The following is a 55,551-nucleotide window of genomic DNA, read 5'->3' as shown; positions in this document are numbered from 1 at the left end:
GAGGTCAACACCCGACTGCAGGTCGAGCACCCGGTCAGCGAGGAGGTCTCGGGGATCGACCTCGTACGCGAGATGTTCCGGATCGCCGACGGCGAGCCGCTCGGCTACGGCGACCCGGTGCTGCGCGGGCACTCGATCGAGTTCCGGATCAACGCCGAGGACGCCGGGCGCGACTTCCTGCCCGCCCCCGGCACGCTGACCACGATGCGCCCGCCTTCGGGGCCGGGGGTGCGGCTCGACGCCGGCTACGAGGCCGGGATGACGGTGCCGGGGACGTTCGACTCGCTGGTGGCCAAGCTGATCGTGACCGGGCGCACGCGCCGGGAGGCGCTGGAGCGGTCGCGGCGGGCGCTGGCGGAGTTCGAGATCGGCGGGATGCCCACCGTGCTGCCGTTCCACCGGGCGGTGGTCGCGGATCCGGCGTTCACGTCGGAGCCGTTCTCCGTGCACACGCGGTGGATCGAGACGGAGTGGGACAACCCGGTATCGCCGTACGAGGGGGAGGTGGCCGCCGACGAGCCCGCCGCCGCCCGGGAGACGGTCACGGTCGAGGTCGGGGGCAAGCGGCTGGAGGTCGTCCTGCCCGCGGGGCTGGGCACGTCCGCCGCTACGCCCGTCGCGAACAAGGCTCCCCGGCGCGGGGCCGGCGGGACGAGGAAGTCCGCGGCCGGCGGGGACGCGCTCGTCAGCCCGATGCAGGGCACGATCGTCAAGGTCGTGGCCGCCGACGGGGACGCGGTGAGCGAGGGCGACACGGTGGTGGTGCTGGAGGCCATGAAGATGGAGCAGCCGCTGGCCGCCCACAAGTCGGGCACGATCACCGGGCTGGCGGCGGCGATCGGGCAGACGGTGACGTCCGGCGCCACGATCTGCGAGATCAAGGACGCCTGAGCGGTTCTCGTAAAGGACTCTTGACCGCCGATCGACCGGACCCGCGTAGAACCAGTGCCCGCTCTTCGTCCACGATGTGCACCTGCGAGTCCCCGGACGGGTAGCGTGCGGAGTGAGGAACTTTGCCGACCGCCCGTTCGTCCTGAAGGGCGAAGGAGGCTTGCTGCCAATGACCCATTCGCTGCGCCGAGCAGGGGCCGCGATCGCGGCTCTGATCGCCGGTCTGATCGTCGTTCTTGCGCTGTCCCCTGCCGCCAACGCGGCGGCTCCCCCTGACGCGAAGTCAGTGGTGTCCAACTGGAAGAGCGCTCCGCTCTACGCGGTGTCCGGCTCCGCTCTGTCGTCGGATCAGCAGAGTGAGATCAATGACGCGCTGAAGGGCGCGGACACCAAGATCTACGCCGTGGCGCTCCCGGATGGCACGGTGGACAACTCCAGCATTGAGCCCTACATGTCCCAGCTCAGCACGGAGCTGACGGCCGCGGGCCGCAACCGGGCGACGATCGCCGTCATCGACGGCACGACGCTCTTCGCGGGCTCGAGCGCCCTTCGCACGGCGGGCCTGGCGGGCGAGCTGGCCAACCGCGCGGTGACCGCCAACTCCGGCGACCTCGTCGCCGGCATGAAGGACTTCGCCAACCGTGTGGACATGGCCGCGCGGGGTGACCGTTCGGCTCTCGACTCCGGCAGCCAGGCCAACCCGGGTGCCGGCGGCACGGCCGCGCTGATCGCCCTGGGCGCCCTGGTCGTGGTCGGCGGTGGCGGCTACTTCCTCTACTCCAGCAACAAGAAGAAGAAGCGGGCCATCCAGGAGGCCAAGGACCTGGCCGCGGTCAAGCAGACCGTGGACGAGGACGTCACCAAGCTGGGCGAGGAGATCACCGCCCTCGACACCGACGTGTCGCTGTCCGGCGAGAGCGGCAAGCACATCGACGAGTGGCAGACGGCACTCGACTCCTACGAGAAGGCCAAGACGCAGCTCGCCACCGTGCAGCGGCCCGACCAGGTCCGCGAGGTCACCCAGACCCTCGAGGACGGCCGCTACGCGCTAGCCGTGGTGAAGGCCAAGGTCAACGACGACCCGGTGCCCGAGCGGCGCGCGCCCTGCTTCTTCAACCCGCAGCACGGCCCGTCCCTCCGCGACGTCCGCTGGGCCCCGCCCGGTGGCGCGGTGCGCGACGTGCCCGCCTGCAAGATGGACGCCGAGGCCGTGGAGCGCGGCTTCGACCCGCAGATGCGCGAGGTCATGGTCGACGGCCAGCGCCGGCCCTACTACGACGCCGGCCCGGCGTACCAGCCGTACGCGTACGGCTACTACGGCGGCTTCGGTGACGTCATGACCGGCATGTTCATCGGCACCATGATGGGCAGCATGCTCAGCGGCGGCTTCGGTTACGGCGGCTACGGCTACGCGGACGGCGGCGGCGGTGACGTCGGAGGCGGTGACTTCGGCGGCGGCGACGGCGGCGGCGGCTGGGGCGACTTCGGCGGCGGCGGCGACTTCGGTGGCGGAGACTTCGGCGGCGGCGACTGGTAACAGGCCCTTGGAAGCCCCGGATCGTGAGGTGATCACGGTCCGGGGCTTCTTGCTGTTCGTCCCCGGCCACCTGGCCCAACCGGGTGCGGCTCGTTACCATCGCGCAATGGACAGCGACGAATGGACTGTGGAGCGCCATCTGAGCGGCAGGCCCGCCGAGGTCGTCTCCCTCTATCAGCGCTTCATCAAGCTGGCCGAGGGCTGCGGACCGTTCACCTACTCGGTGACCAAGTCGGCGATCGTCCTGAAGGGCGAGCGTCGCGGATTCGCCGGCGCGGTCCCGAAGGACGGGGAGCTCAGGGGATACATGGACCTGCGGCGTATGTTCACGGATCGGCGGATCGTCGGTTCTTCCCCGTACACGAAGCGCCTCTACGTGCTCCACTGGCGGGTGAGCTCGCTCGATGACCTGGACGACGAGTTCGCCGGGTGGTTGGCGGAGGCTTACCAGGTGGGCCAGGGGGCGCATCTGTCCGGGCCGCCGCTCCGGTGACCCGCGTGGGCGGCACGACAAGAGGCATGCTCATCGTCATCGGCGGCCTGCCTGCCACGGGGAAGACGACGCTGGCCCGGCTCCTGGCCGGGCGGCTGGGGGCGGTCCACGTCCGGGTCGACACCATTGAGCAGGCGATCGTCCGCTCCGGCCTGGCCCGTCAGCCGCTCGGGCCCGTCGGCTACGTCGTCGGCCATGCGCTGGCCGAGGATCATCTGCGCCAAGGGTTCACCGTGATCGCGGAATCGGTGAACCCCCTGCGGATCACGCGTGATGCGTGGCGGGACGTGGGGGCGCGGGCCGGGGTGGCGGTCGCGGAGGTGGAGGTGGTCTGCTCCGATCCGGAGGAGCATCGGGAGCGGGTGGCGTCGCGTTCGGTGGACATTCCCGATCTGCGGTTGCCTGACTGGCAGGAGGTCGTCGAGCGCGAGTACGAGCCGTGGGACCGGGAGCACGTCACCGTCGACACGGCCGGGCGGTCACCGGAGGAGTGCCTCGATGGCCTTCTCGTGGAGATCGATCGGCTCGGGCGGCGGCGACCGGCCGAGGGCTGAGGCCGTCTCCAGGTTCTCCGTTGATTTCGTCGGGTCCGGCTGTAAACCGGACGGGCTTGCCAGGCGGTAGTCATCGCTGGAAGCGACGAGACGGAGATGCTGGATGAACGACGGGTTCGCGGAGTACGTGGCGCATCGGCACTTACGGCTGTGCCGGATGGCCTACCTCCTTACCCGGGACTGGGGCGCGGCCGAGGATCTGGTGCAGACCGCGCTGGCCAAGGCCTGGGTGGCGTGGCAGCGGATCGAGGGTGATCCCGATCGCTACGTCTATCGCATTATCGTGAACACCCACGCGTCGTGGTGGCGCAGGCGGTGGCGCGGGGAGGTGCCGACCGAGAGCCTGCCCGAGACGGCCGATCCGCGCGATCCCGCCACCGTGGTGGACGACCAGGCCGCGCTCTGGGGCGCGATCGGGGCGCTGTCACCGCGCCAGCGGGCGGTGATCGTCCTGCACTACTTCGAGGGGCGGACGCTCGCCCAGATCGCCGACATCGTCGGTTGCTCGATCGGGGCGGTGAAGAGCCAGCTCAGCCGGGCGCTCACCCGTCTGCGGGTCGATCCGGACATTCAGACCATGAACTTGGAGGGGGTCCAGCGATGAGGCACACCGAGAGCGGGCTGGGACGACTTCTGGACGAGCGGAGCCGGGAACGTGCCGGCGGCGAACCGGCCGCCGACCTCGACGCGATCGTACGGCGGGGGCGCCGCATACGTCGTACGCGGCGGGCGGTGACGGCCGGGGCGGCGCTGGCCCTCGCCGTCTCCGCCGCCGGGCTGGCGAACACCCTGCTGGTCGGACCGCGGGCGGCGGACCAGGCGATGGTCGCCCAGCGTTCTGCGGACTCCGCCCGGGTCGAGCCCGAGCTGAAGATCCCCGAGGAGTTCAAGGTGGTGCTGGGGGCCACGAAGTTCGACCTCTCCCTCATCCACTCCGAGCGGTTCGGCACCATGGGCGCCGCCCGGACGGTGACCTACACTCCGACCAGCCACTTCACTGGATACAAGGTGGTCTGCGACGACCCTCGGGCGTGGGTGGTCACGAAGCAGCGGCTCAAGGGCGGCGAAATGGGGGGTGGGGCCGCACGCTGCGGGAGTTCGCCGGCCGGGCATCACGACGAGCGCTCGACGCCCGACGGCTGGCTGGAGCGGCCGCAGTCCCTGCAGGTGTGGGTGTTTCCGGCGGATGCCCCTGTTCTGGAGATGGCGCAGGCGGCCGACATCACGTGCCCGTCGTTCGTGAAGTCGCGGGAAGAGTGCGATGAGCGGGCCGCTCTTGTCGCGCTGAGGCGTGCCGGAGTGCTCGAACGGCTGTCGGCCCAGGTGGGTGAACGGCCGGGCAGGTGGGCCGTCGGGATCTACGACCGCGCAGCCGCAGCTCCCGACGATGGTCCCGCCGGAGCCGACCCCACACCGAGCGGTGGAAGCTCGGAGGGCTCGGATCCCGTGCCGGATGGCACCCGGTAGGCCCCTGCGGATCCTGCGGGGCGGTGACGTTTCGGCGGGGGCGCCTGTCTCGTAGGGTTCCGGGCATGGGTGATCACGTTCGTCCCGCGGAGATCATCGCGGGCGCGTTGCAGGGGCGTGGTGCTCGTTCCGGAGCTGGTGGAGATCGGGCTCGGGCGGTTCGAGGGCGCGATGGACGCGGCGGTGCGCAAGCGTACGGCCGAGGTCCTGCGCTCGTGGGTCGTGGACGGGGAGCTGGGCGAGGCGGTGGGCGACGGCGAGGACGGGCATGCCGTCACCGCCCGCGTCGTCGCCGCCCTGACCTCGATCGTCGCGGCCCATCCGGGTGGGACGGTGGCCGTCGTGGGGCATGTCGGGAGCCTGACCATCGGGCTCACCGAGCTGTGCGGGCGCGACGGGCCGGCTGGGCGGGTGTGGGGGGCGCCGTTGCCGCATGCCGTGCCGTTTCCTGTCGCGTGGGACGGGCGAGCGTGGCACTGCGACGCCTGGCCGCAGAATGTCTGATGTGCTCTATCTTGCCCAAGGGCCACGAGTGGCCATTCGTTACGTCTGCCTGCAGGACTTCGAGGAGCTGTCGGCCCTGCACACGGAGAGCGCGAAGATGCTCGCCCGATGGATGCCCGGCCCGCCCATCGTCACGTTCGAGGACTTCGAGAGCTACCTGACCAGGTTCGACGGCCCCCTCCACGAGGGGTTCCTCATCTGCCGGAGCGACACCGGCGAGATCGTCGGGTGGGTCAACGTCAACAACATCATCCGGGGAACCCACCAGAGCGCGACCATCGGCTACTCCGCCTACGCCTCCACGACCGGCCGCGGGTACATGACCGAGGGCCTCGGGCTGCTCGTCCGGCACGCGTTCGACGAGATGGAGCTGCATCGCCTGGAGGCCAACATCCAGCCGTCGAACACCGCCTCCCTGAGCCTGATCAAGCGCGTCGGTTTCCACCGCGAGGGCTACTCGCCCAACTTCCAGTACGTCGACGGCGCCTGGCGGGACCACGAGCGCTGGGCCATCACCGTGGAGATGACCGAATGAGCGAAGTGATCGCGCGGGCGACGGCACGCGTGCTGCTGCTCGACCCCGCCGACCGGATCCTGCTCTACCGGGGCCGGCTGCTGCAGGTGGAGGATCCGCCGTACGCGTGGTTCACGCCGGGAGGGGGTCTCGATCCCGGGGAGAGCGCGCGGCAGGCCGCGGCGAGGGAGCTGCGGGAGGAGCTCGGGCACGTGGTGGACCCCGAGGCGCTCGGGCCGGTGGTGGCGACCAGCGAGGGCGGCTGGTCGGTGGCCGGGCAGCGGTTCCACTCCCGCGACTCCTACTTCCTGCTGCGGGTGAACGGGCTGGAGGTGGACACCTCCGGCATGGACGAGGAGGAGCGGGCGGCGACCGACCGTTTCCACTGGTGGACCCCCGCCGAGCTGGACCGGCTGGCCGACGGCGACGAGCCCGTGGTGCCGAACGGGCTCGGGCCGCTGGTGGCGCGGCTCGCCGCCGGGGAGCTTCCGGCCGCGCCGGTCGTCCTGCCGTGGCACCTCCCGGGCAGCCGGGCTCGCCGTGCGGGGCGTGGCAGGATCGGTACGTGACGTTCGCGCCCCTGCCCGAGACCGCGGCCTGGCGGCATCTCGACGCGCGCACCGGCTTCGAGGTCGTGCGCTTCCACGGGCGGCGGATCGAGGGCTGCACGACGGCGGTCGAGGACGGGCTGGCCTGGATCGTGGACTACGTCATCGACGTGGACGCCACCTGGGCCACCCGCCGCGCCCGGATCACCGGCCGCACGGCCTCCCGGACCCGCCGCACGCTCGTGGAGGCCGACGGCGCGGGCCGCTGGCGGGTGGACGGCGCGCCGGCGCCGCACCTGGACGGCTGCCTGGACATCGACCTGGAGTCGTCGGCGATGACGAACACGTTCCCCGTGCACCGGCTCGGCCTGGCGGAAGGGGCCGGATCGGCCGCGCCGGCGGCCTTCGTCCGGGCCCTCGACCTCGGGATCGAGCGGCTCGACCAGCACTACGCACGCGTGCCCGACGAGGGCGGGCGCCGGTGCTACGACTACGCGGCGCCGGTCTTCGGCGTCACGTGCCGGCTGGTCTTCGACGCGTCGGGGCTGGTCCTCGACTATCCCGGCCTGGCGGTACGCGAGAGGTGAGAAGCCCTTGACCTCGACCTTGGTTGAGGTAGCAACCTGGGTCCCAGGACACAGGTAATCAAGGAGTGAGGTCATGGCACACGACAGAGTGATCATTTACGAGGAGGCCGGGGCGGATCCGCAGGCCGACGTGATGGTGGTCGAGAACGGCCGGGGACGCACCCGGGTACGCGCCGTCGCCGAGCCCGCCCAGATGGTGGACCTGGTGGCGGGGCTGGTGGGCGAGGGGGCCGACCAGGTCGAGCTGTGCGGCGGGTTCGGCGCGGTCTGGCACGCCGAGGCCCGCCGGGTCGCGGCCGGGAAGGCGACGGTCGGCGCGATCTACTACGGGTTCGAGTCGCTGACGAACGTGGCCGCGTACAAGGCGCGGTTCGAGGCCGGGGAGGCGCTGTCCGAGGCGTTCGTCATCGTGCACGAGGACGCCGATCCCGAGGTGGACCGGGTCGTGCACGAGAGGGAGGCGGGCGGCAGGACCACCTTCGTGGCGGTGCCCGACGAGGCGGCCGCGGCCGCCGTGGCCGCGAAGATGGCCGGCGAGCTGCAGCTCATCGAGCTGTACGGCGCGGCAGGGCCCGAGTCGGCCGCGCCCGTCATCGTGGCCGTGGACACGAGCGTGCCCGTGGGCGTGAGCGGCTACGGGCGCTGACGGTCAGTTCGTCGGCAGGAGGGTGCCCAACGGGCCGAGGTCGAGGTTGAGGTCCTCCGGGGTGAGGTCGAAGCGCGCGCAGAGGTCGCCCATCGCCTCCTCCAGTCGCATCAGGGTGACGCCGAGCACCTCGATCTGCTCGTCGGTCAGGTTGCCCTGGTCCATGCGGCGTACGCACTGGCGCTCCACGAGCTGGCGTACCAGCTCGACGAGGGTGAGGACGAGGCGGGTCAGGTCGCGCTCGACCGTGTCCGAGTCCGCGGCGATGCGCCAGCGGGGCGTCTCCATGGCGGCTCACGAGCTCCCTTCGAGTTCGTCCACCGACACGATCAGGGTGCGCAGCGAGATGTGCACCAGGTCGATGTCGGCGATGGACAGCACCAGGTCGCCGGTCAGCACGACGCCCCCGGCCAGCAGCCGGTCCAGCAGGTCCACGAGGGCCACGCGCTCGGGCGGCAGCCGGTCGTCGACCAGCACGTCCCGCCTCACGTCGCCTCCAGGACCGTGAACGAGTAGGGCGCCCAGGGGCCGGTCATGCGGATCTCCACGCCGTCGCCGCCCAGGGTGCCCGCCAGTTCGGCGAACTCGGCGTCGCGGGCCTCGTCCACCAGGTAGGCGCCGTTCAGCAACATCACGTCGTCGCGGCCGGACAGGCGCGGGTCCTGGGTGCGGTGGCGGCAACCGGCGGCGGCGAGGGCGCACAGGGCCTGGTGGATGTGGTCGGCGCGGCGCAGCGCCTGCCGGCGCGCCTGCTCCCGGCCGCGCAGGCTGGCGCGCCGCCCCTGCAGGTACGCCGTTCCCGGCCGCCCCGCCTGCCGGTCACCAATCCCCGGCCGCCCCGCCTGCCCGTCGCCCGGCCCCGGACGTCCGGCATGCCCGTCGCCCGTCCCCTCACGACCGGCGTGCCCGTCGCCCGTCGCCTGGCGGCCGGCGTGGCCGGCGTCGGCGGTGGGGTCCGGGGTGCGGGAGTCGGCGGCCGGGACGGCGTAGGCCTTGACGCCCCATTCCCTGCGGCCGGTGACCTGGTCGAGCAGCTCCAGGAAGTCGTCCCCGCGCCGGTCCAGCAGGTCGCCCACCTGGCCGTCGTCCTCGTACACCGTGACGAGCCGCACCGGCGCCGTCGTCGTGGCCGCCGCGACGGCGTCGACGACCCGGTGGTGGGCGCGCGCCGTCTCCGCCAGCCAGTCCAGGTCCTCCAGGGACCGCCGCAGCGGCTCCTCCCCGAACTGGTCGAGCGGCACCGTGCTCACGTAGGCGACGAGCCCGTTGCGGCTGAGCGCTCGTACGGAGGCGCCCGCCACACCGGGCGGGCACTCGGAGTACGAGTCGCGGGCCACCGCGTAGAGGTACGTGCCCTGGCCCTCCTCAGCCACCGGCCCTCCCCTCGACCGCGTGCCCGGCGACCCCGTGCCCCTGCACCCCGTGCCCCTCGGCGTCGTATCCCTCGACGGCCGACAGGCGGCGGCGCAGGCGGCGGTTCTCCTCCACCAGCTCGCGGTCGCGTCCCGACAGCCACGGGTCGTGCTCCCACCAGTCGATGCCGAGCTCCCTGGCGGTGTCCACGGAGGCGATCAGCAGCCGCAGCTTGATCGTCAGCAGCTCGATGTCGAGCAGGTTCACCCGGATGTCTCCGGCGATCACCACACCCCGGTCGAGCACGCGCTCCAGGATGTCGCCGAGGTTGGCCGGCTCGCGGCTCCCCGGCCCCGAGCCGTACGTCGGACGGACCACAGGACCCGACTGTGAAACTCTGTCCATCTCAGACCGCCTCACCGTAGTCGGCGTTGGACCGCCGGTATCTGCGGATCCTCCGATATGACAGCAAGCTGCCCTCCCCGTCGATCTCGGCCTGGTAGACCGCGAGCATGTCCCCCGATGACGGGATGCGGCGGTCCTCGACGACCTCGACGTTGATCAGCCAGCCGCCTTCCGTGCGTTGCACCGAGGTGATGCCCTCGGCCTGCTTCGTGGTCAGGTCCTCGATGTGGCGCATGCCGACCCCGCCGGCCGTCACCGCGGTCAGCTGCGGCTTCGGCTTCGGCTCTGCCCTCGCCTCCGGCTCCGGCTCCGGCGGAGCCGGTCGCGGCGTCTGCGTTCTCGGCTTCCCGGCGGTCGGCCGCCTGGTGGTCGTCGTCTTCTCGGCGGTCGGCCGCCTGATGGTCATCGGTTCATCTCCGCATCGCTCCCTGCAGGACCTGCTCGACGGCCCGGCGCTCCTCCTCCTCGGTGATCTCCCCGGCCTCCCTGGCCGCCTCGATCTCCTCCAGCTTCCTGCGTACGGCGGCCGGGTTGTGCAGCTCCCGGTCGGCCTGTTCCTGGATCAGCTCGGCGAGCCGGACCAACCCGCGAACCGGCGCCAGCGGCCACGTGAAGATGGTGCTCACCAGACCCACGAGTCGCGCCCCCCTATGCCTGCGCGGTGACGAAGTCGTACGGCGCCATGGGGCCCAGCAGCCGCATGGTCACGCGGCCCTCCCAGCGCTCCCCGAAGTCCCGCACGGCCTTCTCCAGCGCCTTCTGGTCGCTGGACTTCGCGAGCAGCGCCACGTGCACGGCGTCCTGCTCGTGCGTGGGCTCCCGGATGACCCCCTGGACGTAGTGGCCGGTCAGGGCGTCGAGGAGCAGGCGGGTGTCCAGGTCGCGCTTGGCCTCGATCGAGGCCGTGATGATCTCGCCGAGCCGGATCCGCTCGTTCCTGGTCGCGTCCTCCGACCTGCCGCGGATGGCCTCGCGCAGGCCGGCCGCCTCCGGGCTCTCGGCGAGGATCTCGGTGAGCAGGGCCTGCTCGACGTAGCGGCCCTTGATGACGTACTCGGCCTGTCCCTTGAGCTCGTCCAGCGCGGCGAGGAAGTCGTCCTCGTGCGGCGCGAGCAGCTCTTCCACGACGGCGTCGGCACTGGCCAGCACCGCCCCGAACCGGAACGGGAGCACCGGGCCTTTGGCCGCCATGGCGTCCAGCAATCCTTCGTGCGCGAAGAAGTCTCCCGGCCGGCCCAGGGGCTCCTCGACGTTGACGTCGCTGACGAGGGCCGCGATGTCGCCGTGTTTGACGAGCTTGACCTTGCCCGCCGGGTCGCCCAGGCCGCGCTCGTCCGACGCCACCTTGGCGTTGGCGAGCACGATCCCGTAGACGTACGTGCCGATGTTCTGGCTGCGGCGGGTGGCCTGCTTGGGCACGGAGGCTCCGGAGACCTTCGTAGAACGTCCCATTGTGCTTACTCTTCCTCTCGCTTCGGCCGCGGTTTCCTACGGGGGGCAGCCTTGGGTTCCCGCTCCACGGTGACCTCCGCCTCTGGCTCGGCCGCCGCGGCCGCGGGGTCGCGTTTTGGCTCGGTGAGCTCTCGGAGTGTGTCGCCCGCCGCCTCCACCACGCCCTGGACCACTTCCTTGGTCTTGTCCTGGCTCGGCACGCCCTTCGCCCGCTCGATGACCTCGGGCAGTCCCTTCTCGCTCTGGGTCATGTCCAGCCTGTTCGCGGCCTCCGCGAAGCGCAGGTAGGTGTCGACACTGGCCACGACGACGCGCGCGTCGATGGTCAGGATCTCGATGCCGACGAGTGACACCCTGACGTAGGCGTCGATCACGAGACCTCGGTCGAGGATCGTGTCAATGACGTCGGCAAGACCGGTCGGGCCCCGCCCGCCGACCTGACCGGCTGCCGCCGGTTGCACAGACGTACTCATGTGTTCCCCCTTCGCCTTCGCCAGCCTGCCCAGCAAATACGACAGGGAACCACATACAGCTAAAAACCCGGCAGATTTGACACACGCGGAGTTCGCCGATGATTACCTTCCGCAAACTTGGGGTGCGGAGGTGTTTGCCTCAGCTGCTGGCGCGGATGGCCAGGAGGGGCGTGAGGAGGGTGGAGTCGGGGACCGTGCGCCCCTCCAGCTTGTCCATGACGAGGCGGACCGCCTCCCGGCCCACCTCCTCGGCCGGGATCAGCACGGAGGTGAGCGGCGGGCTCGCCCGTTCGGCCACGTCGTCGGGGCAGATCGCCACCACGGCCACGTCGTGCGGCACCCGCCGGTCGAGCTGGCGCAGCGCGGCCAGCACGTGGCTCACCGCGGCCTCGTTGTGCACGACCAGCCCGGACAGGCCCGGCCGGTCGAGGAGGAGGTCGCGGACGGTCTCGTACACCTCGTCGAACGTCTCCTCGCACGGCAGCGCGACGCCCTTGAGCCCGTGGTCGTCCAGCGCCGCCACGAAGCCCTCGCGGGTGCGGGTGGCGAAGCCGGTGCCCCGGTCGTACACCACCGACGGCGCCCCGAGCAGCGCGATCTCCTCGTGCCCGCGCTCGGCCAGGTGCTCCACGCAGCGCGCCCCCGCCGCGGCGAAGTCGAGGTCCACGCACGTCAGCCCGGCCGGCTCGGCGGGAAAGCCGATGAGGACGCTCGGCTCGGGCAGCTCCCGCAGCAGCGGCACCCGGCGGTCGTCCAGCTCCACGTCCATGAGCACGAGCGCGTCCACCAGCGCGCTCGCGGCGACCCGCCGGATGCCCGCGGTGCCCTCGTCGGCGGTCAGCAGCAGCACGTCGTGGTCGAACCGGCGGGCGGCCGTGACGACGGCGCTGGCGAAGCGCATCAGCACGGGCACGTGCATGCCCGCCCGCAGCGGCAGCACCAGCGCGATCACGTTGGAGCGCTTGCTGGCCAGCGCGCGGGCGCCGGCGTTGGGGTGGTAACCGAGCGCGCTGATGCTGTCGAGCACCCGCCGCCTGGTGTCGGCCGAGATCGTCCGCTTGCCGCTGAGCACGTACGAGACCGTGCTCACGGCCACACCCGCGTGCTTGGCGACCTGGGCGATCGTGACCGTACGCCCGCTCAAGCCCCTGCTCCGAAGTCGATCCGGGCCAGCGTCACGCCCTCGTTCTCGAATACCACATAGAGATCGTGCACCCCCTCGGCACCCGAGAGCGAGGCCGTGACGGAGTGATAGCCGTACCGGTCGGTCCTGGGTACCGGGAACGTGGCCAGCGCCTGGCCGTAGAGGGGGTCGCCGCGGCGGATGGTGATCATGCCGCCTTCCGTGCTGCCCGCCTCCGCCACGCAGGTCGCGGCGCCGGTCAGGTCCACCTGCCGGAACAGGATCCAGGCGCCCTCCACGTCGGACCGCACGGCGTCGCCGTCCACCCTGGTCTCGTCCACGAACGTGATCGCGTCGTACTCGTCGTGGTCCGCCGCGCGCAGCGTGCCCGACCGGGGCGGGACGGTCTCGCCCTCGACCTCGAAGCGGGCGCTCAACCGCAGGTCGGTGGCGCTGCGTCCGACCATGAGCTGGTGCGGCGCGCTCTCCACGACGAACCTGCTCCTGGTGACGTCCCAGAAGGCCAGCTCCGACACCGGCAGGCGCAGCTCCACGGCCCGGCTCTCACCGGGCTCCAGGCGTACCTTCTCGAACCCGCGCAGGCGGCGCAGCGGCTGCTTGACGCGCGAGCGCTGCTGGTGGGTGTAGAACTGGACGACCTCGACGCCGGGGCGGGATCCCGTGTTCGTGACCGTGGCCCAGGCCGCCAGGACGCCGTCGGCGATCCGCACGCGCAGGTCCGCGTACTCGAACGTGGTGTAGCTCAGGCCGTGGCCGAAGGGGTGCAGGGGGACGCCGCGGAAATACTGGTAGGTGGCGTCGGAGGCGATGATGTCGTAGTCGAGCAGGTCGGGCAGCTCCTGCTCGGAGCGGTACCACGTCTGCGTGAGGCGGCCCTCGGGGTCGGCGTCGCCGAACAGCACCTCGGCCAGCGCGTGGCCGTACTCCTGGCCGCCGTGCGCCGACCAGAGCACCGCGGGCAGCTCGCCCTCGGTCCAGGTGAGCGGGTAGCCGCTGCTGATGACCATGACGGTACGCGGGTTCGCCTTGCGCACGGCGCGGACCACGGCGTCCTGTCCGGGGGCGAGGGCCAGGGTCATGCGGTCCTCGGTCTCGCGGCCGTTCACCAGGGGGTGGTCGCCGACCACCACGATCGCCACGTCGGCGCCGGCGGCCACGCGGGCGGCCGCGTCGGTGCCGCTGCCGACCACCTCCATGGCCAGCCACGCGGCCTGGTCGGCGTCGTCCACCAGGCGCAGCACGCCGTCCTCGCCCGCGCCGACGTAGCAGCCGGTCGAGATGTGGCGCAGGGCGAGCGTGCCGCGCGGGCGCTCCTCCGTGCGGAACGTCTGGCGCACCTCCCACCCGTTCGGCCCCGGCTGGTCGTTGACCAGCGCCCCGCCGTCCACGGCCGGGTCCACCGAGACGAACCGGCCGGTCGTCACCGAGCGCAGCGCGTACGCGCCGCCGCCCCAGTCGAACAGGTCGAACAGGCCCGGCTCGGCGGCGCCCGCGCGCAGCGGCCCGCCCGCCGGATCGGCGGTGACCGGTCCCGCCTCCGCGGTCAGCGTGACCCGGTCCACGGCCTCGCAGAACACGGTCTCGCACCGCTCGGCCAGCCCGGCCCGGGCGGTGACGGCGTAGGGCAGGGTGCCGCTGTACCAGTCCTCCATGAGCGCGTCGCCGAGCTGCCCGATCACGGCGACCCTCCGCACGTCGCGGAGCGGCAGCAGGCCGTCGTTCTCCAGCAGCACGAACGAGCGCCGCGCCGCCTCCCTGGCCAGCGCCTGGTGCTCGGGGCAGTTGACCACGTTGTCGTTGATGTCGTCGTACGGCGTCGCCGGGTCGAACTCGCCCAGCCGGAACCGGATCGACAGCGCGTGCCGCACGGCCGAGTCGACGTCCTCCTCGCTCAGCAGCCCCTGGGCCAGGGCGTCACGCAGGTGCCCGAGGGTGGCCTCCGAGCGGTCGTCGTCCTGGGTGAAGCTGTCGAGCCCGGCCTTGACCGCGTGCGCGTACGCCTCGGGCAGCGTGTCGTGGTAGCCCTGGAGCGCGGTGAGGTTGCCCGGCGCGTACGCGTCGCTGACGACCAGCAGGTCGTCCGGCGCCCACGCCCGCAACGCCTGCCCGATCAGCGGGCTGAGGTGCGCGGGACGCCCGTTGACCAGGTTGTACGACGGCATCACGGCCACCGCCGCGCCGGCCTCGATCGGCCCCCTGAAGGCCGGCAGCTCGTACTCGTGCAGCACCCGTGGCGGCAGGTTGCTGGAGGTCGTGCACCGCTCGGTCTCGTTGTTGTAGGCCAGGAAGTGCTTCAGCGTCGGGGCGGTCTTGAGCATTCCGGGAGCGCTCCCACGAAGCCCAAGCGCATAGGCCGTGGCCATCACCGAGGTCAGCCACGGATCCTCGGAGTACCCCTCCTCGTTCCGCCCCCACCTGGGATCGCGCAGCGGGTTGACCACCGGCGCCCACACGTTGAGGCCCGCCCCGGCGGGGTCCTTGTGGTGGAAGGCCAGCACCTCGTCACTGGTGGCCTCGCCGACCCTGCGCAGGAGGTCGCGGTCCCAGGTCGAGGCCAGGCCGATGGCCTGCGGGAAGACGGTGGCCGGACCCAGCCAGGCCAGGCCGTGCAGCGCCTCGGTGCCCGTGCGGAACGCGCCGAGCCCGAGCCGCTCGACCGGGGCCTGGTACTGGTGCAGCAGGCCCACCTTCTCGTCGAGGGTGAGCCGGTGCAGCAGGTCGTCGATCCGGTCGCGAAGCGGGACCTCCGGGTCGCGGAAGGGGGGTACGTGCATGGTCATCCCTCTGAGAGTGTCGAAGCGCTTCGACGACCGGCCTGGGGAAGTTACGCGGACGTTTCGATGGGTTGACTGAAGGGTGCACGCCCCCGTGACCAAGGTCAAGGGATTCGCGACAATCCTCCCGGCAATCTTCCCGAATCGACGGAGTCGAGCACCCTCGCCGCGCCCCCCAGCGCGGCCGCGTCGTGCCCCAGGGTCGAGGCCACGACCTGGCATCCCCCGGCTTCGGCGGCGATCACGCGGTGGCCCAGCTCCCCGTGGACGGCGGGCAGCAGCCACGGCGCCAGCGGGACGTAGTAGCCGCCGAGGATCACCACTTCGGGGTTGAGCAGGTTCGCCAGGATCGACACGCCCTGGCCCAGGCTCCTGCCCACGGATTCGAGCGTGGCCAGGGTCGCCGGGTCGGCCGCGCTGGCCAGGCGTACGACCTCCTCGATCTCGACCTGGATCTCCGCCGGGGACAGGTCTCTGCGCAGCACGGCACCGATGCCGGCCATGGCCTCCAGGCAGCCGCGCCGGCCGCAGTGGCAGGCGGGGCCTTCGGGGTCGAGCTGGACGTGGCCGATCTCGCCGCTGTAGCCGCGCCCGCCCCGGCGCAGCCGCCCGTCGAGGATGACGCCGGCGCCGACGCCGATCTCGCCGGTGAGGTAGACCAGGTCGGAGGCGCCCGCGTGCGCGCCGAAGCGCTGCTCGGCCAGGGCCGCGAGGTTGGCGTCGTTGTCGACCTGGATGGGGAAGCCGGGATCGCGCAGCGCCTTGGCCAGGTCGCCCCCGAGGTCGGCGTCGTGCCAGCCGAGGTTGGGCGCGATGCGTACGGTGCCCTGCACGTCGACCAGCCCCGGCACGGCCACGGCCAGGCCGAGCACCTGGCGCTCCTCCTTGGCCATCCGGCTGACCACGCGCCTGATGATCGCCCCGACGCCGGCCACGCCCTGGTTGACGGACTCGCCCCCCGAGAACGAGCGCCGCCACGTCAGCAGCCGCTCCCCCGCCAGGTCGGTGGCCACGGCCGAGACGGTGTCGACGTTGATCTCGACCCCGATGGCGGCATACGGCGAGCCGTCGAGGACGAGCATCGTGGCCGGCCTGCCGACGCGGTTTTCCGTCAGCCCGGTCTCGCGGACGAGCCGGCGGTCGATGAGGTCGGCGACCAGGCTGCTGACGGTCGCCTTGTTCAGCCCGGTGGAGGCGGCGATGTCAGCGCGCGAGCACGGTGCGTGCTCGCGCACGAACCGCAGGACGACCGCGAGGTTGGTGGCCCGTACGTCGGCGAAGTCGGCCGGCTGAGGGCCGGTCGTAGAAGTGATCAATATCAGCCCCGTTCCCGCCAAGAGATGACCCCAGCATGCCGCATCGCGGGCTCCCTTCACCAACCTGTGACCGTCGCGATCCCTTGTGGCTGCTGACACAGTCTACTAATTTGTTTGGTCGTAATACCAACTAATACTAAGAGGCCATCCCCACTCGGAGAAAGGGAGCGAGCCATGGCGATCTCCACGAACCGCCGCGGGTTCCTCGGCCTGGTCGGCGCGAGCGTGCTCGTAGCGGGCTGCGCCGAGAAGAAGGAAGTGTCCAGGGGCACGGCCGTGGCGGCCGACAAGCTCAAGAGCCTGGTGCCCACCAGGGTCCCGTTCGAGATTCCCGGGCTCAAGCCCGACCTGCCCGGCAGCGAGTTCGTCCAGCCCGGCTTCCTGTCGCGTCCCGCCCAGATGGTGCAGGCGGTCACCGCCAAGCCGCTCACCAGCGGCAAGGAAGTGACCGCAATGACGCCGCTGTGGGGGACGGTGCCGCCGGGGCTGGGCAGCAACTCCTACTACGACACGGTGAACGAACGCCTCGGCGGCACGGTCCGCTTCAACATCTCGGACGGCAACACCTACGGGCAGAAGCTGAGCACCGTCCTGGCCAGCGGCGACGTGCCGGAGATGGTCATGGTCCCGGAGTGGGAGCTCATCAAGATCGGCCACTTCACCGAGGCGGCCAACAAGCTCTTCGCCGACCTGTCCCCCTACCTGGCCGGGGACAAGGCCAAGGAGTTCCCGCTGCTGGCCAACTACGACACCGCCGCCTGGCAGTACGGCGTCTTCGGCGGCGTCCTGCAGGGCATCCCCTGGCAGAACGACCCGTTCCCGTTCGCCACGTTCGTCCGCCAGGACATCATGGAGGAGCTCGGCCTGGAGCACCCCAAGACCGCCCAGGACCTGCTCACGCTCGGCAAGGAGATCACCGACGCCAAGAAGAAGCGCTGGGCGTTCGGCGGCGGCATGGAGCAGGAGCTCCAGCGGGCCTTCGGCGCGCCGCGCGAGTGGCGCAAGAAGAGCGACGGCACCCTCGAGTACAAGTACGAGACCGCCGAGTGGGCCGCCAGCATCGAGTTCCTGGCCAAGATCTTCGAGGCCGGCTACGTGCACCCGGACATCGTGGCCAACAAGGACGCCGACAACAAGGGCATCTTCGGCAGCGGCCAGATGATCATCTACCGGGACGGCCTCGGCTCCTGGCACGAGAACATGGGCCGGTTCGGGGCGGACAACCCGAAGTTCCGCCAGATGATCGTCGACCCGTACCCGGCGCAGGCGGGCGGGAAGCTCCTCATGTGGCGCAACGAGCCCGCCAGCATGTTCGTCTTCATCAAGAAGGGCCTCGGCGACGCCCGCACCCGCGAGCTGCTCGCGCTGTCCAACTGGGCCTCCGGGCCGTTCGGCACCCAGGAGTACGAGCTCGTCACCAACGGCGTCGAGGGCAAGCACTACACCGTCGAGGGCGGCAAGGTGAAGCAGACCGCGCTCGGGCGCAAGGAGGTCGCGCCCACGTACCTGTTCCTGTCGGGCCGGCCGAACGCCAACTCGATGAGCCAGTACGAGGGCCTCGTCCAGGGCCTGTGGGACTGGTCGACCAAGGCGGCGGCGATCCTGGACAACGACCCGTTCGTGGGGATCCGCGTGGAGCGGCCGTCCAAGATGGCCGGGCTGACCGTACCCACCGAGGACAAGGTGCAGGAGATCGTCCGGGGCAAGCGGCCCGTCTCCGAGTGGCCCAAGATCGTCAAGGAGTGGCAGGACCAGGGCGGGAACGAGGCGCGCGAGTTCTACATGAAGGTCGCGCGTGAGAACGGCCGGCTCTGAGGCCGTGAGGAGCACTCCATGGACACGATGACGTCGGGGGACGTCTCCATGCCCGGGAACGGCCGATCATGGGTGCGGTGACCGCCAAGCGGCCCGTCCGGAGCGGCACGCCCTCCGGCGGCCCGGTCGCCTCGCCGCCCGGCCTGACCTGGCGGGCCAAGCTGCGCAGGGACTGGCCGCTGGTGGTGATGAACCTGCCGATGCTGCTGGTGGTGCTCGCCTTCTGGTGGGTCCCGGCGCTCGGCAACGTGATCGCCTTCCAGGACTACAACCCGTACACCGGCGGCATCGCCGGCAGCCCGATCATCGGCTTCACGAACTTCGCGCTGCTCTTCGAGGATCCGCAGTTCCTGCGCGCGATCGGCAACACCCTGTCGATCACCGCCTTCCAGCTCATCTTCTACTTCCCCGTGCCGATCATGCTGGCGCTGCTGCTCAACAGCATCGCCTCGGCCAAGCTGAGGGCGTTCGTGCAGGGCGTGGTCTACATGCCGTTCTTCTTCTCCTGGGTGCTGGTCGTGGCCATCTTCCAGCAGATGTTCGGCGGGGCGGGCCTGCTGGCGCAGATTTTGCGGGAGAACGGCCGCGAGGCCGTGGACTGGATGACGAACTCCGACACGTTCATCCTGCTCATCACGTCCCAGACCATCTGGAAGGACGCCGGCTGGGGCGCGATCATCTTCCTGGCCGCGCTCAGCACCATCGATCCGAACCTCTACGAGGCCGCGGCCGTGGACGGGGCCCGCCGGTGGCGGCGCATGTGGCACATCACGCTGCCCGGCCTGCGCCCGGTGATCATCCTGCTGCTGATCCTGCGGCTCGGCGACGCGCTGAACGTCGGGTTCGAGCAGTTCATGCTGCAGCGCAGCGCCGTGGGCAGCGAGGCGTCCGAGGTGTTCGACACGTTCGTGTACTGGTCGGGCATGCGTACCGGCGATCTCGGCTACGGAGCGGCGGCCGGGCTGTTCAAGGGCCTGGTGGGACTGCTGCTCATCGTGGCGGCCAACCGGGTGGCGCACGCGTTCGGCGAGCGAGGGGTGTATTCCAAGTCATGACCGCACTGACGACCAGGCCCCGCCCCCGCAAGCCCGCCAGACTGGCGCCCTGGGAGGAGCGGCCCTCGCCGGTCGGCCGGCTCGGCAAGGGCACGCTGGTGACCCTGATCGTGCTGATCGTGCTCGGCCCGCTCTACACGATCGTCCTGACCAGCCTGAGCTCCACGGCCACCGTGAACCGGGCGGGCGGGCTCGTGCTGGTGCCCGACGAGATTACGTTCGAGGCGTACCGGCAGATCTTCTCCGACACCGTCGTCAGCCGGGCGGTGCTGGTCAGCACCGGTGTGACCGTCGTGGGCACGCTGCTCAGCGTCGGGGTGAGCGTGCTGGGGGCCTATTCGCTGTCGCGGCCCGGCTCGTTCCTGCACCGGCCGCTGCTGTTCAGCGTGCTGCTGATGTTCGTGTTCTTCCCCGGCATCATCCCCGTCTACCTGATGGTGAGCGGGCTGGGGCTGAAGGACAGCTACTGGTCGCTGATCCTGCCGACGGCCGTGTCGGCGTTCAACGTGGTGGTGCTGCGCTCGTTCTTCATGAGCATCCCGGGCGAGGTCCTGGACAGCGCGCGCATCGACGGGGCCGGGGAGTTCCGGATCCTGTTCCGGATCGTGCTGCCCATGTCGAAGGCGGTCACGGCGGTCGTGGCGATGTTCTACGCGGTCGGCTACTGGAACGCGTGGTTCAACGCGATGCTCTACATCGACGACACACGCAAGTGGCCGCTGGCGCTGATCCTGCGGCAGTACGTGGTGGACTCCAACCCGCTGCCCGCCGCCACCGCCGGTGTGACGGGCGACGCCCCGCCCACCCTGGCGATCAAGATGGCCATCGTGGTGATCGCGGTGATCCCCGCCCTGATCATCTACCCGCTCGTGCAGCGCCACTTCACCAAGGGCGTGATCGTCGGCGCGATCAAGGGCTGATCGGCGGGGGCGCCCCGCCGGGAAGCCCCCGTCACGCGACTCCCGGCCGCCCGCCTGGCGCGCCGTCAGGAGTAGAAGTGCATGACGATGCCCAGGCCCACGAAGTGCACGAGCACGAGGATCACGATCAGCGAGACGAACACGAACTTGGCCGGACCGTGCTCGAAGTGCTTGCCCTCCTTGAGGGGAGGCAGCTTGGCCTGGCGCTCGGCGATGCGTTCCTCCAGCGGCTTGCGGTGAAACACGGGGCGACCTCCAGGTCGGGGGGCGTAAGATTTGCGTGGCATCTTTTTGTACACTATTAGTTTGTACACAAAGTAATTTACCAGAAGCATCCGGAGGTTCGCACAGATGGAGCCTGTGACAGAGGCAACAGATCTCCTGGCCCTGGACCGGCAGGTGTGCTTCGCCCTCAGCATCGCCTCGCGCAGCGTGATCGGCCTCTACCGGCCGCTGCTGCAGCCCATGGGGCTCACCCACCCGCAATACCTGGCCATGCTCGCGCTCTGGGAGCACGAGCCCCTGTCGGTCAAGGCGCTGGGCGAGCTCCTCCGGCTCGACCCGGGCACCCTGTCCCCGCTCCTCAAGCGGCTCCAGGCCCTGGGCTACATCCATCGCGAGCGCAACAGCAAGGACGAGCGCGCCCTCGCCGTGACGCTCACGCCGGAGGGCCGCCAGCTGCGGGCGGAGGCGGAGAAGATCCCGCCCGCCATCGTGGCCCGCCTCGGCATGAGCCTCGAAGAGCTCCAGGACCTGCACACGTCCCTGATGCGGGTGATCGCGGCCACCCACGCGGACGAGGACTGACGGTCAGCCGGTGAAGATGTCCTCCGGCAGGAACGCCGAGACCAGGAAGCTGGGCACGTCCACGAGCTGGCTGACCTTGAGGTCCACCGCGACGCTGCAGATCGCGTACGCCTGCTGGGCGCTCCACCCCCGATCCCCGAGGTGGTCGATCATCTCCAGCAGCGCGTTGCGGGCGGCCAGCGTCGCGTCCTCCGCCACCACCTGCCCGTCCCGGCTGACCGACATCCCGGTCGTGGCGTAGAACCTCCGGGGCGCCGCGAACGGCGCCGCCACCCAGTAGTCCGACCGCGAGAACCGCGGCCCCCTGATCCCCTTCTCCGCGGCCTCCCCCGGGTGCACGGCGAAGCGCACCCGCAGCGTGGCCCGCATCTCGATCGCCGTCCCGCACGCCTCGCAGTCGCCCTGCGCGAAATGCGCGTCCCCGGCCGAGAACAGCGCCCCCGGCGTGTCCACCGGCACGAACAGCCGCGTCCCGGCCCCGAGCTGCTTGATGTCCACGTTCCCCGCCTGCTCCCTGGGCGGGATCGTCCTCAGCCCGGCCGCCCCGGCCGTGGCGGGCACCGCGCCGTCGGGCGACGGCGGCAGCACGAACCCGCCGCGCTCCAGCGCCGCCTGCTCGCGCGCCGTGATCCTGGCCAGCGAGCCGTGCCCGGGCGACAGCCCGATCGTCCCCATGAACGGCGCCGCCGGGATCCGCACGCCCGGCAGGTCGTCCGACACCGCCCAGCCGTCGGCGAGCTGCCAGCGCACGATGAACGGCTCGGGGAACACGTCACGCAGGAACCCGAAGCCGGGCACCTGCACGGTATAGCCGTAGCCGTCCGGCACGACCTCCAGGATCTCGATCTCCAGCAGGTCGCCCGGCTGGGCGCCCTCGACGTGGACGGGGCCGGTGAGCGGGTGCACGACGTCGAGATCCGGCGCCTCGACGGTCTTCAGCGTGGCGTTCGGGCCCATCTGGCCGTCGAAGGCGTCCCTGGTCTCCATGACCACCTCGTCGCCGGGCGCGCAGCGCACGACGGGCGGGATGTCCGGGTGCCAGCGGTTGTGGCCGGTGCCGGGCTCGTCACGAAGGGGGAGGGCGGGATTGATGCGGATCTCGTGTACGGCCATGGCGGCCCCCTCGGGTGCGGCGTGTGAGGTGTGAGCGCCACGCTTCGCCCGCCCGTGCCACCTGTCAAGACCTCAGCAGCTCGTACGCCGCGTACGCGGTGATCCCGTACGCCAGGTGCGGCAGGACGTCCGACACCCACGCCGAGGCCGTCCACTCGCGCGGATCCGTGGCGCCCAGCGCGGTCAGCGGGACGTTCGAGCCGAGCATGGCGAGCGCCGTCAGCCCCAGCACCCCGACCGCGCACGGCGGCCGCCGCCCCGACGCGAGCAGGCCGTAGCAGACGGCCGCACCCGCGCCCGTGCCGTAGCCCAGCAGCGAGCCGAGCGCCTCCTTGCGATGCTCGCGCCGCTCGCCGTCCCCGAGGTCCACCTCCGCCAGGCCGGCCAGCCGCTCCACGGCCTGCCCCGGGGTGCTGCTGGCCCCGCGCGCCCGGATCACCATGTCGAGATACGAAGCGACGTTGAGCGCGCTGGTGCCCGCCGCGCCCGCGATCAAGCCTTTGACGAGTGTGTGCATGTGCCACCAGCTACCCGAGACACTCCGTTCGACGCCGGCCACCCAGGGCCGCGGCGCCCCTCACGCGAACAACCGCAGCGCCAGACGCAGCAACCGCGCGTTCTCCGAGCTCAGGACGCCCTCCGCCGCGCGGGCCAGCTCCTCCACCTCGGCGCGCCACCCGGCCGGGAGCCGCGCGGGCGGGGCCGTCGAGCTCCGGCACCACCGGACCAGGTCGTCGCGGGCCCACCCCCTCAACTTCTCGTCCGGGTCCCGTACCAGCAGGAGGTCCGCCCTGACCCGGCTCCAGGGGTCCCGGTGGACGAGCAGGCGGTACGCGGCCCGGCGGACGTGCAGGGGGTGGCCGGTGCCGAGCAGTGCCCACAGGCGCTCGGCCGGCACGCCGGGACCCGCGGCCTGCACGGCGGCCACGACGTTCCTGACCACCACCGGGGCCGGGTCCTCCAGCAGGGCCGTCACGTCGGCACGCGACCCCAGGCGGCGCAGCGTGCGTACCGCCTCCGCGCGCACGCGCGACCGCGGATCCCGCAGGTACGGCAGGACGAGGGCGTCGTCGGCCCGCGTGCCGCAGTCGCCGAGCCCGGCCAGCAGCCCGCGCGTCGCCCCGCCCGCCTTGATGCGTTGGCGGTAGAGCTCGGCGGGTTCGCCACCGGCCCGCCGCACGGCCCACTGCGCGGTCAGCCGCATCATGCCGGCGTTGTCGCCCAGGAACCGCGGCCCGTGCTCCGGGTGGCCGAGCTGTACGAGAGCGGTCAGCGCCGCGATGCGGCCCTGCGCGGTGGCGCCGTCCAGGATCTCCACCGCGTGCTCGGGCCGTTCCCCCGCGACCGCCCGCGCGGCCAGGGCCTGGGCGCACCGCGTGCGTGAGACCTGGTCGGGCTCGTGCAGCGCCGCCGCGACCAGCCGCTCGTGATCCAGTCGGCCGGCCTGGACCAACACGTCGTACGCGAACCGCCGCGCGCGGGAGTCCGGGCTCCCGAGCACGAGGTCGAGGGTCTCCTGGCCGGCCCGCATGAGGGCGTCACGGACCTGCTCCAGGGCCGGACGGCCGCGGACACGCTCGCCCATGCGAACGGCCACCGGCACCGCGATCGGCAGCGCGACCGGTAGCGCAGCCGCGTCCGCGAGCACCTCGCCCAGGACGCGCAGCGCCCTGTCACGTACCGGATCGACCCAGTCGGTGGTCCTGACCAGCAGCAGGGGCAGCAGCCCGGCCTCGGAGCGCATGGCGGGATGCGCCATCGCCCGTGCCCGCTCGCGCCCGTTCCAGCCGCAGGCCGCCAGCGCGACGGCAAGCGGGGTGGCCGGTTCCGGCGCGACGGCGGCCGGTGCCGCGTGGGACCGGCAGTCGAGCGGGGGCGGCGGGGACTGCCGGCGCACCGCCAGGTCCAGATCGATCCAGGCCAGTGGATCGACCGCCGCCAGCACGTCCATGGCCCGCGCGGCCGGCTCCGCGTCCGCGGCGAGGGCGTACAGGCCGATGGCCAGCTGGTCCAGGCCACTGTGCCGCCCACGACCGGTCGCGGTGACCAGCCGATGGATGGAGTCCACGATCTGCTCCACGGGCGGATCCACGGGCTGATCCACGGGCGGCTCGCCGTGCCGCAGGAAGTGCTCCTTGATCCATGTCACGCCGACATCGTCGCACCCGAAAGGGTGATGTTTCCTGCCAATATCCGCGGCGGGGACCCCCGATGCCGAGGGTCCCCGCCGTCTCGTCCTACGCCGGAGTGCAGGTAAGAGTGGTGGGTGAGGTGTGGGTGCCGGTGTAGCTGCCGTTGAAGCCGAACGACGCCGTGGCGCCGGCCGCCAGGTTGCCGTTGTAGCCGGCGTTCGCGGCCGTCACGTCGGCCCCCGTCTGGGTCTGGGTGGCGCTCCAGATCTGGCTGATCTTCTGGTCACCCGCCCAGCTCCACGTCACCTTCCAGCCGGTGATCGCGGACGTGCCGGTGTTCCTGACCGACACCTCCGCCTGGAAGCCGCCCGGCCAGGTGTTGCCCGCCTTGTACGTCCCCGTGCAACCGGTGCCCGTGGTGGGCGTGACCGTGGGCGTGACCGTGGGGGTCACGGTGGGGGTCACGGTGGGGGTCACGGTCGGGGTCACGGTCGGGGTCACGGTCGGGGTGACGGTGATGGGCGGGCCGGTGCGGTCGCCGTAGATGATGCCGCGGCCGTTGGTGCCCAGGTAGACGCGGCCGTACACGCGCGGGTCGCCCGTCAGGGCCTCGCCCATGTTGCCCCACTGGTGCTTGTCGTCGTTGATGCGCGACCAGCTCGACCCGCCGTCGTCGGAGCGGTACAGGCCCGTGACGCCGTCGATCGTGGCGACCGCGAAGACCGCCATGTACGTCCCGCCGGGCGCCGCCTTGCCGAAGCCGACGTTGACCGCGTTCGTGACGGCCGCCAGCTTCGTGAACGAGGTGCCGCTGTTCGTCGAGTGCCACATGCCGCCCTCGCCCGCGACCCAGAGGTCACCCTCGACGCCGGGCACGGCCTTGACCTTGCCGTTCGCGGGCAGGCCGGTCGCCGCGGCGGCGGTGAACGTGGCGCCGCCGTTCGTGCTGACGTACAGGCGGCCGCCGCTGAGGCCGTAGAACTTCATCGGGTTGACCCGGTCCGACTCCACGATCGCCCCCGTCGGCAGGCCCGACGCCTGCTGCCAGGAGTTGCCGTAGCCGACCGAGTAGACGGGGGCGACGCCCTTGGGGGCCCAGACGAAGCGGGAGCCGTCGGCCGCCGCCGCGACCGTGCCGCCCTCGTTGACGCCGCCCGGCTCCGTACCCTGGAACCAGTTGGCGCCGCCGTCCGTGGAGAAGGCCACGTGGCTGTCGTTGGGGCGGTCGGCGTCGGTGAAGTTGCCCGCCCTGACCATGATCGAGGGTGCCTTCTCCGCGTAGTCCAGGCTGGTGGTGGAGGTGAAGACAGGCGCCGTGAACATCATCGGCGGTACGGCGTCCAGGTTCGTGTGCCGGAACCCGGCGATGTCGCCCAGGCCGCTGACCAGGGGCGCGCCGCTCGGCGGGCTGATCAGGTCGAGGACCGCCGTCTCCTCCAGGCCCTTGGCCATCGGCTTGATGGTGAACTGCCCGCCCGAGTCCCAGAGCGCCAGGTTCTCGGTGCCGTAGATCGTGGCTCCGGTGCCGTACATCATCCTGTTGGAGTCGAACGGGTCGATCTCCAGGGACTCGGTCATCCAGCCCAGCTTGGGCGTGACCTCGGGCGGCTGCGGGTTGGTGCCGAAGGTCAGCCAGGGGTTCTCGGCGATGTCCATCTTGTAGCGGAACGAGCGGTTGGGGTACGACGTCCAGTCCCACACGCGGGTCCACGTGGCGCCGGAGTCGGTGGAGCGGAAGAAGATGACGTCCGGCCACCACGAGATCTGCGTGGCCACCATGATCGTGCCCGGGTTCTGCCGGTCGATGGTCAGGCCGCTGTAGCCGAAGTAGTCGTCGGCGCTGGAGGACGGGACTGGGCTGATCTGGGTCCAGACGCCGGTCGCGGTGGCGTAGCGCCACACGTCGCCCTTGGCCCCGTCGTACGGCCCGCCGGTGTCGCTCGTGGCGAGGTAGAGGTAGCCGTTGACGGTGTCGAGCACGCCCTTGTGGGCGAGGTAACCGGTGGGCTGGCCGGCCAGCCGCGACCAGGTGGCGCCCCCGTCCGTGGTGCGGTAGACGGTGTTCTCCTTGTCGGCGACGCCCACGTAGATGGTCCTGGTGGCGGTGCCCGCGGTGGACGAGCGCTTGTCGTAGGTCACCCAGACCACGCCCGGCCGGTGGCTCAGGTAGCCGTTGGGGTCGCTGGGGTCCTGGGCGTAGTTCCCGGCGTTGGGGAACGCGGTCACCTTCGACCAGGTCGCGCCGTAGTCGGTGCTGCGCCACAGGCCGTTGCCGTTGGGGGCGCCGAAGTACAGGACGCGGTTGTCGTTCGGGTCCACCGAGAGGGCCTCGCCCATGCCGCGGCCGGGCATGTTGCCGCCCAGCTTGAACGGCAGCGCCGTGACCTGCCAGGTGTCGCCCTTGTCCGTCGAGCGCAGGATGGCGCCGTTGTTGGGGTCCCAGCTGTTGGTGTACATGCCGACGGCGGCGTACACGCGGTTGGTCTGCACGGGGTCGGTGGCCAGGCTGATCACGCCGTTGTAGCCCCACTTGTCCCAGCCGACCCAGTCGAGCAGCGGGGTCCAGGACCTGGTGGACTGGTTCCACCGGTACGCGCCGCCGATGTCGGTGCGGGCGTAGACGAGGTTGCGTTCCGTCGGGTTGAAGATGATGCCGGGTACGAAGCCCCCGCCGTCGATCCGGACGTTCTTGTACGCGTACGGATCCGAGGCGACCGCCGCTACCGGCGACATCCGCACGACGGCCGCCACCAGCAGGACGGCGGCGGTCGTGAGCATGACGAATAATCTTCTTCGCATGCGCGGCTCTTCCTTTCCAGGCACGCCGAGAGGCGCCCCAAAGGCGTCAGATGACCGCCATGCACGAGCAGAATGCAGGACCCTGACCGTCGCCGCGCCTTCGCGCATGAGCTTTCCACCAGAAGGCTCACACACGTGCGCGGCGGAGGTCAATAGTTTGGATAGACAACGAATTAACCAGGCCCAGGAGGCACGATGACGACATTCCCCGACTACCGCGTCGACGGGAAGATCGCGCTGGTCACAGGCGCTGCGCGGGGTCTCGGGCGGGCGATCTCGCTGGCGCTGGCCAACGCCGGAGCGGACGTCGCGCTGGGCCTTCGGGACGCCGGGGCGGACGGCGGGCCGGCGGACGAGATCCGGGCGCTGGGCCGCGTGGCGCTGCCCCTGCAGATGGACATGACCGCCCCCGGGCAGATCGCCGAGGCGGTCCGGCAGGTCGTGGACCGGTTCGGCCGGATCGACCTCCTGGTCAACAACGCGGGCATCGCCCCCGGCAACCCGGCCGAGGACGTGACCGAGGACGACTTCGACCGGACCCTGCAGGTGAACCTGAAGGGCACCTTCCTGGCCAGCCAGGCGGCGGGCCGGGTCATGATCGGCCAGGGGTACGGCCGGATCGTGAACGTCGGCTCGCAGGCCGGCGAGGTGGCCCTGCCCGGCGAGTCCATCTATTGCATGACAAAGGCCGCCATCGCGCACCTCACCCGCTGCCTCGCCGTCGAATGGGGCCCCCACGGCATCACCGTAAACAACGTGGCCCCCACCTTCATCCGCACCCCGGGCACCGCGCCGGCCCTGTCCGACCCGGCGTTCGAGGCGGACGTGATCGAGCGGATCGCGGCGCTGCACCGCATCGGCGAGCCCATGGACGTCGCGGGCGCCGTGCTCTTCCTGGCCTCGCCGGCCGCCTCGCTGGTCACGGGGCACACGCTCGTCATCGACGGCGGCTGGACGGTCCGATGACGAGGGAGCTGGTGTTCGAGGACACCTTCGACGGCGACCGGATCGACGAGTCGAAGTGGATCGCCCGCTACCTGCCGCAGTGGACCACCCGCGACCGCTCGGCCGCCCGCCACCGGCTCGGCGACGGCCTGCTCCGGCTGCGCATCGAGGAGGACCAGCCGCCGTGGTGCCCGGACCTGGAGGGCGAACTGCGGGTCTCCTCCCTGCAGACGGGCGTGTACGCCGGCCCGGTCGGCAGCCGCGTCGGCCAGCACGGTCGCGGCCCGGACGCCGTCGTCCGCGAGGCCCAGACGCCCGCCAGGCTCTACACCCCCCGGTACGGCCTGATCGAGATGCGGGCCAGGGCGACCGACGACCCGCACAGCATGGTCGCGCTCTGGATGATCGGCTACGAGGACGCGCCCGAGCGGTCGGCGGAGATCTGCATCGCGGAGATCTTCGGCCGCGACGTCCGGCCCGGCTCCGCGCGGATCGGCATGGGCGTGCACCCCTTCGCCGACCCGCGCATCACCGACGACTTCACGGTGGAGACGCTGCCCATCGACGCCCGGGAGTTCCACGTGTACGCCGCCGACTGGACCCCGGACCACGTCTCCTTCTTCGTGGACGGCGACCTCGTCAGGACGGTCCACCAGTCGCCGGACTATCCGATGCAGCTCATGCTCAACATCTACGAGTTCGAACCGCACGGCCCGTACCCCAAGGAGTTCACCGTCGACTACGTGCGCGGTTACCGATAGCCGCCCAGAGCGCGACCCCGATGTAGAGCGCCTGCTCGGGGATCCGCTGCCACAGCGGTGAGGCGAGCTCGGAACCGGCCGCGACGGCGTGGACGTTCGCCGGCAGCAGGAGCACGAACAACACCGCCAGGGCCACCCCCGCCGCCCTGCGGGTGCTTTCGAGCACGAGCCCCGCGGCCCCGGCCAGCTCCAGCACGCCGGACGCGTACACCATGAAGGCCGGGAACGGCACGAACGGCGGCACTATCGCCACCATGTCGGCGTGGTTCGGCATGAACGTCACGCCGGCCGGGACGAAGTGGGCGCTGGCGGTCACGACGAGCATGACCGCCAGCCCGTGGGCCGCGCTCACCCGCCACGTGCCGAACCGGCCGACACCGAGCACCCCCAGCAGCCGGAACGCCACCGTGGCGACCAGCAACACGATTACCACCATGAGACCCCCCATCGATAGCGTCACTATCCAACAATATTAGATACCACTGCTATCCAAAAGGGCAAGCGAACGGCGGCCACGAGACCGTGGCCGCCGTCCGTCAGGGTGAGCTCACCGGGCGAGCGCGAAGTCCCTGATCCGCAGGTCGCCCTTGAACACCAGGTAGAGGCCGCCGGTGCCGGCCTTCACCGTCGCGCTCGCGGTGCCGTACTGGTAGATCCCGCCGGTGGCGGGCACCGGCACGGTCGCGAGCAGCGTGCCGGTCGGCGAGCCGCGGCGCACCTCGAACGAACCGCCGCTCACCGAGGACACCGCGGCCGTCAGGCGCGAGCCCCAGGAGGCGCCGGTGTACGACACCCAGTCGCCGGCCGAGCCCTCGACGACCTCGCCGCCCGCCTTGCTCTCGTCGGCGAAGGCGACGCCCGAGTAGCCGTCGAAGTCCATCGCCCGGGTCGTCCTGGCCAGGTCGCGCACGGGGATGGTCTCGCCGGGCACGCGCAGGGTCGTGGCCTGGCGGATCCGGTCGGAGGCGGAGCCGACGAGGACGTCGTGGGTGGCGTTCTCGACCGCCCACTTGTTCCGGGTGTGGTCCCAGACGGCCAGGTCCGGCTTCTTCAGGGTGAACGTCACCGTGCGCGTCTCGCCCGGGTTCAGCGTCACCCGCTGGAAGCCGCGCAACTGCTTGACCGGCTGCGTGAAACGGGACTCGCGCTGGTGGGTGTAGAGCTGGACCACCTCGTCGCCCCTGGCCCTGCCGGTGTTGGTGACCTTCACGCTCACCTTGTCGCCCTGGACCCTGAGCCCCTGGTAACCGAAGGAGGTGTAGCTCAGCCCGTGCCCGAAGGCGTAGAGCGGCTTGTCCTCGCCGTACAGGTACGTCATCCCGGTCCTGGTCAGGTCGTAGTCCAGGATGCTGGGCAGTTCGTCGGTCGCCGGCCAGGTCTGGGTGAGCCGGCCGCCCGGGTTGACGTCGCCGAAGAGCACGTCGGCGACGGCGTGCCCGGTCTCGGCGCCCGCGTGCGTGGTCCACAGCAGCGTCGGCGCGTCCACGATGACCGGGTAACTGGTCTCCAGGACGACGACCGTCTTCGGGTTGGCCTTGCGCACGGCCTCGATCAGCCGCCGCTGGCCCTCGCCGAGCCGCAGGTTCTCGCGGTCGTGGAACTCGCGCCCGGCCACGAACGGGTGGCTGCCCACCACCACGACCGCGACCTCGGCCTTGGCGGCCTGCGCGGCGGCCTCGGCGACGCCGTCGGAGACGACCTCCTTGCCGAACTCGGCGGCCTGCGCCTTGGGCACCAGGCCGAGCGTGCCGTCGGTGACGCCCACGTACGCGTCGGGCAGGGCGAACCAGCCCTCGACCGTCTCGTAGCCGGCGTACTTGATCAGGTAGTTGCCGTCGGCCTGCTTCTCCAGCGCGAACTGCTGCGAGACGTACCAGCCGTCGGGCTCGGCGTCGTCGGTGTCGAGCGAGCGCCAGTCACCGCCGAGCAGCCTGCCGTTGCCCGCGTTGCGCAGCGTGGAGACGCCGCCGGTCCAGTCCGTCAGGTCCCACTGCGAGGCCGCGGTGGGCGCGGTGTCGGTGAGCGCCGCGTTGTCGTTCGGGCCGGTGCCGGTGGCGGTGATGTACCTGCCGGAGTCCAGGTGCTTGAGCGCGATCCGCTCCAGACCCTCCCCGGTGGTGACGGCGCCGACGCGCTCCTTGATCCCGTCGAGCGGCGTCACCTTGTACGGCATCTCGCCGGAGTACCAGTCGCGGTAGAGCTTGGCCGACAGCGGCCCGACCACGGCCGCCGACCGCGGCCCGGCCAGCGGCAGCACCCCGGAGTTTCGCAGCAGCACGGCCGCCTTCCCGGCGGTCTCCCGGTTGAGCCGCTTGTTGGCCGCGCTGTTGATCACATCCGCGCCGATCTTCTTGTACGGCCCGCCGTCCGGGTCGAAGTGCCCCAGCCGGGTGCGGATGGACAGCACGCTGCGCACCGACTTGTCCACGTCCGCCACGGTGATGCGGCCCTGGTCGAGCGCGGCCTTGAGGTTCGTGACCATCGGGCCGATGTCGCTGTTGTCGATGGTGAAGCTGTCGAGCCCGGCCTTGAGCACCGCGGCGAACGCCTCGGGCTTGTTGTCGTAGTACCGCTCCAGGTCGGTGAGCGCGTGCGGCCCCCACGCGTCGCTGGGGTTGTAGAGCGTCTTGTCCGTCCACGACCTGACCACGTCGTTCAGGTCCGGGTTGACGTGGTTGGGCCGCCCGTTGACCAGGTTGTACGACGCCATGACCCCGGTCGCGGCGTCGGCCGAGACGGCCGCCTTGAAGGCCGGCTCGTAGTACTCGTGCTTGAGCTTCGGCGTCAGGTTGGAGGAGGTCAGGCTGCGGTTGGTCTCGTTGTTGTAGGCCAGGTAGTGCTTCAGGACGGGCGCGGTCTTCAGGTAGAAGGGGTCGTCACCCTGCAGCCCCTTGCCGTACGCCGTCGAGATGGCCCCGGTCAGCAGCGGGTCCTCCGAGTAGCCCTCCTCGTTCCGGCCCGCCCGCGGGTCGCGCAGCAGGTCGACCACCGGCGCCCACACCTGCAGGCCCCACAGGACGGGATCGGCGGCGTTGTAGCCGCGCGTCTCGTCGCCCACGGCCGAGCCGACCTTCCTGATCAGCTCGGGGTCCCAGGTGCTGGCCAGGCCCACCGCCTGCGGGAACACGGTGCCGCTGGCGAACTTCTGGTTCCAGTTGTCGTTGAGGTGGTTGGACCAGGCGACGCCGTGCAGGGCCTCGGTGCCGTTCTTGTGGTAGGCGATGCCCAGGCGCGGGATCGCCGGCTGCGACTGGTGCAGCAGGCTCAGCTTCTCGTCCAGCGTGAGCCGGCCGAGCAGGTCGCTGACGCGCTGCTCCAGCGGCAGGCTCGGGTCCTGGAACGGGTGGGTCTCGGCCGCCTGGGCGGGCGGCACGGCCAGCATCGAGGCCGCGAGAGCGACGGTCGCTAATAGCGGGATTTTTCGCATTATTGGGGGTTCTCCATCACTTGATGGCGCCGACCGTCACACCTCGGGTCAGCGTCCGCTGGAAGATCAGGAAGAAGGCGATCGCCGGTACGACGCCGAGCAGGGCCGAGGCGCTGGACATGGTGGCGTCCATGTACTTCTCGCCCTGCAGGACACCGAGCGCGACGGGCACCGTCTGGGTGTCGTTGGAGATCAGGAAGATCAGCGGCAGGAAGAACTCGTTCCAGGTCCAGATGAAGAAGAAGATCAGCAGCACGTTGATCGTCGGCCGGCTGATCGGCACCACGATCCGCCACAACGACCGCAGCCGCCCCGCGCCGTCGATCGCCGCCGCCTCCAGGATCTCCTTCGGGAACTGGCCCAGGACCGCGCTCAGCAGGTACGTGCCGAACGCCGCCTGGATGGCGGTCATGACGATGATCACCGCGAGCTGGGTGTCGTAGAGGCCCACGGCCTTGGCCAGGTAGTACAGCGGATAGGCCAGCGCCTCCTGCGGCAGCGTGTTGGCCACCAGGAACAGCACCAGGATCCACAGCCGGCCCTTCACCCGGCCGATGCCCAGCGCGTACGCGTTGAGCACGGACAGCACGACCGCCAGCACCGCGACGGACGCGCTGATGACGAAGCTGTTCCAGAGCTTGGTGCCGAACTCCACCCGGTTCCAGAAGTCGACGATCCCCTGGAGGTGGAGCCCGTCGGGCAGGCTCAGCGGCCCCTGCGAGCTGTACTCGGCCGGCGACTTGATCGCGTTCATCCCCACGATCAGGAACGGGAAGATCATCACGACCGCGAGCACGACCAGCGCGAGCAGCACGGCCCAGCGTCCGGGCCCTCTCATGACTCACGCTCCTGGACGCGCAGGAACAGGAACGTCACCACGATGATGATCAGCGCCAGCACCGTGGCGATCGCGGAGCCGTACCCGACGTTGCTCTTCTGGAAGAAGTTCAGGTACGAGAAGTACGACGGCACCATCGTCGCGTTGCCGGGCCCTCCGCGGGTCAGCACGAAGATCGGCCCGAACACCTTCAGCGCGGCGATCGTGCACGTCAGCAGCACCACGAAGATCTCCGGCCGGATCTGCGGGATCGTGATGTGCCAGAACTTGCGCCACCACGAGGCCCCGTCGATCTCGGCGGCCTCGTAGTAGGACGGGTCCACGCGCTGCAACCCGGCCATGAAGATCACGACCGGGTAGCCGAGCTGGAACCAGACCATGATCCCCATGACCGTGGCCAGCGCCAGGTCGGGGTCGCCGAGCCAGTCGAGGTCCAGCCCGAAGATCTGGTTGACGGCGCCGTACGACGGGTGCAGCATCCACCCCCACACCACGCCCGCCACCGCCACCGGCAGGACCTGCGGAAGGTAGTACATCGCGCGCAGCGCGGAGGCCGTGCGCGTCCCGAACCGCTTGCCGATGTAGTCGAACAGTGCGGCCGCCAGCACGAGGCCGATCGCGGTCGGCACGACGGCCATGGCCACGATCAGCCCCACGTTGTGCTGGAACGACTGCCAGAACCGCTCGTCCGCCAGCAGCCGGGTGTAGTTGTCGAGCCCGATCCAGCGCGGCGTGCCCACCCCCGACCAGCGGGTGAAGCTGGCGCCGACGTTCATCAGGAACGGCACGACGATGACGGCCAGGAACAGCAGCAGGCTGGGGATCAGGTAGAGCCAGTACCCCCGCCTGCCGCTCGTGCGCACTCTCATCTAGTTGCCAATGTCGGCGAGGTTGTCCTCGTACGGCTTGGCCAGCTCGTCCAGCACCTGGGCGGAGGTCTTGCTGCCGTTGATGAGCTCCTGGACCCCGGCCACCATCACGTCGTAGTAGCCGGGCGCCGGCCAGTCGGGGTAGAAGGCCAGGCCGTCGGAGGTGGTCAGCTTGTTGAAGGTCTCGATGAGCTCCTTGCTCTTCGCGTCGGTGATCGCGGCCGGGTCGGCGGCCACGGGGACGCCCCCGGAGTTGCCGAGCAGGTTCTGGATGTCCTTGCTCATCGTGATGTCGATGAAGTCGTAGGCCAGGTCCTTGTTCTCCGACTTCTCGGGGACCACCCAGAGGTTGCCGCTCGAACCGGGCGACATCGTGGCGCCGGGGAACAGGAAGTGCCCCCACTCGAAGTCCTTGATCTCGGAGGCGAAGCGGCCGTACCACCAGCTTCCGCTGATCACGATGGGGAACTTGCCGTTCATGAACGCCACGCCCATGTCCTCGGCCTTGAGCCCGGCGGAGTTCTTGGCGATGTAGCCCTTCTTCACCCAGTCGGCCAACGTGTCGGCGCCGTAGGTGAACTCGGGGCCGTGGAAGTCGACCTTGCCCTTGTAGGACTGGAACGCCTCCAGCCACGGCTTCTGCGCCTTGGTCAGCGCGAGCTGGTAGAAGATCTGCTGCGCCGGGTACTCGGCGCCGGCGTTCGAGACGGGGGTCACCCCGGCCTTGACGAAGGTGTCCAGCGCGGCGGTGAACTCCTCGTACGTGGTCGGGACCGCGACCTTGTGCTTGTCGAACAGCTCCTTGTTGTAATAGACCATCACGAACTCGCCGTAGTTGGGCACGCCGAACCACTTGCCGGTGCCCATCACGCCCCGGTCGTCATATCTGGCGGTGGTCTGCAGGCCGCCGGGCAGCAGCTTGTCCCAGCCGCGCTTGGTGACCTGCTCGCTCAGGTCCGTCAGCAGGCCCTGCTTGGACAGCAGCCCGGACGTGGCGTTGCCCTTGTTGTACTCCATGATGTCGGGCGCCTCGTCGGAGTTGAGCACCATGCTGGCCGTCTTCTGGATCTGTTCGAAGCCCTTCTCCTCGAACTCGACGGTCACGTTCGGGTGCGACGCCTCGAACTTCTTGATCGCCTCGGCCCACGCCTTGCCCATGGCGCTGTCGGCCGACTCGTAGTGCCAGAGTTTCAGCACGCGGGGCTGGGTTCCACTCGGGCTGGGGGTGTCCGAGCCTCCGCCCGAGCCGCAGGCCGACAGGGCGAGCGCGGCGGCGGCCAGCACCGCGGCACCTCTCAGTTTGACCATGATCCCTCCAGGGGGTGTTACGAGATGACGGTCCGCACGGGAGCTCCGGTCGCCGGGACGATCTCGACCCCGGTGACCCGCTTCGGGCCGGTGACGACGACGCGCAGCTCGTCGCCGTCCCTGGTGGCGACGGCGACCGTCACGCCGTCCGCGTCGTGGATTTCGGCAGTGTGGGTGCCGGGGCCGTCGCCGCCCCCGAAGGCGACGAGGGTGATCTCGGCCGGCACGTCCACCGTGTCGCCCTGCTCTTGGACAGGGATGAGCGCGCCGTACCGGACGAACAGCGGGATCTGGTCGAGCGGCTTGCTGACCCGGACGTAGCGGGCGCCGTCCAGCACCTCGCCCGTCCAGTGGTCCACCCACCGGCCGCGCGGCAGGTACACCTGCCGGGTGCCCTCCGGCGCGGTCATGGGGGCGACGAGCAGGTCGCGGCCGAGCAGGTACTGCAGGTCGGCCTGCCAGGCCACCGGATCGTCCGGATGGTCCACGCACAGCGCGCGCATCATCGGCGCGCCGGTGCGCGCGGCCTCGACGGCCGCCGAGTAGATGTAGGGCATCAGCCGGTAACGCAACTTCAGCGCCGCCACGGCCTCCGCCTCGACCTCCGGGAACTCCCACGGCTCGCGGGTCGTGGTGCCGTGCAGCCGCAGCAGCGGCGACAGGGCGCCGAACTGGGCCCAGCGGACGTACAGGTCGTCGGTCGGGCGGCCGGTGAAGCCGCCGGCGTCGTGGCTCCAGAACGGCACGCCGGACAGGCCGTGCGCGAGCCCGCCCCGGATCGTGCTGCCCATGGCGGCGTAGCTGGTGTAGGTGTCGCCGCCCCACTGGGCGCTGTGCCGCTGGCCGCCCAGGTACGACGAGCGTGCCCACACCAGCTCGTGCCCGTTGACCTCGCGGGTGACGCCGGCGACGACGTCGTTGAACAGCAGGGTGTAGACGTTGTGCAGGTCGGTGCCGGTCATGCCGTTGAACGCCACCGCGTCGCTGGGCACGCCCTCGGCGAAGTCGGTCTTGAACGCGGCCACGCCCTGGCGCAGGAGCGGGCGCAGCAGGTCCTTGAACCACTCGACGGCCGCCGGGTTCGTGAGGTCCACGATGCCGCAGGCGGGGAAGGAGCCGTGCCAGCAGTCGGCGACGTACGGGGCTCCGTCCTGGTTCTTCAGGAAATATCCGGCTTCGGCGGCTTCGCGGAATGTCGGGCTGAGGTGGGAAATATAGGGATTCATCCAGAGGCAGACCTTGAACCCCATCCCCTCCAGCTCGGCCAGCATGCCGGCCGGGTCCGGGAAGTTCTCCGGGTCCCACCTGAGGTCCGACCAGTGGCCGTCGGTCTGCCAGTAGGTGTCCAGGTGCAGCACGTCGCACGGGATGCCGCGCTCCCTGATCGTGCGCGCCCGGGCCAGCACCCGCTCCTGGCTGTCCACGCGGAACCCCGAGGAGATCCAGGTCCCGAACGCCCACTTGGGCGGCAGCGAGGGCCGGCAGGTCAGCAGGTCGTAACGGTCCAGAACCTCGGACGGCGTCGGCCCGGCGATCACGTAGTAGTCCATCACGTCGTCGGGCACCACGATCTGCACGACGCTGTGCGTGGACTGGCACATGTCGAACTCCATGGGCGCCCCGCTGTCGACCAGCACGCCGTACCCGTGGCTGGACACGTACAGGGGCACGTTCTTGTACGCCCGCTGCGACTCGGCCCCGAAGGCGTCGAAGTTCCACATGACCGGCCGCTGGCCGCGCTTGTCCAGCCGGGTGAACGACTCGCCGAACCCGGCGAACGCCTCGTCGGGCGCGGCGGCGAAGCTCTCGTGATAGGCCACGGGCGTACCCCCGGAACTGGAGCGCCCGAACGGCAGCGTACGCAGGCGGCCGCTGATGTCGGTGTGCCCGCGGTCCTGCTCGACCAGCGTGGCCCCGGCCGCGTCGGTGAAGCGCAGGTGCCACGGCGCCAAGGTGATCTCGGCCCGCAACGACCCGGCGTCGAGCACGATCGGCTCACCCGGCTCCGCCACGGCACGTGCCCCTGAGTACGTGCCGGGCGTCACCAGCGAGATCGCGCCCTCGGAGCGCGGCCGGGCGGTGGCGTCCTCGGACAACCGCACCCGGATCACGCCCTCGCCCGCCACACCGACCTGGACGACCAGCGTCTCCTCCGCCGAGGTCACCGCCTTCAGCATCACCTCGGCACCGTCGGCCGCGACCAGCTCGGCGGCGGTGACCGCCGACAGGCCGGTCTCGCCGCGCGTGCGGACCGGCAACTCGGGCGGGTCCGCGACGAAGTACTCGTGCGCGACCAAGGGTGGGCGATAGGGCATGGAAGCTCCTTCAAACACGGCGCAAACTCGTGAATTAGTTTGCTGTCCATACCAACAAACGTCAACGGTGCGACTGCCGGGAACGCGAAAAGGCGCGTGGTGCACCGCACCACGCGCCTGGGGACCGCTGTGACTAGATGGGCACGCCGGACTGCATGAGCCGCCGGGCGGCCTCGGTGATCGACCCCGACAACGACGGGTAGACCGCGAACGTGTGGGCCAGCTGGTCGACGGTCAGCCGCTGCTGCACCGCCACGGACACGGCCAGGATGAGCTCGGAGGCCCGGGGGGCCACGACCACGCCGCCCAGCACGATCCCGGTGTGCGGGCGGCAGAACAGCTTCACGAACCCGTCGTTGAACCCCTGCATCTTGGCCCGCGCGTTGGTGGCCAGCGGCAGCTTGACCACGTTCGCCTCGATCTCGCCGGCCTCGATGGCCCGCTGGGCGACGCCCACCGCCGCGATCTCCGGGTCGGTGAAGATGTTGGAGGCCACCGTGGCCAGCCGCAGCGGCTGCACGGCCTCCCCCAGCGCGTGCCACACCGCGATCCGGCCCTGCATGGCGGCGACGGAGGCGAGCATCAGCACGCCGGTGCAGTCGCCGGCCGCGTAGACCCCGGGCGCGGACGTGCGCGAGACCTTGTCCACCTTGATGAACCCGCCCCGGTCGAGCTGCACCCCGGCCTCCTCCAGGCCCATGCCGGAGGTGTTGGGGACCATGCCGACCGTCATCAGCGCGTGCGACCCCTCGGCCGTGCGCCCGTCCTCCAGCGTGACGACCACCCCGTGGGACGTGCGCTTGACGGAGGAGGCCCGGGAACGGCCCATGACGTTCATGCCGCGCCGCCGGTAGACCTCTTCGAGCACCTCGGCGCCGTCGGCGTCCTCATTGGGCATCATCCGGTCCCGGCTGGAGACCAGCGTGACCTCCGACCCCAGCGAGCGGTAGGCGCCCGCGAACTCCGCCCCCGTCACCCCGGAGCCGACCACGATCAGGTGCTCGGGCAGCTCGTCCAGGTCGTAGAGCTGGCGCCAGTTGAGGATCCGCTCCCCGTCGGGCTCGGCCCCCGGCAACACGCGCGGCGTCGCCCCGGTGGCCACCAGCACGACGTCGGCCCTGATCGTGCGGTCCCCCGCCCGCACCACCTGCGGATCCACCAGCCGGCCGCGCGCGTTGACGATCTCGACGCCCTCGGCCTCGACCCGCGCCGCGATGTCGGCCGACTGGGCCTGGGCCAGCTCCTTGACCCGCTTGTTGACCAGTGGCAGGTCGACCCCGACCACCCCGGTGTCCCCGTCGGGCCCGCCGGAGAACGACACGCCCACGGAGGACGCGTCGAGCAGAGCCTGTTTGCGGACGGAGGTCGCGATCAGCGTCTTGGACGGCACGCAGTCAGTGAGCACGCACGCACCACCGGGGCCGTCCTGCTCGACCATCGTGACTTGCGCGCCTAGCTGGGCGGCCACCAGTGCCGCCTCGTAGCCGCCTGGTCCGCCGCCGATGATCACGATCCTCGTCACATGTTCCATTGTCCCGCACGACCGGCGTGAAGCTGCAACGGGGCCGTTCCCACGCCTCCGATGCCCCGGTCCGCCGGGACGATCGGGATCTGGGCGACGAAGTGTGACACGACGCCCTTACGCCCGGATCCGATGGACCGTCGCGGCCGTCCAGCGTGGCAGGATGGCGCGGTAGCTGGATGACGAAGACGCACCCGGCGAGAGGGGTGGATCGTGGCGTGGCCTTCTGATCGGTCGGGGAAGCCGAGTGACCTCAAACTCTATGGCGCGTACGGCACGAACATGGATCCGGAGCAGATGGCCATGCGTGCCCCCCATTCACCGATCTGGGGTGTGGGCTGGCTGCCGGGCTGGCGGCTGACGTTCGGCGGCATGGACCTGGCGTGGGAGGGCTCGATCGCCACGATCGTCGAGGATCCCGACGAGCACGTGTTCGTGGTCCTCTATGACGTGCCCGACTGGGAGGAGACCTCGCTCGACCAGTGGGAGGGCGCGGTGCGCGGCGCCTACCACAAGGTGCGGCTGCGGGTGCAGACCCTGGAGGGCGAGGTCGTGGCCTGGTTCTACGTGCTCGACGGCTACGAGGGCGGGCTGCCCTCGGCCCGCTACCTGGGCAGCCTGGCCGAGGCGGCCGAGCGGGCGGGCGCCCCCGACGACTACGTCAAGGAGCTGCGGGAGCGCCCCTGCACCTCGTTCGGCGGTTAACGCAGCGGCTCGTCCTTGGTCTCCTTGAGGACGAAGAGGTAGACCAGGAGGGAGACCAGCGCCAGCGCGGACATGTACCACGGGAAGAGCCCGGGGCTCTCCGCCTCCTGCAGCGCGGTGCCGATCAGCGGGGCGGTGCCGCCGAAGAGCGCCACGGTCAGCGAATACGGGAACCCGGCGCCCGCCGCCCGCACCCGGGTCGGGAAGAGCTCGGAGTTCACCGCGGCCGAGATCGAGGTGAAGCAGCCGAGGAAGACCATGCCGACGAGCTGCACGACCAGCAGGCTCCAGTAGGCGTCGGTGAGCAGGCCGAGCAGCGGCACGGGCAGGATGACGAAGCCCAGCCCGAAGGTGATCAGCATCGGCCTGCGCCCGATCCGGTCCGACAACATGCCGAGCAGCGGCTGCAGGACCATGAAGAAGACCAGGCAGATGGTGCCGATCTGGAGCGAGTCCGCCTTGTCGAAGTCCACGGTGATCTGCGCGTACGTGGGCAGGAACGTGGTCCACGTGTAGTACGCGACCGTGCCGGCGATGGTGATGCCCACGATCGTCGCGGCCGACCTCGGATAGCTCCTGAGGAACTCGAACAGCTTGGGCCGCTGCGTCTCGCCCCGCTGGATCTCCTCCGCCACGGCCGAGGTCTCGTCGGCGCCCTTGCGGATCCACAGGCCCACGAGGCTGAGCAGGGCGCCCACGAAGAACGGGACGCGCCAGCCCCAGGAGTCCATGTCGGCCGTGACCAGCATCGTGGCCAGCAGGGCCGCCAGGCCGGTGGCGATGAGCTGGCCGATGGTGGTGCTGACGTACTGGAAGCTCGAGTAGAGGCCGCGGCGGCCCTTGGGGGCCGACTCCACGAGGAACGTGGTCGCGGCGGCGAACTCGCCGCCCACCGACAGGCCCTGGATGAGCCGGGCCACGGTGAGCATGACCGGGGCCAGCAGGCCGGCCGCCGTGTAGGTGGGGGTCAGGCCGACGAGCAGCGAGCCGACGCCCATGAGCACGATCGTGAACGTCATGGCGGACTTGCGCCCGTACCTGTCGGCGAAGGCGCCGACCAGCAGGCCGCCGAGCGGGCGCATGAAGAAGCCCACGGCGAAGACCGCGAAGGAGCTCAGCAGCGGCACCAGGGGGTTGCCGGCGCTGGGCGGGAAGATCTGGACGGAGAAGAACGTCGCGAGGGCGCTGTAGGCGTACCAGTCGTACCATTCGACCACGTTGCCGATGCTGGCCGCCATGAGCTGGCGTACGCGGCTCTTGGGGATGCCGAGTGGGGAGTGTGCCACAGGGGTGGTGGCCACGTGGGCTCCTTTGCTGCCAGGTGCGGTGATGGCTTACTGTGCATTCGGAAGACCGAAACAGTCAAATGTCCGGACCAATATTTACAATCCCGACACAGAAACGGCCGCAGGTGGATGTTCTCGACCGGCGACTCGTCGCCGCCCTGCAAGTCAGCCCGCGCGCCTCGTGGGGCGAGATCGGCAGGGCCGTGGGCGAGCACGAGCGCACGGTCGCCCGGCGGTTGCAGCGGCTGATCTCGGAGGGGGTCGTCCGGGTCACGGCCATCTACGACGACCTGCGCACCGGGCACGGCCGCCCCGTGCACCTGCACGTCCAGGTACGCCCGGGGACGGCGGCACAGGTCGCCAAGGCGCTGGCCGACCGGCCGGACACGCGGTCGGTCTACTCCCTGACCGGCGCCGCGGACATCGGCTGCGAGCTGGTCTCCCCCTCGCGGGAGGACCTGCACCGCATCCTGTCCTCGCAGGTCTCCGACATCGACGGCGTCCTGCAGACGCAGACTCAAGTCGTGCTCCACACGTTCAGGACCGTGGCCGAGTGGCACGCTCCGTACCTCACCGAGCGGGAGGTCGCCGAGCTGCGGCCGGACCCGCTGCCGGAGTGCCTGCCCGACGAGGACGGCCTGTCACCTCTGGAGCAGGAGATCGCCGAGCTCCTCACCGCCGACGGCCGGATCGCCTTCACCGCGGTCGCCGAGCGGCTGGACATCTCCGTGCCGACCGCCCGCAGGCGGGTCACCTCGCTGATCGAGCGGCGGCTGCTGCTGCCGCGGGCGGAGGTGGAGCCCGCGCTGCTCGGCCTGGAGGTCGAGGCCATGTTGTGGCTGAAGGTCCGCCCTCACGGTCTCGACCTGGTCGGCCAGGAACTGGCAGCGCACCCGAACGTCCGTTACTGCGCCGCCACCACGGGCACGCATTCCCTCATCGTGCAGGTCGTGTCGGCGCACGAGGCGGACCTCTACCGGTTCATGACCGGCGTCGTCGGCCGGTTCGACGAGATCACCGACGTCGACCTCACCCTGATCACCCGCGCCTACAAGCGCGGCCACCTCCACAAGTCCGGACTGCTCACGTTGGACCACCGTTGGGAGAAAACGCCATGACACCCGCCGAACTGGAAGTCGCCGACCTGTGCGTCGAGCTGATCCGCGCCGACAGCAGCAACTACGGGGACGGCAGCGGCCCCGGCGAGCGGGCCGCGGCCGAGGTCGTCATGGCCAGGCTGTCCGAGGTCGGGATCGAGTCCACCTACATCGAGAGCGAGCCGGGCCGCGGCAACGTGATCACCCGCGTCGAGGGCACCGACCCGTCGCTGCCCGCCCTGCTCGTGCACGGCCACCTGGACGTCGTGCCGGCCAACGCCGCCGACTGGTCGGTGGACCCGTTCGCGGGCGAGGTGCGCGACGGCTACATCTGGGGCCGCGGCGCCGTGGACATGAAGGACATGGACGCGATGATGCTGGCGGTGCTGCGCCGCTTCAAGCGCGAGGGGCTCAGGCCGCGGCGCGACATGGTCTTCGCCTGGGTGGCCGACGAGGAGGCCGGCGGCGTGTACGGCGCGAAATACCTCACCGCCCACCACCCCGAGCTGTTCGAGGGCGTCACCGAGGCGATCAGCGAGGTCGGCGGCTACTCCCTGGAGGTGGACCCGTCCCTGCGGCTCTACCTGATCGAGACCGCCCAGAAGGGCCTGGCCTGGATGAAGCTGATCGCCGACGGCACGGCCGGGCACGGCTCGATGCTGAACGCCGACAACGCCGTCACCGAGGTCGCCAGGGCCGTGGCCAGGATCGGCGAGCACGACTGGCCGCTGACCTACACCCCCACCGTCCGCCAGTTCCTCACCGAGGTCGCCGACGCGTTCGGGATCCCGTTCGACGAGGACGACCCGCAGCCCGTCCTGGACAGGATCGGGCCGCTGGTCCGCTTCGTCGGCGCCACGCTGCGCAACACCACGAACCCGACCCAGCTCGGCGCCGGCTACAAGTCGAACGTCATCCCCGGCCAGGCCACGGCCGTGGTCGACGGGCGCTTTCTGCCGGGGTTCGAGGAGGAGTTCTTCAAGACCGTGGACGGGCTGCTCGGGCCGAAGGTGCGGCGCGAGTTCATCCACCACGACATCGCGCTGGAGACCTCGTTCGACGGCGCCCTCGTGGAGTCAATGGTCGCGGCGCTCAAGGCCGAGGACCCGTCGGCGCGGGCGATCCCGTACTGCATGTCGGGCGGCACCGACAACAAGACGTTCTTCGCGGACCTGGGGGTGCGCGGGTTCGGGTTCGTGCCGCTGCGGCTCCCGGCGGACATGGACTTCGCCTCGATGTTCCACGGGGTGGACGAGCGGGTGCCGGTCGACGCGCTGCAGTTCGGGGTGCGGGTTCTGGACAGGCTCCTCCTAAACTACTGAGATGTGAGCAAAGACGCATACACCCTGGCCGACGAGTCCGCCGCGGCGCTGCGCAGCGCCGCCGGGCTCGACACCTTCGAGGTGGCACTTGTCATGGGGTCGGGGTGGGTGCCCGCCGCCGACGCGATCGGCGAGACGGTGAGCGAGATCCCGTTCACCGACCTGCCGGGTTTCCGCGCCCCGGCCGTGGCGGGGCACGGCGGCAAGATCCGCGTCGTACGCACCTCGACCGGCCGGCACGCGCTGATCTTCCTCGGGCGTACCCACCTGTACGAGGGGCTCGGTGTGGACGCGGTCGTGCACGGCGTCCGCACGGCGGCCGCGGCCGGGGTCCGCACGATCGTGCTCACCAACGCGGCCGGCGGCCTGCGGCCCGAGACGCAGAACGTCGGCGACCCCGTCCTGATCAGCGACCACATCAACCTGACCGGCGCCAACCCGATCACCGGCACCACGTTCATCGACCTCACCGAGGTCTACTCGGGCCGCCTGCGCGCGCTGGTCCGCGAGATCGACCCGACCCTGGCCGAGGGCGTCTACGTGGCCTTCCGCGGCCCCACCTACGAGACGCCGGCCGAGATCCGCATGCTCCGCACGCTGGGCGGCGACATGGTCGGCATGTCCACCGTCCTGGAGGCCATCGCCGCCCGCGAGGCGGACATGGAGGTGCTCGGCATCTCCCTGGTCACCAACCCGGGCGCGGGCCTGTCCGGCGAGCCGCTCAACCACGAGGAGGTCCTGGAGGTGGGCCGGGCCACGGCCGCCCGCATGGGCGTGCTGCTGGCCAAGGTGGTGGACCGGCTGTGAGCCTGCTGCGGGAGGCGAACGAGTGGCTGGCGCAGGACCCCGACCCCGACACCCGGGCCGAGCTCTCCGAGCTGATCGAGCGCGAGGACCTGGCGGCCGTCCAGGACCGATTCGGGGCCAAGCTGGAGTTCGGCACGGCGGGGCTGCGCGGCGAGCTGGGCGCGGGCCCCAACCGGATGAACCGGGTGACCGTCATGCGTGCCGCCGCCGGCCTGGCCAAGGTGCTCGGGCCGGGCAAGCACGTGATCATCGGCTACGACGCCCGGCACAAGTCGGACGTGTTCGCCCGCGACACCGCTGCGGTGCTGACGGGAACCGGGCTGCACGCGTCCCTGCTGCCGGGGCCGCTCCCCACGCCCGTGCTCGCCTTCGCCGTGCGGCACCTCGGCGCGGACGCCGGGGTGGCGGTCACGGCCAGCCACAACCCGCCGCGCGACAACGGCTACAAGGTCTACTGGGGTGACGGCTCCCAGATCGTGCCGCCGCTGGACGCCGAGATCTCGGCCGCCATCGACGCCGTGGGCCGGGTGGACGAGCTGCCGCTGAACGGTCCCGGCACCCTGACGGAGCTGGGCGAGGGCATCGTCGACGACTACATCGACGCCGTGACGTCCCTGCCCCTGGGCGAGGACCGCGACCTGCGCGTGGCCTACACCCCGCTGCACGGGGTCGGCGCGGCCGTCCTGACCGGCGCCTTCCTGGCCGCCGGCTTCGAGAGCCCGATAGCGGTCGAGGAGCAGCGCGACCCCGACCCCGACTTCCCCACGGTCTCCTTCCCCAACCCGGAGGAGCCGGGGGCGATGGACCTGGCCACCGCCCTGGCCGCCAAGCTGGACGCGGACCTGGTCCTGGCCAACGACCCCGACGCCGACCGGTGCGCGGTGGGCGTGCCGCTGCCCGGCGGCGGCGTACGCATGCTGACCGGCGACGAGGTCGGCGGCCTGCTCGCCGAGCACGTGATCACGCACACCACCGGCGACCGCATGGTGTCCACCACCATCGTCTCCTCCACCCTGCTCGGCAAGATCGCCCGCGCGCACGGCATCCGGTACGGCGAGACGCTGACCGGCTTCAAGTGGATCATCAAGGCCGGTCCCGGGCTGGTGTTCGGCTACGAGGAGGCCATCGGCTACAGCGTCGGATCCGACGCGGGCCTGCCGGTCAGGGACAAGGACGGGATCGGGGCGGCGCTGACGGTGGCGGGCATCGCGGCGACGGCCAAGCGCGACGGCCGCACGCTGCTGGACCTCCTGGACGACCAGGCCCGGCGCTACGGGCTGCACGCGACGTCGCAGCTGTCGTTCCGGGTGGCCGACCTGTCGCAGATCGCCGCCGCCATGTCCGGGCTGCGCGCCGACCCGCCCGCGACGCTCGGGGGCCTTGCGGTGGAGCGGGCCGACGACCTGACGAAGGGCGACGGGGGCCTGCCGCCGACCGACGGGCTGCGCTACCGCCTGTCGGGGGACGCCCGCGTGGTCGTACGTCCCTCGGGCACGGAGCCCAAGCTGAAGTGCTACCTGGAGGTCGTCGTCCCGGTGACGGGCACGCCGGCCGAGGCCAGGAGCCGCGCGGAGGAGCAGCTCGACGCCCTGAGAGCGGATCTGGCGGCGCGGCTGGCACTCTAGCGGGATGGAGACGTTCGAGGGCTTCATGGCCCGGATCGGGCCGGACCCGGCGGTGACGGGGGTGGTGCTGAGCGGCTCCCAGGCCCGCGAAGGCACCGCCACCGCCCACTCCGACCACGACGTCTACCTGATCGTCGCCGAGGGGGCGGCGCACGAGCCTCGTCGGGACGAGCTCGTGGACGCGGTGATCATGACGCTGGAGCAGTTCCGGGGCCACGCGCTCCCCGGCTCCGGCACCGAGTGGAACCGGTACGCCTTCGCCTACGCCAAGGTCCTGAAGGACACCGCCGACGGCCTGATCGCCTCCCTGGTCACCGCGAAGGCCACGCTCACGCCCGGCGAGGCCGACGTGGTGGGGCGGGAGGCGTTGGGCGTGTTCCTCAACAGCGCGTACCGGTGCCTGAAGAACGGCCGTGACGGCAACCGCGTCGGTGTCCTGCTGGACGGGGCGGAGACCGTTCCTTCCTACCTGGCTTACGTGTTCGCGCTGCACGGGCGGGTGCGGCCGTACAACAAGTACCTGGAGTGGGAGCTGCGCCACCATCCGCTGGGCCCGGCGTTGTGGAGTGCCGAGAAGCTGCTGCCCCGGCTGGAGGCGGCCCTGTCCGCCGAGGCCCCGGCGGCCGTGCGGGTACTGCTGAACGACCTGGAGCCGTACGCGCGGGCGGCCGGGCACGGGGACGTGCTGGATTCCTGGGGGGAGGACCTGGCGTTCATGCGCGGCGCGTGAGCCCACGAGCTGTTGTTCCCTGCGTGCCGCCATCCCGGACCCGACCCTCGGCACTGACCGTCCGTCCGGCCGGCCACGGAGCGCCGCCACATTGCGGACCCGCAAGCCCTTCGGCGCGGACAAGGAGCCCGTCGCGAAGACGATCACGATGGTCGGATCCGTGGAGTGGCGCGGCGGCCGCGACGTAACCGGGCGGCGGCAGGTGGCGGATCGGGCAGGGGGACCTGGGGCGCGGGTCCCGCTGCCCGAGGGGTCAGGCCAGGCGGAACTGCAGGTCGGTGTCCCAGTTGTTCATGTCGGGCTCGACCATCGGGTTCGTGTTGTAGAGCTCCAGACGGCAGCCCCAGTGCTCCACGCCGTCCTTGTCGGTCATGTCCCACTCCAGGCCCTGCTCGCCGGCCCACTTCAGCAGGGACTCGATGACGCCGGCGAGCTGGTCGAGGTGGCCGTGGTGGGAGACGGCGACGTAGCGGCCGGCGGGCAGTGTGCCGGGGAGGATGTCGCCCTCGCCCTCCACCGGCGTGGCGACCGGCACCCCGGCCTCCACCACCAACCGGTCGTTGGCCATGTCAATGCTGTGGTACCTCAGGAACGGCGCCCCCGCGGGGGCGATGCCGCGCTCGGCCAGCCAGCCGATGATCTCACCGATGCGGTCCGCGACGAGGCCGAAGGTGGTCATGGTGATGGTACGGCGCACCCCGGCGTACGGACGTTCGGGGAATTCGACGATCTGTGGCATGTTGTGTTGCCTCCTTCATCCCTCAGTACGGAGCGCGGCCTCGAAACTCATCGGCAGCCCGAACAACGGGAACAACCCGGGATCGAGATAAGTGGTCTCCCCCACGATCAGCCCCCCGGCCACCTCCATGACGACCAGGGCGAACGGCTCCCCGTTGAGATACTGCCCGAAGGCCGGGCAGCCGTTGGCCCGCGTCGGCAGCAGGCGGGACCCGGCGCAGGGCGCGCCCGAGGCGAGCAGGACCGCCCGGATGTCCGCGCGCCCCCGCAACCACCACGTGAACGGCGGCATGGACGACGTCGCGTCCTCGTGCAGCAGCGACACCAGCGTGTCCACGTCGTAGCGCTCGAACGCCGACACGTACCGGGCCAGCAGCCCCTCGTCCACCTCGGCGTCGAGCGGGGCCGTCGCCGGGAGGCGGGTCCGCGCGCGTTGCAGGGCGCTGTTGACCGAGGTGACCGTGGTGGCCAGCAGGTCGGCGGTCTCGGCGGCGCTCCACTTCAGCACGTCGCGGAGGATGAGGACGGCGCGCTGCCGGGGCGGCAGGTGCTGCAGGGCCGCCACGAACGCCAGGCGCACCGTCTCCCTGGAGACGGCCAGGTCGGCGGGGTCGAGGACGCGGGCGTCGGGCACGGGCTGGACCCAGCGGCTCTCCGGGAGCGGCACGCCCAGCTCGGCCCCGGGGACGGCGGCGGGGCCGAGGTCCATGGCGCGGGCGCGCCGCTGCGGGCCCCTGAGCATGTCGAGGCAGATGTTCGTGGCCAGGTGGAACAGCCACGGGCGCAGCGGCCCGCGGCCGGGGTCGTACGTGCGCCACGCCCTGACGAACGCCTCCTGCACCGCGTCCTCGGCCTCGAACCCGGAGCCGAGCATGCGGTAGCAGTAGCCGGTCAGCTCGGCCCGGTGCGCTTCCAGCTCCATGTCAGCTCACTTCGATCTGCAGCTCGGTGACCCACTCGTCCCGGTCGTCCGGGCAGTGCAGGGAGATCTCCCTGGCCAGGTCGCGGGAGCGGCGGCCGTTCTCCTCGATCCAGTGGGCCAGCGCCTGGAACGTCGGCCCCACGTCCTCCATCGGCCCGTGGTGGATGATCGTCGCGGCCGTCTCGACGGCGGGCAGGTCGACCACCTCGAAGTCGTGGCCGCCGGGCGCCACGTTCACCGGCAGGCAGGCGTGCACCATGATCGAGCCGTCGGCCTCCTCCCGGTAGTGGGCGATGCCGGGCCCGGTGATCCGGACGCAGGCGGCCGCCACCCGCCGGCAGAGCTCCTCGAACAGGGGGCCGATGACCGGCCCGATGTCCTCGCCCTGGTAACTGGCCGCCCTGGCGGCGAGCTGGGCGACGCGGACGGGCTCGACCCGCTTCAGCACGACCTCCGCCGTACGCATGTGCCCCTCCGTCTCGATCGTACGCAGCCGCGCCTCGACGCTCCGCAGCCTGGCCAGGTCGGCGCTGATCCGGGCCTCGAGCTCGGCGCGGCGCAGGCGCACCATGCCGTGCAGCTCCTCGGTGCTCACCTTCTCGTCGAGGATCGCCCTGACCTGCTCCAGCGTGAAGCCGAGATCCTTGATCGCGACGATGCGGTTGAGCCGGGCGAGCTGTTCGGCCTGGTAGGAGCGGTATCCGGTGGCCGGGTCCACGTGCGCGGGGCGCAGCAGGCCGATGGCGTCGTAGTGGCGCAGCATGCGTACGGACACCAGCCCCAGCCTGGCGAAGTCTCCGATGCTGAACATGTCCTCCCCAGGTCTAGCGCCTGACACCGTGTCAGGGTCAACCTATGGCGGTTTCTCATATCTTGGGGTATTTTCGGGTCAAAGCGGGCGACCGAACGTTCGGTAGGAGTCCATGACCAACGACGCCGGCGAGCGGATCAGGACGGCGGCGGTGCTGCTGTTCGCCCGCCAGGGCTACGCCGCCACGAGCATCAGAGACCTCGGCAAGGCGGTCAACATGACCAACGCCGGGATCTATCACCACGTCACCAGCAAGGAAGCCCTGCTGGCCGACCTCATGCGGGTGGCCCAGCGCGGGCTGATCGAGGCCACGGAGCGCATGCTGGCCCCGTACGAACGCCCCGCCGACCGCCTCTCCCTGCTCATCAGCTCGCTCACCGCCATCCACGCCCGCAACCCCATGACCACCCGCGTCATGGACGGCGAGCTGCGCTCCCTCACCCCCGGCTCCGCCGCCCACGACGAGATCATCACCCTGCGCGACGCGTACGAGGCCCACTGGAAGGACGCGCTGGCCGACGGGGTCGCCGAGGGCACGTTCCGCCTCGCCGACCAGCGGCTGACCCGGCTCGCCCTGATGTCCATGTGCACCGGCACCAGCGAGTGGTACCGCCCCGACGGGGACTCCACGCTGGAGCAGGTGTGCGCCGAGTTCGTCACGATCGGCCTGGCCGCCGTCCGCGCCCCGGCCCAGGTCGTCGCGACCGCCGATCCCTCCCTGCTGCCCGAATTCCCCTGGGAGCCGCCGGATGCACGACACGATCCCCGACCTGATGAGGCACGCCGCTAGCACGTACGGCGACCGCGAGTTCCTCCGCTTCCCCGACACCTCCCTGACCTTCGCCGCCGCCGACGAACGCTCCGACCGGCTGGCCGGAGCCCTGATCGACAAGGGCGTACGCCCGGGCGACCGGGTGGCGATCATGATGGACAACGTGCCCGGCTGGCCGCTGAGCTGGCTGGCGATCCTCAAGGCGGGCGCGATCACCGTGCCGGTGAACGTCCGCTACCGGGCCGCCGACCTGGAGCACGTCCTGCGCGACTCGGGCGCCGTGGCCACCGTCACGACCGCCGAGCACGCCCCGCACCTTCCCGGCACGGTGCACCTCCTGGACGCCCTGAAGGACGGAACCCCCCGCCCCACCGCACCGGCCAATCCCGATGATGTGGCGAATTTTCAGTACACGTCGGGCACCACGGGCTTCCCCAAAGCCTGCATGCTCACCCACGACTACTGGCTCAGGACCGCCCGGATCGCCGCCGACCAGGTACGCCTGCGCGACGACGACGTCTTCATGATCGCGCAGGCGTACTCGTACATGGACCCCCAGTGGGTCACCCTCCTCTGCCTCCTCGGAGGCATCCCCCTCGTGGTGCTCCCCCGCTTCTCCGCCTCCGGCTTCTGGGCTTCGGCCAGGGAGCACGGGGCGACGCTGACGTACGTGCTGGGCACGATGCCCCTCCTGATGCACAAGCAGCCGCCCCACCCGCACGACCGCGACAACCGCATGCGCGTGGTGCTGTGCTCCGGCATCCAGCCGGACCTGCACCGCACGTTCGAGGAGCGCTGGGGGACCCCCTGGCGGGAGCTGTACGGCTCCACGGAGAGCGGCCCCGACCTGGTGGTGCCCCTCGACGCGGAGGAGACGGTCGGCACCGGCGCCATGGGCCTGGCGCCGCCCGGCAAGGAGGTGGAGCTCGCCGCGGAGACCGGCGAGATCCTGGTCAGGGGCGTGCCCATGATGAAGGGCTACTGGAACCACCCGGAGGCCACCGCCCACGCCTTCAGGGACGGCTGGTACCACACGGGCGACCTGGGCTTCCGCGACTCACACGGCTACATCCACCACGCCGGGCGGATCAAGGACATGGTGCGCAGGGGCGGCGAGAACATCTCCTGCGCCGAGGTGGAGAGCGTGCTCGCCCGGCACCCGGCCGTCCTGTCGGCGGCCCTGGTGCCGATCCCGGACGAGCTGTTCGGCGAGCTGCCCAAGGCGTTCCTCCAGCTCCGCCCCGGCCACGCCGCCACCCCCGAGACCGCGAAGAGCGTGATCGAGCACGCCAGGGAGCGCCTGGCCCGCTTCAAGATCCCGGCGTACGTCGAGTTCGTCGAGGAGTTCCCGCTGACCCCGTCGGCCCGCGTCGAGAAGCGCCACCTCCTCCCACCCGGGCGCGACCAGCGCGCCGCCCCAGCCATCCCGGTCGACAAGGAGCAGAAATGATCGACGTGACCGTACGCGACGAGGTGGCCCTGATCACGCTCGCCCGCCCCGACAAGCTCAACGCCCTCACCGCCGCCATGCGCGCGGACCTGGCGGCGGCCATCCGCGAGCACGGCGGCAGCGCCAGAGGCATCGTGGTCACCGGCACCGGACGGGCGTTCTCGGCCGGCGAGGACATCCACCAGGCCGTCGGCCGGTCGCTGGTCGAGGAGGTGGAGCTCTTCCACGACATGACCAGGGCCGTGCTGGAGACGCGGGTGCCGGTGGTGGCCGCGGTCAACGGCCTGGCCGTGGGCGGTGCCGCCGAGTGGACGCTCTGCTTCGACACCCGCATCGGCACACCGGCGACGGAGTATTTCCTCCCGGAGAACCACATCGGCCTGTCGATCTCGAACGCCGCCAGTTACCTGCTCCCCCGCCTGGTGGGCGCGAGATCGCTGCGGCTGGTGCTCGACTCGACCCGCATGAGCGCCGAGCAGGCCGTGGCCGTCGGCCTGCTGGACGAGATCGTGGCCCCGGAGGAGCTGGTGGAGTCGGCGATCGCCCGCGTGCGCCACTGGACCGCCCCCGGCACGGCCACGGCCGTCCACCTCGCCCTGCTGCGCCCGCCGCTGGCGGAGGTCGAGCGGGCCTTCCAGGTGGAGACGGAGGCGGCCAAGCAGGTGGAGGCGTCGGGCATCGCCCAGGCCGGGATGTCGAGGTTCGTCAACAGGGCTAGGGGATGACGACGGCCGCGAGAACCAGCGCCACCCCCACCACCAGCACCGCGATCGCGTCGTAGGACCAGCTCACCCGGGCCGGCGCCGCCTCCTCACCGCGGCGCCGGGCCGACTCGGCGCGCTCGCGGATCTGGTCGCCCACCCAGTCGGCGTGCGTCTTGCCCGCGAACGCCTCCGCCGCCGCCTGCTCGCCCTTCGACAGCGTCGGCTCGGTCTTGTAGCGCCCCCGCTGCGGGGTGGTGGTGCCGCGCCGCTGCGCCTTGGCCCGCTCGCGCGCGCTGCTCATCGGCGTCCACAACCGCAGCACCTGCCCGTCGCCGTGGTGGATGTTGACGGAGTGGGACACCGTGACGTCCTCGATCGTGGCCCACGGCAGGAACGTGGTGCGGAACGGGTTGCGCCCCACCAGCCCCGCCTCCGTGAAGACGGTGGCGGGGCGCAGCGCGACCGTGTAGACCAGCGCCGTCAGCATCCCGAGCACGGCCAGCGCCACCAGCGACGCCTTGCCGCTGTAGCGGGCGGTCAGGTCCCAGACGTTGAGCGCGACGAAACCCAGCCACACCCAGCCCAGGACGAATGCGGTCCTGGAGCGGTAGACCTGCTTCACGGCTGCCACTTGATCTGGGCGAACCCCGGCTTGATCACGCCGTTGATCAGCGCCAGCCGCTCGTCGAACGGGATGAACGCCGACTTCATCGCGTTGACCGCGAACCACTGCAGGTCGTCCCAGCCGTAGCCGAACGTCTCGACCAGCTTGTGGAACTCCAGCGACGTGCTGGTCGAGCTCATCAGCCGGTTGTCGGTGTTGACCGTGACCCGGAAGTGCAGCCGCCGCAGCAGCCCGATGGGGTGCTCGGCGATCGACGCCGCGGCCCCGGTCTGCAGGTTGGAGGTGGGGCACATCTCCAGCGGGATCCGCTTGTCGCGGACGTACGCCGCCAGCCGCCCCAGCTTCGCGGACCCGTCGTCGGCCACGGAGATGTCGTCGATGATGCGCACGCCGTGGCCCAGCCGGTCGGCGCCGCACCACTGGATGGCCTGCCAGATCGACGGCAGCCCGAACGCCTCGCCGGCGTGGATGGTGAAGTGGGCGTTCTCCCGCTGCAGGTATTCGAACGCGTCAAGATGCCTGGTGGGCGGGTAGCCGGCCTCGGCCCCCGCGATGTCGAACCCCACCACGCCGCCGTCGCGGTAGCGCACCGCGAGCTCGGCGATCTCCCTGGAGCGCGCCTGGTGCCGCATGGCCGTGAGCAGCGTGCCCACCCGGATGCCGCGGCCCGCCGAGCCCTGCCCGAACCCTTCGAGCACCGCCTCCACCACCTGGTCGAGGCTCAGCCCCAGGGTGGTGTGCTGCTCGGGCGCGAAGCGCACCTCGGCGTAGACGACGCCGTCGTCGGCCAGGTCTTCCGCGCACTCGGCGGCCACGCGCACGAGCGACTCGCGGGTCTGCATGACGGCGACCGTGTGGTCGAACGTCTCCAGGTAGCGTTCGAGCGACCCCGAGTCCGACGCCTCCTCGAACCACAGGCGCAGGTTGTCGGGATCGTGGGTGGGCAGCCGGCCGTAGTCGGTCTCCCGGGCCAGCTCGACGATCGTCTCGGCGCGGAGCCCGCCGTCGAGATGATCGTGCAGCAACACCTTGGGAGCCCGCCGGATCTGGTCAAGGGTGGGGCTCATCTGGCCATGATATGAGCCCCGTCCAGCCCTCCCGCCATGACGCGGCCCGGCTCCGCCGGCGAGGGCTCAATCCCGTCCGGCGCTCTCCGGCGAGAACGCGGGCAGGCACACGGCGATGTATTCGGCGCCCTCGGGCCCGACGCTGTAGCGGACCTTCTCGCCCGGCGACGTCACCACGGACTGCCCGGCCTCGACGCGCGTGCTGCCCTCGGCGTGCTCCACGATCACCGTGCCGCGCAGGACCACGGTGTACTCGGTGAACGACGGCGTCTGCGCCGGCTCCTCCCAGCCCGGCGGAGCGGTCATGTGGGCGATGGAGATCTCCTCGTCGCCACTGCTGACGCGGCCCACGTGCTCGTCGATGAGCTTGCCGCCGGGTACGGGGATGCGGGCCGGGCCCTCGATCTTTCTCACCACGACGTCAGTGTGCCACGTCGAGGACCAGGCGGTTCGGCGAGCCCTGCTCCGTGACCCGGAACGCGGACCGCCGGGCCAGCACCAGACCGATGCCGACGCGGCCCTCGAAGTCGCCGGTCCTGACGACGTCGGTCAGGTTGTCCAGGCTCGCCGGGTAGATGGGGCCGCCGTGCCAGGTGGGCACGCCCTCATCGTCGTGGGCGTTGGCGGGGAAGAGCGTGAGCTGCAGGTAGGCGCCGCCGCGCACGTCGATGGGCTTGCCCGAGCCGTCCTGTACGAGCTCGTCCATCCATTTCACGGTGTATCCGGGGATGCCGCCCTTGAGGTCCACGACCAGCCGGTCGTACGTGCCGTGGGCGGCGTATCGCACGGCCGTCACGACCGCGGGCTCGATGCCGTCGCGATTGACCTCCACCTCGGCGGTGCTGGTCGGGGTGCCGGGCTCGGTGGCCGTTGCCGTCCCCGGACCTGTTTCCGGGCCTGTTTCGGTCGCCGGAGGCGAGTCCGGCAGGGTGGCCTGCTGGGCGGTGCCGCAGGCGGTCAGCACGGCGAGGCAGGCGAGCGGGACGGCCGCGCGGGCGCGCGACGGCCGGCCGCGGCGGTGCGGGGATGACGGGCGCATGCCCGGTAGATGCCCAGCCCACGGGCCTGCAAGCGGTGTGGCGGCGGATCGGTACGGGGTTTCGTGGGCCTTCCATCGGACCGCGGGCGACCTCTACCCTGATCAGTCCACAAGGAGTCATATACGTGATTAAATCGAACGATTTATCGATTTTTCTGGCTAATTACGGGCCTTCGTTCGCCCGCACCGCGTACCTGCTGACCGGCGACCCGGACCGCGCCCGCGAGCTGGCGATCGAGTCGCTGGTCACGGTCTGCCGCCGCTGGTCCTCGGTCCGCTGGAACCACCCGGCGCACGCGGTGCTGCGCGAGCTGTACGGCCGCTACCAGTCCGTACGGGTGCCGGCGCCGCGGGAGCCCGGGGCGTACCTGCTCGGCGACCTGCCGCCGAAGGCCAGGGCCGCCGTCGTCGCGCGCTTCCACGACGGGCTGCCCCCGCACCAGGCGGCGGCGGTCACGGGCCTGTGGATCGCGGTCCTGGACAAGGAGCTCCACCAGGCCCGCGCCCACCTCCAGGCCACCCACCCCGACCTCTTCCCCGCCGCACCCCCACCCCCCACCCCCGAAC

At 71.0% G+C, this 55,551-nt stretch carries 58 protein-coding genes (1 of these 58 only partly in view); 27 read left to right on the top strand and 31 right to left on the bottom strand.

Translation table 11 applies throughout. From position 1 onward, the window contains the following. The 11 genes from ACBJ59_RS45235 to ACBJ59_RS45185 form a co-directional block, all read left to right on the top strand. Window positions 1–891, top strand: partial view of a biotin carboxylase N-terminal domain-containing protein gene (locus ACBJ59_RS45235; RefSeq protein WP_375116265.1) — the 3' portion only. 858 nt of this gene lie to the left of the window's left edge; 891 of the gene's 1,749 nt are visible here — the last part of the coding sequence; its start codon lies beyond the left edge, outside the window; it ends in the stop codon at window positions 889–891. Window positions 892–1,060: 169 nt separating this feature from the next. After that, window positions 1,061–2,428: a hypothetical protein gene (locus ACBJ59_RS45230; protein ID WP_375116264.1), complete on the top strand. Its 1,368-nt coding sequence runs from the start codon at window positions 1,061–1,063 to the stop codon at window positions 2,426–2,428. Window positions 2,429–2,534: 106 nt separating this feature from the next. Further along, complete coding sequence (locus ACBJ59_RS45225; RefSeq protein WP_375116263.1) at window positions 2,535–2,921, top strand: DUF5655 domain-containing protein; 387 nt, start codon at window positions 2,535–2,537, stop codon at window positions 2,919–2,921. 26 nt (window positions 2,922–2,947) lie between these two features. Then, complete coding sequence (locus ACBJ59_RS45220; RefSeq protein WP_375116262.1) at window positions 2,948–3,475, top strand: AAA family ATPase; 528 nt, start codon at window positions 2,948–2,950, stop codon at window positions 3,473–3,475. 103 nt (window positions 3,476–3,578) lie between these two features. Beyond that, window positions 3,579–4,079: a SigE family RNA polymerase sigma factor gene (locus tag ACBJ59_RS45215; RefSeq protein WP_375116261.1), complete on the top strand. Its 501-nt coding sequence runs from the start codon at window positions 3,579–3,581 to the stop codon at window positions 4,077–4,079. Further along, complete coding sequence (locus tag ACBJ59_RS45210; RefSeq protein ID WP_375116260.1) at window positions 4,076–4,942, top strand: hypothetical protein; 867 nt, start codon at window positions 4,076–4,078, stop codon at window positions 4,940–4,942. Before ACBJ59_RS45215 ends, ACBJ59_RS45210 begins: the two co-directional genes overlap by 4 nt. Before the next feature lie 117 nt (window positions 4,943–5,059). Further along, window positions 5,060–5,446, top strand: coding sequence for a histidine phosphatase family protein (locus ACBJ59_RS45205; RefSeq protein WP_375116259.1), 387 nt, complete (start codon window positions 5,060–5,062; stop codon window positions 5,444–5,446). A 28-nt stretch (window positions 5,447–5,474) separates the two neighbouring features. Next, a complete protein-coding gene (locus ACBJ59_RS45200; protein ID WP_375116258.1) occupies window positions 5,475–5,981 on the top strand; it encodes a GNAT family N-acetyltransferase in 507 nt (168 codons plus the stop codon). After that, window positions 5,978–6,529 (top strand): NUDIX hydrolase, encoded by a 552-nt coding sequence (locus ACBJ59_RS45195; protein WP_375116257.1) that lies wholly within the window; start codon window positions 5,978–5,980, stop codon window positions 6,527–6,529. Before ACBJ59_RS45200 ends, ACBJ59_RS45195 begins: the two co-directional genes overlap by 4 nt. After that, a complete protein-coding gene (locus ACBJ59_RS45190; protein WP_375116256.1) occupies window positions 6,526–7,095 on the top strand; it encodes a putative glycolipid-binding domain-containing protein in 570 nt (189 codons plus the stop codon). The genes ACBJ59_RS45195 and ACBJ59_RS45190 overlap by 4 nt, the downstream gene beginning before the upstream one ends. Window positions 7,096–7,168: 73 nt before the next feature. Next, window positions 7,169–7,741, top strand: coding sequence for a DUF6506 family protein (locus ACBJ59_RS45185; RefSeq protein ID WP_375116255.1), 573 nt, complete (start codon window positions 7,169–7,171; stop codon window positions 7,739–7,741). 3 nt (window positions 7,742–7,744) lie between these two features. Here ACBJ59_RS45185 and ACBJ59_RS45180 read toward each other — a convergent pair whose 3' ends face one another. From ACBJ59_RS45180 to ACBJ59_RS45130, 11 genes are all read right to left on the bottom strand, one after another. Continuing rightward, the gene (locus ACBJ59_RS45180) at window positions 7,745–8,029 is read right to left on the bottom strand and encodes a gas vesicle protein K (protein ID WP_375116254.1); all 285 of its coding nucleotides are present in this window, start codon (window positions 8,027–8,029) and stop codon (window positions 7,745–7,747) included. 6 nt (window positions 8,030–8,035) lie between these two features. Beyond that, the gene (locus ACBJ59_RS45175) at window positions 8,036–8,230 is read right to left on the bottom strand and encodes a gas vesicle protein (RefSeq protein ID WP_375116253.1); all 195 of its coding nucleotides are present in this window, start codon (window positions 8,228–8,230) and stop codon (window positions 8,036–8,038) included. Next, window positions 8,227–9,114, bottom strand: coding sequence for a GvpL/GvpF family gas vesicle protein (locus ACBJ59_RS45170; protein WP_375116252.1), 888 nt, complete (start codon window positions 9,112–9,114; stop codon window positions 8,227–8,229). The genes ACBJ59_RS45175 and ACBJ59_RS45170 overlap by 4 nt, the downstream gene beginning before the upstream one ends. Beyond that, window positions 9,107–9,499 carry a gas vesicle protein gene (locus ACBJ59_RS45165; RefSeq protein WP_375116251.1) on the bottom strand — a complete coding sequence of 131 codons (393 nt, stop codon included), beginning with the start codon at window positions 9,497–9,499 and terminating at the stop codon, window positions 9,107–9,109. The genes ACBJ59_RS45170 and ACBJ59_RS45165 overlap by 8 nt, the downstream gene beginning before the upstream one ends. A gap of 1 nt (window position 9,500) precedes the next feature. Continuing rightward, window positions 9,501–9,905, bottom strand: a complete 405-nt coding sequence (gvpO, locus tag ACBJ59_RS45160; protein WP_375116250.1) for a gas vesicle protein GvpO — start codon at window positions 9,903–9,905, stop codon at window positions 9,501–9,503. Window positions 9,906–9,909: 4 nt separating this feature from the next. After that, the gene (locus tag ACBJ59_RS45155; protein WP_375116249.1) at window positions 9,910–10,125 is read right to left on the bottom strand and encodes a gas vesicle protein GvpG; all 216 of its coding nucleotides are present in this window, start codon (window positions 10,123–10,125) and stop codon (window positions 9,910–9,912) included. Between the two features lie 22 nt (window positions 10,126–10,147). After that, window positions 10,148–10,951: a GvpL/GvpF family gas vesicle protein gene (locus tag ACBJ59_RS45150; protein ID WP_375116248.1), complete on the bottom strand. Its 804-nt coding sequence runs from the start codon at window positions 10,949–10,951 to the stop codon at window positions 10,148–10,150. 5 nt (window positions 10,952–10,956) lie between these two features. Continuing rightward, the gene (gene gvpJ / locus ACBJ59_RS45145) at window positions 10,957–11,424 is read right to left on the bottom strand and encodes a gas vesicle protein GvpJ (RefSeq protein WP_375116404.1); all 468 of its coding nucleotides are present in this window, start codon (window positions 11,422–11,424) and stop codon (window positions 10,957–10,959) included. A 139-nt stretch (window positions 11,425–11,563) separates the two neighbouring features. After that, on the bottom strand, window positions 11,564–12,568 hold the full coding sequence (locus tag ACBJ59_RS45140; protein ID WP_375116247.1) for a LacI family DNA-binding transcriptional regulator: 1,005 nt from the start codon (window positions 12,566–12,568) through the stop codon (window positions 11,564–11,566). After that, window positions 12,565–15,348, bottom strand: coding sequence for a glycoside hydrolase family 3 C-terminal domain-containing protein (locus tag ACBJ59_RS45135; RefSeq protein ID WP_375116246.1), 2,784 nt, complete (start codon window positions 15,346–15,348; stop codon window positions 12,565–12,567). The genes ACBJ59_RS45140 and ACBJ59_RS45135 overlap by 4 nt, the downstream gene beginning before the upstream one ends. Before the next feature lie 98 nt (window positions 15,349–15,446). Then, window positions 15,447–16,658: an ROK family protein gene (locus ACBJ59_RS45130; RefSeq protein WP_375116245.1), complete on the bottom strand. Its 1,212-nt coding sequence runs from the start codon at window positions 16,656–16,658 to the stop codon at window positions 15,447–15,449. Between the two features lie 174 nt (window positions 16,659–16,832). Here ACBJ59_RS45130 and ACBJ59_RS45125 point away from each other — a divergent pair, with 174 nt between their 5' ends. The 3 genes from ACBJ59_RS45125 to ACBJ59_RS45115 all read left to right on the top strand — a co-directional run bounded on the left by ACBJ59_RS45125 (window position 16,833) and on the right by ACBJ59_RS45115 (window position 20,448). Continuing rightward, a complete protein-coding gene (locus ACBJ59_RS45125; RefSeq protein WP_375116244.1) occupies window positions 16,833–18,473 on the top strand; it encodes an extracellular solute-binding protein in 1,641 nt (546 codons plus the stop codon). A gap of 68 nt (window positions 18,474–18,541) precedes the next feature. Further along, window positions 18,542–19,528: an ABC transporter permease gene (locus ACBJ59_RS45120; RefSeq protein ID WP_375116243.1), complete on the top strand. Its 987-nt coding sequence runs from the start codon at window positions 18,542–18,544 to the stop codon at window positions 19,526–19,528. Next, window positions 19,525–20,448, top strand: coding sequence for a carbohydrate ABC transporter permease (locus tag ACBJ59_RS45115; protein WP_375116242.1), 924 nt, complete (start codon window positions 19,525–19,527; stop codon window positions 20,446–20,448). Before ACBJ59_RS45120 ends, ACBJ59_RS45115 begins: the two co-directional genes overlap by 4 nt. A gap of 65 nt (window positions 20,449–20,513) precedes the next feature. On the opposite strand, the gene ACBJ59_RS45110 is transcribed toward ACBJ59_RS45115, so the two are convergent. After that, window positions 20,514–20,693, bottom strand: a complete 180-nt coding sequence (locus ACBJ59_RS45110; RefSeq protein ID WP_375116241.1) for a hypothetical protein — start codon at window positions 20,691–20,693, stop codon at window positions 20,514–20,516. Between the two features lie 115 nt (window positions 20,694–20,808). On the opposite strand from ACBJ59_RS45110, the gene ACBJ59_RS45105 reads away from it, so the two are divergent. After that, on the top strand, window positions 20,809–21,255 hold the full coding sequence (locus ACBJ59_RS45105) for a MarR family winged helix-turn-helix transcriptional regulator (protein ID WP_375116240.1): 447 nt from the start codon (window positions 20,809–20,811) through the stop codon (window positions 21,253–21,255). 3 nt (window positions 21,256–21,258) lie between these two features. Here ACBJ59_RS45105 and ACBJ59_RS45100 read toward each other — a convergent pair whose 3' ends face one another. The 4 genes from ACBJ59_RS45100 to ACBJ59_RS45085 all read right to left on the bottom strand — a co-directional run bounded on the left by ACBJ59_RS45100 (window position 21,259) and on the right by ACBJ59_RS45085 (window position 27,299). Next, a complete protein-coding gene (locus tag ACBJ59_RS45100; protein WP_375116239.1) occupies window positions 21,259–22,368 on the bottom strand; it encodes an acetamidase/formamidase family protein in 1,110 nt (369 codons plus the stop codon). A 64-nt stretch (window positions 22,369–22,432) separates the two neighbouring features. Beyond that, the gene (locus ACBJ59_RS45095; RefSeq protein WP_375116238.1) at window positions 22,433–22,885 is read right to left on the bottom strand and encodes a hypothetical protein; all 453 of its coding nucleotides are present in this window, start codon (window positions 22,883–22,885) and stop codon (window positions 22,433–22,435) included. Window positions 22,886–22,945: 60 nt separating this feature from the next. After that, window positions 22,946–24,517: a hypothetical protein gene (locus ACBJ59_RS45090; protein ID WP_375116237.1), complete on the bottom strand. Its 1,572-nt coding sequence runs from the start codon at window positions 24,515–24,517 to the stop codon at window positions 22,946–22,948. Window positions 24,518–24,605: 88 nt separating this feature from the next. Next, entirely contained in the window at window positions 24,606–27,299 is a 2,694-nt protein-coding gene (locus tag ACBJ59_RS45085; RefSeq protein WP_375116236.1) for a cellulose binding domain-containing protein, read from the bottom strand. A 195-nt stretch (window positions 27,300–27,494) separates the two neighbouring features. On the opposite strand from ACBJ59_RS45085, the gene ACBJ59_RS45080 reads away from it, so the two are divergent. After that, window positions 27,495–28,265 (top strand): SDR family NAD(P)-dependent oxidoreductase, encoded by a 771-nt coding sequence (locus ACBJ59_RS45080; RefSeq protein WP_375116235.1) that lies wholly within the window; start codon window positions 27,495–27,497, stop codon window positions 28,263–28,265. Next, a complete protein-coding gene (locus ACBJ59_RS45075; RefSeq protein ID WP_375116234.1) occupies window positions 28,262–29,005 on the top strand; it encodes a glycoside hydrolase family 16 protein in 744 nt (247 codons plus the stop codon). The genes ACBJ59_RS45080 and ACBJ59_RS45075 overlap by 4 nt, the downstream gene beginning before the upstream one ends. Here ACBJ59_RS45075 and ACBJ59_RS45070 read toward each other — a convergent pair. The 7 genes from ACBJ59_RS45070 to ACBJ59_RS45040 form a co-directional block, all read right to left on the bottom strand. Beyond that, the gene (locus tag ACBJ59_RS45070) at window positions 28,974–29,441 is read right to left on the bottom strand and encodes a hypothetical protein (protein ID WP_375116233.1); all 468 of its coding nucleotides are present in this window, start codon (window positions 29,439–29,441) and stop codon (window positions 28,974–28,976) included. The genes ACBJ59_RS45075 and ACBJ59_RS45070 overlap by 32 nt on opposite strands. A gap of 111 nt (window positions 29,442–29,552) precedes the next feature. Beyond that, entirely contained in the window at window positions 29,553–32,432 is a 2,880-nt protein-coding gene (locus ACBJ59_RS45065) for a glycoside hydrolase family 3 C-terminal domain-containing protein (protein WP_375116232.1), read from the bottom strand. Between the two features lie 16 nt (window positions 32,433–32,448). Next, window positions 32,449–33,270, bottom strand: coding sequence for a carbohydrate ABC transporter permease (locus ACBJ59_RS45060; RefSeq protein WP_375116231.1), 822 nt, complete (start codon window positions 33,268–33,270; stop codon window positions 32,449–32,451). Next, complete coding sequence (locus tag ACBJ59_RS45055) at window positions 33,267–34,139, bottom strand: sugar ABC transporter permease (protein WP_364112566.1); 873 nt, start codon at window positions 34,137–34,139, stop codon at window positions 33,267–33,269. Before ACBJ59_RS45055 ends, ACBJ59_RS45060 begins: the two co-directional genes overlap by 4 nt. Further along, a complete protein-coding gene (locus tag ACBJ59_RS45050; RefSeq protein WP_375116230.1) occupies window positions 34,140–35,447 on the bottom strand; it encodes an ABC transporter substrate-binding protein in 1,308 nt (435 codons plus the stop codon). Between the two features lie 17 nt (window positions 35,448–35,464). Beyond that, complete coding sequence (locus tag ACBJ59_RS45045) at window positions 35,465–37,762, bottom strand: TIM-barrel domain-containing protein (protein ID WP_375116229.1); 2,298 nt, start codon at window positions 37,760–37,762, stop codon at window positions 35,465–35,467. Between the two features lie 133 nt (window positions 37,763–37,895). After that, entirely contained in the window at window positions 37,896–39,284 is a 1,389-nt protein-coding gene (locus tag ACBJ59_RS45040) for an NAD(P)H-quinone dehydrogenase (protein WP_375116228.1), read from the bottom strand. Window positions 39,285–39,497: 213 nt separating this feature from the next. Here ACBJ59_RS45040 and ACBJ59_RS45035 point away from each other — a divergent pair, with 213 nt between their 5' ends. Then, the gene (locus ACBJ59_RS45035; RefSeq protein ID WP_364112574.1) at window positions 39,498–39,989 is read left to right on the top strand and encodes a gamma-glutamylcyclotransferase; all 492 of its coding nucleotides are present in this window, start codon (window positions 39,498–39,500) and stop codon (window positions 39,987–39,989) included. On the opposite strand, the gene ACBJ59_RS45030 is transcribed toward ACBJ59_RS45035, so the two are convergent. Further along, a complete protein-coding gene (locus ACBJ59_RS45030; protein ID WP_375116227.1) occupies window positions 39,986–41,290 on the bottom strand; it encodes an MFS transporter in 1,305 nt (434 codons plus the stop codon). The two genes, ACBJ59_RS45035 and ACBJ59_RS45030, sit on opposite strands and share 4 nt — an antisense overlap. Before the next feature lie 110 nt (window positions 41,291–41,400). On the opposite strand from ACBJ59_RS45030, the gene ACBJ59_RS45025 reads away from it, so the two are divergent. The 5 genes from ACBJ59_RS45025 to ACBJ59_RS45005 are packed head-to-tail and all read left to right on the top strand — an operon-like array spanning window position 41,401 to window position 46,856. After that, on the top strand, window positions 41,401–42,393 hold the full coding sequence (locus ACBJ59_RS45025) for an Lrp/AsnC family transcriptional regulator (RefSeq protein WP_375116226.1): 993 nt from the start codon (window positions 41,401–41,403) through the stop codon (window positions 42,391–42,393). Further along, complete coding sequence (locus tag ACBJ59_RS45020) at window positions 42,390–43,694, top strand: M20/M25/M40 family metallo-hydrolase (RefSeq protein WP_375116225.1); 1,305 nt, start codon at window positions 42,390–42,392, stop codon at window positions 43,692–43,694. The genes ACBJ59_RS45025 and ACBJ59_RS45020 overlap by 4 nt, the downstream gene beginning before the upstream one ends. A gap of 3 nt (window positions 43,695–43,697) precedes the next feature. Then, on the top strand, window positions 43,698–44,501 hold the full coding sequence (locus ACBJ59_RS45015) for a purine-nucleoside phosphorylase (RefSeq protein WP_375116224.1): 804 nt from the start codon (window positions 43,698–43,700) through the stop codon (window positions 44,499–44,501). Then, complete coding sequence (locus tag ACBJ59_RS45010; RefSeq protein ID WP_375116223.1) at window positions 44,498–46,126, top strand: phospho-sugar mutase; 1,629 nt, start codon at window positions 44,498–44,500, stop codon at window positions 46,124–46,126. The genes ACBJ59_RS45015 and ACBJ59_RS45010 overlap by 4 nt, the downstream gene beginning before the upstream one ends. Window positions 46,127–46,130: 4 nt before the next feature. Then, complete coding sequence (locus ACBJ59_RS45005; RefSeq protein WP_375116222.1) at window positions 46,131–46,856, top strand: hypothetical protein; 726 nt, start codon at window positions 46,131–46,133, stop codon at window positions 46,854–46,856. 253 nt (window positions 46,857–47,109) lie between these two features. On the opposite strand, the gene ACBJ59_RS45000 is transcribed toward ACBJ59_RS45005, so the two are convergent. From ACBJ59_RS45000 to ACBJ59_RS44990, 3 genes are read right to left on the bottom strand one after another with little or no spacing between them, the layout of a single operon-like run. Continuing rightward, window positions 47,110–47,595 (bottom strand): GyrI-like domain-containing protein, encoded by a 486-nt coding sequence (locus ACBJ59_RS45000; RefSeq protein ID WP_375116221.1) that lies wholly within the window; start codon window positions 47,593–47,595, stop codon window positions 47,110–47,112. A 15-nt stretch (window positions 47,596–47,610) separates the two neighbouring features. Then, the gene (locus ACBJ59_RS44995; RefSeq protein ID WP_375116220.1) at window positions 47,611–48,516 is read right to left on the bottom strand and encodes a sigma-70 family RNA polymerase sigma factor; all 906 of its coding nucleotides are present in this window, start codon (window positions 48,514–48,516) and stop codon (window positions 47,611–47,613) included. 1 nt (window position 48,517) lies between these two features. Next, window positions 48,518–49,327, bottom strand: coding sequence for a MerR family transcriptional regulator (locus ACBJ59_RS44990; protein WP_375116219.1), 810 nt, complete (start codon window positions 49,325–49,327; stop codon window positions 48,518–48,520). Window positions 49,328–49,439: 112 nt separating this feature from the next. On the opposite strand from ACBJ59_RS44990, the gene ACBJ59_RS44985 reads away from it, so the two are divergent. From ACBJ59_RS44985 to ACBJ59_RS44975, 3 genes are read left to right on the top strand one after another with little or no spacing between them, the layout of a single operon-like run. Then, window positions 49,440–50,117 carry a TetR/AcrR family transcriptional regulator gene (locus ACBJ59_RS44985; protein WP_375116218.1) on the top strand — a complete coding sequence of 226 codons (678 nt, stop codon included), beginning with the start codon at window positions 49,440–49,442 and terminating at the stop codon, window positions 50,115–50,117. Next, window positions 50,077–51,549: an AMP-binding protein gene (locus ACBJ59_RS44980; protein ID WP_375116217.1), complete on the top strand. Its 1,473-nt coding sequence runs from the start codon at window positions 50,077–50,079 to the stop codon at window positions 51,547–51,549. The genes ACBJ59_RS44985 and ACBJ59_RS44980 overlap by 41 nt, the downstream gene beginning before the upstream one ends. Beyond that, entirely contained in the window at window positions 51,546–52,274 is a 729-nt protein-coding gene (locus tag ACBJ59_RS44975; RefSeq protein WP_375116216.1) for an enoyl-CoA hydratase/isomerase family protein, read from the top strand. The genes ACBJ59_RS44980 and ACBJ59_RS44975 overlap by 4 nt, the downstream gene beginning before the upstream one ends. On the opposite strand, the gene ACBJ59_RS44970 is transcribed toward ACBJ59_RS44975, so the two are convergent. The 4 genes from ACBJ59_RS44970 to ACBJ59_RS44955 all read right to left on the bottom strand — a co-directional run bounded on the left by ACBJ59_RS44970 (window position 52,264) and on the right by ACBJ59_RS44955 (window position 54,984). Next, window positions 52,264–52,875 (bottom strand): PH domain-containing protein, encoded by a 612-nt coding sequence (locus ACBJ59_RS44970; RefSeq protein WP_375116215.1) that lies wholly within the window; start codon window positions 52,873–52,875, stop codon window positions 52,264–52,266. The two genes, ACBJ59_RS44975 and ACBJ59_RS44970, sit on opposite strands and share 11 nt — an antisense overlap. Beyond that, complete coding sequence (locus ACBJ59_RS44965) at window positions 52,872–53,945, bottom strand: adenosine deaminase (RefSeq protein ID WP_375116214.1); 1,074 nt, start codon at window positions 53,943–53,945, stop codon at window positions 52,872–52,874. Before ACBJ59_RS44965 ends, ACBJ59_RS44970 begins: the two co-directional genes overlap by 4 nt. A gap of 66 nt (window positions 53,946–54,011) precedes the next feature. Further along, window positions 54,012–54,362, bottom strand: a complete 351-nt coding sequence (locus tag ACBJ59_RS44960; RefSeq protein ID WP_375116213.1) for a cupin domain-containing protein — start codon at window positions 54,360–54,362, stop codon at window positions 54,012–54,014. Window positions 54,363–54,366: 4 nt separating this feature from the next. Next, window positions 54,367–54,984, bottom strand: a complete 618-nt coding sequence (locus ACBJ59_RS44955) for a hypothetical protein (RefSeq protein ID WP_375116212.1) — start codon at window positions 54,982–54,984, stop codon at window positions 54,367–54,369. A gap of 125 nt (window positions 54,985–55,109) precedes the next feature. Here ACBJ59_RS44955 and ACBJ59_RS44950 point away from each other — a divergent pair. Then, window positions 55,110–55,551 (top strand): hypothetical protein (locus ACBJ59_RS44950; protein ID WP_375116211.1); only part of this gene is annotated, 442 nt, incomplete at its 3' end.

Source organism: Nonomuraea sp. MTCD27, from assembly GCF_041950495.1.
Taxonomy (GTDB): domain Bacteria; phylum Actinomycetota; class Actinomycetes; order Streptosporangiales; family Streptosporangiaceae; genus Nonomuraea.
This window is presented reverse-complemented; position numbering and strand designations above follow the sequence as displayed.

Bases quoted from the DNA above. Each gene is read 5' to 3' on its own strand.
- ACBJ59_RS45180 (WP_375116254.1), bottom strand. From the start codon at position 8,029: ATGGAGACGCCCCGCTGGCGCATCGCCGCGGACTCGGACACGGTCGAG.
- ACBJ59_RS45230 (WP_375116264.1), top strand. From the start codon at position 1,061: ATGACCCATTCGCTGCGCCGAGCAGGGGCCGCGATCGCGGCTCTGATC.
- ACBJ59_RS45115 (WP_375116242.1), top strand. From the start codon at position 19,525: ATGACCGCACTGACGACCAGGCCCCGCCCCCGCAAGCCCGCCAGACTG.
- ACBJ59_RS44955 (WP_375116212.1), bottom strand. From the start codon at position 54,984: ATGCGCCCGTCATCCCCGCACCGCCGCGGCCGGCCGTCGCGCGCCCGC.
- gvpJ (WP_375116404.1), bottom strand. From the start codon at position 11,424: ATGAGTACGTCTGTGCAACCGGCGGCAGCCGGTCAGGTCGGCGGGCGG.
- ACBJ59_RS44980 (WP_375116217.1), top strand. From the start codon at position 50,077: ATGCACGACACGATCCCCGACCTGATGAGGCACGCCGCTAGCACGTAC.
- ACBJ59_RS45070 (WP_375116233.1), bottom strand. From the start codon at position 29,441: ATGGTGGTAATCGTGTTGCTGGTCGCCACGGTGGCGTTCCGGCTGCTG.
- ACBJ59_RS45150 (WP_375116248.1), bottom strand. From the start codon at position 10,951: ATGGGACGTTCTACGAAGGTCTCCGGAGCCTCCGTGCCCAAGCAGGCC.
- ACBJ59_RS45125 (WP_375116244.1), top strand. From the start codon at position 16,833: ATGGCGATCTCCACGAACCGCCGCGGGTTCCTCGGCCTGGTCGGCGCG.
- ACBJ59_RS45225 (WP_375116263.1), top strand. From the start codon at position 2,535: ATGGACAGCGACGAATGGACTGTGGAGCGCCATCTGAGCGGCAGGCCC.
- ACBJ59_RS44975 (WP_375116216.1), top strand. From the start codon at position 51,546: ATGATCGACGTGACCGTACGCGACGAGGTGGCCCTGATCACGCTCGCC.
- ACBJ59_RS45050 (WP_375116230.1), bottom strand. From the start codon at position 35,447: ATGGTCAAACTGAGAGGTGCCGCGGTGCTGGCCGCCGCCGCGCTCGCC.
- ACBJ59_RS45195 (WP_375116257.1), top strand. From the start codon at position 5,978: ATGAGCGAAGTGATCGCGCGGGCGACGGCACGCGTGCTGCTGCTCGAC.
- ACBJ59_RS45165 (WP_375116251.1), bottom strand. From the start codon at position 9,499: ATGGACAGAGTTTCACAGTCGGGTCCTGTGGTCCGTCCGACGTACGGC.
- ACBJ59_RS45210 (WP_375116260.1), top strand. From the start codon at position 4,076: ATGAGGCACACCGAGAGCGGGCTGGGACGACTTCTGGACGAGCGGAGC.
- ACBJ59_RS45080 (WP_375116235.1), top strand. From the start codon at position 27,495: ATGACGACATTCCCCGACTACCGCGTCGACGGGAAGATCGCGCTGGTC.
- ACBJ59_RS44985 (WP_375116218.1), top strand. From the start codon at position 49,440: ATGACCAACGACGCCGGCGAGCGGATCAGGACGGCGGCGGTGCTGCTG.
- gvpO (WP_375116250.1), bottom strand. From the start codon at position 9,905: ATGACCATCAGGCGGCCGACCGCCGAGAAGACGACGACCACCAGGCGG.
- ACBJ59_RS44990 (WP_375116219.1), bottom strand. From the start codon at position 49,327: ATGTTCAGCATCGGAGACTTCGCCAGGCTGGGGCTGGTGTCCGTACGC.
- ACBJ59_RS45065 (WP_375116232.1), bottom strand. From the start codon at position 32,432: ATGCGAAAAATCCCGCTATTAGCGACCGTCGCTCTCGCGGCCTCGATG.
- ACBJ59_RS45085 (WP_375116236.1), bottom strand. From the start codon at position 27,299: ATGCGAAGAAGATTATTCGTCATGCTCACGACCGCCGCCGTCCTGCTG.
- ACBJ59_RS44995 (WP_375116220.1), bottom strand. From the start codon at position 48,516: ATGGAGCTGGAAGCGCACCGGGCCGAGCTGACCGGCTACTGCTACCGC.
- ACBJ59_RS45020 (WP_375116225.1), top strand. From the start codon at position 42,390: ATGACACCCGCCGAACTGGAAGTCGCCGACCTGTGCGTCGAGCTGATC.
- ACBJ59_RS45005 (WP_375116222.1), top strand. From the start codon at position 46,131: ATGGAGACGTTCGAGGGCTTCATGGCCCGGATCGGGCCGGACCCGGCG.
- ACBJ59_RS45060 (WP_375116231.1), bottom strand. From the start codon at position 33,270: ATGAGAGGGCCCGGACGCTGGGCCGTGCTGCTCGCGCTGGTCGTGCTC.
- ACBJ59_RS45120 (WP_375116243.1), top strand. From the start codon at position 18,542: ATGGGTGCGGTGACCGCCAAGCGGCCCGTCCGGAGCGGCACGCCCTCC.
- ACBJ59_RS45075 (WP_375116234.1), top strand. From the start codon at position 28,262: ATGACGAGGGAGCTGGTGTTCGAGGACACCTTCGACGGCGACCGGATC.
- ACBJ59_RS45000 (WP_375116221.1), bottom strand. From the start codon at position 47,595: ATGCCACAGATCGTCGAATTCCCCGAACGTCCGTACGCCGGGGTGCGC.
- ACBJ59_RS44965 (WP_375116214.1), bottom strand. From the start codon at position 53,945: ATGAGCCCCACCCTTGACCAGATCCGGCGGGCTCCCAAGGTGTTGCTG.
- ACBJ59_RS45215 (WP_375116261.1), top strand. From the start codon at position 3,579: ATGAACGACGGGTTCGCGGAGTACGTGGCGCATCGGCACTTACGGCTG.
- ACBJ59_RS45135 (WP_375116246.1), bottom strand. From the start codon at position 15,348: ATGACCATGCACGTACCCCCCTTCCGCGACCCGGAGGTCCCGCTTCGC.
- ACBJ59_RS45220 (WP_375116262.1), top strand. From the start codon at position 2,948: ATGCTCATCGTCATCGGCGGCCTGCCTGCCACGGGGAAGACGACGCTG.
- ACBJ59_RS45055 (WP_364112566.1), bottom strand. From the start codon at position 34,139: ATGAGAGTGCGCACGAGCGGCAGGCGGGGGTACTGGCTCTACCTGATC.
- ACBJ59_RS45100 (WP_375116239.1), bottom strand. From the start codon at position 22,368: ATGGCCGTACACGAGATCCGCATCAATCCCGCCCTCCCCCTTCGTGAC.
- ACBJ59_RS45185 (WP_375116255.1), top strand. From the start codon at position 7,169: ATGGCACACGACAGAGTGATCATTTACGAGGAGGCCGGGGCGGATCCG.
- ACBJ59_RS45045 (WP_375116229.1), bottom strand. From the start codon at position 37,762: ATGCCCTATCGCCCACCCTTGGTCGCGCACGAGTACTTCGTCGCGGAC.
- ACBJ59_RS45095 (WP_375116238.1), bottom strand. From the start codon at position 22,885: ATGCACACACTCGTCAAAGGCTTGATCGCGGGCGCGGCGGGCACCAGC.